This is a genomic window from Bacillus sp. FSL W7-1582 (genome assembly GCF_038593325.1).
Lineage (GTDB): Bacteria > Bacillota > Bacilli > Bacillales > Bacillaceae > Bacillus > Bacillus altitudinis.
On record NZ_CP151987.1, the window covers coordinates 704,625 to 762,295 of the forward strand.

General features: G+C 42.5%; 54 protein-coding genes (2 of these 54 cut by a window edge). 35 read left to right on the forward strand and 19 right to left on the reverse strand.

Going from position 1 to position 57,671, the window contains the following annotated elements; genetic code table 11:
* Positions 1-890 carry the 5' portion of a T7SS effector LXG polymorphic toxin gene (locus tag NSQ11_RS03525; RefSeq protein ID WP_342501266.1) on the reverse strand. 652 nt of this gene lie to the left of the window's left edge, so only the first 890 of its 1,542 coding nucleotides appear in the window; it begins with the start codon at positions 888-890; the stop codon falls past the left edge of the window.
* Positions 891-1,432: 542 nt separating this feature from the next.
* Between NSQ11_RS03525 and NSQ11_RS03530 the strand changes: the two genes are divergently transcribed.
* Positions 1,433-2,407 (forward strand): tRNA-dihydrouridine synthase, encoded by a 975-nt coding sequence (locus NSQ11_RS03530; RefSeq protein WP_035703581.1) that lies wholly within the window; start codon positions 1,433-1,435, stop codon positions 2,405-2,407.
* A 106-nt stretch (positions 2,408-2,513) separates the two neighbouring features.
* Positions 2,514-3,368: an SMI1/KNR4 family protein gene (locus NSQ11_RS03535; protein ID WP_241511790.1), complete on the forward strand. Its 855-nt coding sequence runs from the start codon at positions 2,514-2,516 to the stop codon at positions 3,366-3,368.
* A 53-nt stretch (positions 3,369-3,421) separates the two neighbouring features.
* On the opposite strand, the gene NSQ11_RS03540 is transcribed toward NSQ11_RS03535, so the two are convergent.
* Positions 3,422-3,793 carry a hypothetical protein gene (locus NSQ11_RS03540; RefSeq protein WP_007496834.1) on the reverse strand — a complete coding sequence of 124 codons (372 nt, stop codon included), beginning with the start codon at positions 3,791-3,793 and terminating at the stop codon, positions 3,422-3,424.
* A 181-nt stretch (positions 3,794-3,974) separates the two neighbouring features.
* Between NSQ11_RS03540 and NSQ11_RS03545 the strand changes: the two genes are divergently transcribed.
* Positions 3,975-4,412, forward strand: coding sequence for an Rrf2 family transcriptional regulator (locus tag NSQ11_RS03545; protein WP_035703585.1), 438 nt, complete (start codon positions 3,975-3,977; stop codon positions 4,410-4,412).
* 65 nt (positions 4,413-4,477) lie between these two features.
* Positions 4,478-5,413, forward strand: a complete 936-nt coding sequence (locus tag NSQ11_RS03550; RefSeq protein WP_335357834.1) for an NAD(P)/FAD-dependent oxidoreductase — start codon at positions 4,478-4,480, stop codon at positions 5,411-5,413.
* On the opposite strand, the gene NSQ11_RS03555 is transcribed toward NSQ11_RS03550, so the two are convergent.
* Positions 5,404-5,604, reverse strand: a complete 201-nt coding sequence (locus tag NSQ11_RS03555) for a hypothetical protein (protein WP_041093156.1) — start codon at positions 5,602-5,604, stop codon at positions 5,404-5,406. The genes NSQ11_RS03550 and NSQ11_RS03555 overlap by 10 nt on opposite strands.
* A 169-nt stretch (positions 5,605-5,773) precedes the next feature.
* Between NSQ11_RS03555 and NSQ11_RS03560 the strand changes: the two genes are divergently transcribed.
* Positions 5,774-5,917 carry a DUF3885 domain-containing protein gene (locus tag NSQ11_RS03560; protein WP_335357835.1) on the forward strand — a complete coding sequence of 48 codons (144 nt, stop codon included), beginning with the start codon at positions 5,774-5,776 and terminating at the stop codon, positions 5,915-5,917.
* 34 nt (positions 5,918-5,951) lie between these two features.
* Here NSQ11_RS03560 and NSQ11_RS03565 read toward each other — a convergent pair whose 3' ends face one another.
* Positions 5,952-7,280: a 6-phospho-beta-glucosidase gene (locus tag NSQ11_RS03565; RefSeq protein WP_017360431.1), complete on the reverse strand. Its 1,329-nt coding sequence runs from the start codon at positions 7,278-7,280 to the stop codon at positions 5,952-5,954.
* A gap of 204 nt (positions 7,281-7,484) precedes the next feature.
* On the opposite strand from NSQ11_RS03565, the gene NSQ11_RS03570 reads away from it, so the two are divergent.
* The gene (locus NSQ11_RS03570) at positions 7,485-8,216 is read left to right on the forward strand and encodes a MurR/RpiR family transcriptional regulator (RefSeq protein WP_342501267.1); all 732 of its coding nucleotides are present in this window, start codon (positions 7,485-7,487) and stop codon (positions 8,214-8,216) included.
* Between the two features lie 13 nt (positions 8,217-8,229).
* Here NSQ11_RS03570 and NSQ11_RS03575 read toward each other — a convergent pair whose 3' ends face one another.
* Positions 8,230-9,432: an MFS transporter gene (locus NSQ11_RS03575; protein WP_025206889.1), complete on the reverse strand. Its 1,203-nt coding sequence runs from the start codon at positions 9,430-9,432 to the stop codon at positions 8,230-8,232.
* A 146-nt stretch (positions 9,433-9,578) separates the two neighbouring features.
* Between NSQ11_RS03575 and NSQ11_RS03580 the strand changes: the two genes are divergently transcribed.
* Positions 9,579-10,058: a YbaK/EbsC family protein gene (locus tag NSQ11_RS03580; protein WP_025206890.1), complete on the forward strand. Its 480-nt coding sequence runs from the start codon at positions 9,579-9,581 to the stop codon at positions 10,056-10,058.
* A gap of 32 nt (positions 10,059-10,090) precedes the next feature.
* Here the strand turns inward: NSQ11_RS03580 and NSQ11_RS03585 are convergent, their stop codons facing one another.
* The gene (locus NSQ11_RS03585; protein ID WP_025206891.1) at positions 10,091-10,999 is read right to left on the reverse strand and encodes a LysR family transcriptional regulator; all 909 of its coding nucleotides are present in this window, start codon (positions 10,997-10,999) and stop codon (positions 10,091-10,093) included.
* Between the two features lie 103 nt (positions 11,000-11,102).
* Between NSQ11_RS03585 and NSQ11_RS03590 the strand changes: the two genes are divergently transcribed.
* Positions 11,103-12,302: an MFS transporter gene (locus NSQ11_RS03590; RefSeq protein ID WP_206116043.1), complete on the forward strand. Its 1,200-nt coding sequence runs from the start codon at positions 11,103-11,105 to the stop codon at positions 12,300-12,302.
* 63 nt (positions 12,303-12,365) lie between these two features.
* On the opposite strand, the gene NSQ11_RS03595 is transcribed toward NSQ11_RS03590, so the two are convergent.
* Positions 12,366-13,445, reverse strand: a complete 1,080-nt coding sequence (locus tag NSQ11_RS03595; protein WP_076822811.1) for a DUF3900 domain-containing protein — start codon at positions 13,443-13,445, stop codon at positions 12,366-12,368.
* Between the two features lie 200 nt (positions 13,446-13,645).
* Complete coding sequence (locus NSQ11_RS03600; protein ID WP_008344201.1) at positions 13,646-13,795, reverse strand: DUF1540 domain-containing protein; 150 nt, start codon at positions 13,793-13,795, stop codon at positions 13,646-13,648.
* Positions 13,796-14,149: 354 nt separating this feature from the next.
* Here NSQ11_RS03600 and rfbF point away from each other — a divergent pair, with 354 nt between their 5' ends.
* Genes rfbF through NSQ11_RS03625 form a run of 5 tightly spaced genes read left to right on the forward strand, consistent with a single transcriptional unit; the run spans position 14,150 to position 18,931 of the window.
* A complete protein-coding gene (gene rfbF, locus NSQ11_RS03605) occupies positions 14,150-14,914 on the forward strand; it encodes a glucose-1-phosphate cytidylyltransferase (RefSeq protein ID WP_017360424.1) in 765 nt (254 codons plus the stop codon).
* A 4-nt stretch (positions 14,915-14,918) separates the two neighbouring features.
* The gene (locus NSQ11_RS03610) at positions 14,919-15,890 is read left to right on the forward strand and encodes a GDP-mannose 4,6-dehydratase (RefSeq protein ID WP_025092661.1); all 972 of its coding nucleotides are present in this window, start codon (positions 14,919-14,921) and stop codon (positions 15,888-15,890) included.
* 12 nt (positions 15,891-15,902) lie between these two features.
* Positions 15,903-16,814: a putative nucleotide-diphospho-sugar transferase gene (locus tag NSQ11_RS03615; protein ID WP_076822813.1), complete on the forward strand. Its 912-nt coding sequence runs from the start codon at positions 15,903-15,905 to the stop codon at positions 16,812-16,814.
* Positions 16,811-18,001 (forward strand): glycosyltransferase family 2 protein, encoded by a 1,191-nt coding sequence (locus tag NSQ11_RS03620; RefSeq protein ID WP_236810277.1) that lies wholly within the window; start codon positions 16,811-16,813, stop codon positions 17,999-18,001. The genes NSQ11_RS03615 and NSQ11_RS03620 overlap by 4 nt, the downstream gene beginning before the upstream one ends.
* On the forward strand, positions 18,002-18,931 hold the full coding sequence (locus NSQ11_RS03625) for a putative nucleotide-diphospho-sugar transferase (RefSeq protein WP_019743932.1): 930 nt from the start codon (positions 18,002-18,004) through the stop codon (positions 18,929-18,931).
* A 35-nt stretch (positions 18,932-18,966) separates the two neighbouring features.
* Here the strand turns inward: NSQ11_RS03625 and NSQ11_RS03630 are convergent, their stop codons facing one another.
* Positions 18,967-20,205 carry an MFS transporter gene (locus tag NSQ11_RS03630; RefSeq protein WP_342501268.1) on the reverse strand — a complete coding sequence of 413 codons (1,239 nt, stop codon included), beginning with the start codon at positions 20,203-20,205 and terminating at the stop codon, positions 18,967-18,969.
* A 144-nt stretch (positions 20,206-20,349) separates the two neighbouring features.
* Positions 20,350-22,389, reverse strand: coding sequence for a penicillin-binding transpeptidase domain-containing protein (locus NSQ11_RS03635; RefSeq protein ID WP_206114245.1), 2,040 nt, complete (start codon positions 22,387-22,389; stop codon positions 20,350-20,352).
* Between the two features lie 229 nt (positions 22,390-22,618).
* Between NSQ11_RS03635 and NSQ11_RS03640 the strand changes: the two genes are divergently transcribed.
* Positions 22,619-24,049 carry a DASS family sodium-coupled anion symporter gene (locus NSQ11_RS03640; RefSeq protein WP_024718600.1) on the forward strand — a complete coding sequence of 477 codons (1,431 nt, stop codon included), beginning with the start codon at positions 22,619-22,621 and terminating at the stop codon, positions 24,047-24,049.
* On the opposite strand, the gene NSQ11_RS03645 is transcribed toward NSQ11_RS03640, so the two are convergent.
* The gene (locus NSQ11_RS03645; protein WP_025206899.1) at positions 23,981-24,385 is read right to left on the reverse strand and encodes a hypothetical protein; all 405 of its coding nucleotides are present in this window, start codon (positions 24,383-24,385) and stop codon (positions 23,981-23,983) included. The two genes, NSQ11_RS03640 and NSQ11_RS03645, sit on opposite strands and share 69 nt — an antisense overlap.
* 91 nt (positions 24,386-24,476) lie before the next feature.
* Between NSQ11_RS03645 and NSQ11_RS03650 the strand changes: the two genes are divergently transcribed.
* Positions 24,477-24,704: a hypothetical protein gene (locus NSQ11_RS03650; RefSeq protein WP_017360415.1), complete on the forward strand. Its 228-nt coding sequence runs from the start codon at positions 24,477-24,479 to the stop codon at positions 24,702-24,704.
* Here NSQ11_RS03650 and NSQ11_RS03655 read toward each other — a convergent pair.
* Positions 24,685-25,164, reverse strand: a complete 480-nt coding sequence (locus tag NSQ11_RS03655) for an Hsp20/alpha crystallin family protein (protein WP_081114577.1) — start codon at positions 25,162-25,164, stop codon at positions 24,685-24,687. The two genes, NSQ11_RS03650 and NSQ11_RS03655, sit on opposite strands and share 20 nt — an antisense overlap.
* Before the next feature lie 65 nt (positions 25,165-25,229).
* Here NSQ11_RS03655 and NSQ11_RS03660 point away from each other — a divergent pair, with 65 nt between their 5' ends.
* The gene (locus NSQ11_RS03660) at positions 25,230-25,487 is read left to right on the forward strand and encodes a hypothetical protein (protein WP_008344180.1); all 258 of its coding nucleotides are present in this window, start codon (positions 25,230-25,232) and stop codon (positions 25,485-25,487) included.
* 6 nt (positions 25,488-25,493) lie between these two features.
* Positions 25,494-25,727, forward strand: coding sequence for a hypothetical protein (locus NSQ11_RS03665; protein WP_008344178.1), 234 nt, complete (start codon positions 25,494-25,496; stop codon positions 25,725-25,727).
* 36 nt (positions 25,728-25,763) lie between these two features.
* Here the strand turns inward: NSQ11_RS03665 and NSQ11_RS03670 are convergent, their stop codons facing one another.
* Positions 25,764-27,155: an amino acid permease gene (locus NSQ11_RS03670; RefSeq protein WP_008344176.1), complete on the reverse strand. Its 1,392-nt coding sequence runs from the start codon at positions 27,153-27,155 to the stop codon at positions 25,764-25,766.
* Between the two features lie 178 nt (positions 27,156-27,333).
* Positions 27,334-28,407, reverse strand: coding sequence for a glycosyltransferase family 2 protein (locus NSQ11_RS03675; RefSeq protein WP_342501269.1), 1,074 nt, complete (start codon positions 28,405-28,407; stop codon positions 27,334-27,336).
* A gap of 133 nt (positions 28,408-28,540) precedes the next feature.
* Here NSQ11_RS03675 and NSQ11_RS03680 point away from each other — a divergent pair, with 133 nt between their 5' ends.
* On the forward strand, positions 28,541-30,433 hold the full coding sequence (locus NSQ11_RS03680) for an ABC-F family ATP-binding cassette domain-containing protein (protein ID WP_025206900.1): 1,893 nt from the start codon (positions 28,541-28,543) through the stop codon (positions 30,431-30,433).
* 28 nt (positions 30,434-30,461) lie between these two features.
* On the opposite strand, the gene folE2 is transcribed toward NSQ11_RS03680, so the two are convergent.
* A complete protein-coding gene (folE2, locus tag NSQ11_RS03685; RefSeq protein ID WP_057078344.1) occupies positions 30,462-31,358 on the reverse strand; it encodes a GTP cyclohydrolase FolE2 in 897 nt (298 codons plus the stop codon).
* A 143-nt stretch (positions 31,359-31,501) separates the two neighbouring features.
* Here folE2 and NSQ11_RS03690 point away from each other — a divergent pair, with 143 nt between their 5' ends.
* Together NSQ11_RS03690 and NSQ11_RS03695 are read left to right on the forward strand one after the other, a co-directional pair.
* On the forward strand, positions 31,502-31,927 hold the full coding sequence (locus tag NSQ11_RS03690) for a MerR family transcriptional regulator (RefSeq protein ID WP_017366797.1): 426 nt from the start codon (positions 31,502-31,504) through the stop codon (positions 31,925-31,927).
* Between the two features lie 259 nt (positions 31,928-32,186).
* Positions 32,187-33,377 (forward strand): MFS transporter, encoded by a 1,191-nt coding sequence (locus tag NSQ11_RS03695; RefSeq protein WP_057078343.1) that lies wholly within the window; start codon positions 32,187-32,189, stop codon positions 33,375-33,377.
* 46 nt (positions 33,378-33,423) lie between these two features.
* On the opposite strand, the gene NSQ11_RS03700 is transcribed toward NSQ11_RS03695, so the two are convergent.
* Complete coding sequence (locus NSQ11_RS03700) at positions 33,424-34,977, reverse strand: ABC-F family ATP-binding cassette domain-containing protein (RefSeq protein WP_008343192.1); 1,554 nt, start codon at positions 34,975-34,977, stop codon at positions 33,424-33,426.
* A gap of 152 nt (positions 34,978-35,129) precedes the next feature.
* On the opposite strand from NSQ11_RS03700, the gene NSQ11_RS03705 reads away from it, so the two are divergent.
* Complete coding sequence (locus NSQ11_RS03705; RefSeq protein ID WP_008343190.1) at positions 35,130-36,272, forward strand: DEAD/DEAH box helicase; 1,143 nt, start codon at positions 35,130-35,132, stop codon at positions 36,270-36,272.
* 37 nt (positions 36,273-36,309) lie between these two features.
* Here NSQ11_RS03705 and NSQ11_RS03710 read toward each other — a convergent pair whose 3' ends face one another.
* Positions 36,310-37,314: an NADP-dependent oxidoreductase gene (locus tag NSQ11_RS03710; RefSeq protein WP_008343189.1), complete on the reverse strand. Its 1,005-nt coding sequence runs from the start codon at positions 37,312-37,314 to the stop codon at positions 36,310-36,312.
* A gap of 121 nt (positions 37,315-37,435) precedes the next feature.
* Entirely contained in the window at positions 37,436-37,813 is a 378-nt protein-coding gene (locus tag NSQ11_RS03715) for a YfmB family protein (protein WP_017366799.1), read from the reverse strand.
* Positions 37,814-38,035: 222 nt separating this feature from the next.
* Here NSQ11_RS03715 and NSQ11_RS03720 point away from each other — a divergent pair, with 222 nt between their 5' ends.
* The 12 genes from NSQ11_RS03720 (at position 38,036) to NSQ11_RS03775 (ending at position 55,241) form a co-directional block, all read left to right on the forward strand.
* A complete protein-coding gene (locus NSQ11_RS03720) occupies positions 38,036-38,383 on the forward strand; it encodes a general stress protein (RefSeq protein ID WP_007496775.1) in 348 nt (115 codons plus the stop codon).
* Positions 38,384-39,523: 1,140 nt separating this feature from the next.
* Positions 39,524-40,180: a methyltransferase domain-containing protein gene (locus tag NSQ11_RS03725; RefSeq protein ID WP_019743853.1), complete on the forward strand. Its 657-nt coding sequence runs from the start codon at positions 39,524-39,526 to the stop codon at positions 40,178-40,180.
* Between the two features lie 517 nt (positions 40,181-40,697).
* Entirely contained in the window at positions 40,698-41,423 is a 726-nt protein-coding gene (locus tag NSQ11_RS03730; RefSeq protein WP_017360404.1) for a GTP cyclohydrolase II, read from the forward strand.
* A 32-nt stretch (positions 41,424-41,455) separates the two neighbouring features.
* Positions 41,456-42,259 carry an SUMF1/EgtB/PvdO family nonheme iron enzyme gene (locus NSQ11_RS03735; RefSeq protein WP_342501270.1) on the forward strand — a complete coding sequence of 268 codons (804 nt, stop codon included), beginning with the start codon at positions 41,456-41,458 and terminating at the stop codon, positions 42,257-42,259.
* A 4-nt stretch (positions 42,260-42,263) separates the two neighbouring features.
* Positions 42,264-44,021: a WD40 repeat domain-containing protein gene (locus NSQ11_RS03740; protein ID WP_046527041.1), complete on the forward strand. Its 1,758-nt coding sequence runs from the start codon at positions 42,264-42,266 to the stop codon at positions 44,019-44,021.
* Positions 44,022-44,302: 281 nt separating this feature from the next.
* The gene (gene ribD, locus NSQ11_RS03745; protein ID WP_076822827.1) at positions 44,303-45,385 is read left to right on the forward strand and encodes a bifunctional diaminohydroxyphosphoribosylaminopyrimidine deaminase/5-amino-6-(5-phosphoribosylamino)uracil reductase RibD; all 1,083 of its coding nucleotides are present in this window, start codon (positions 44,303-44,305) and stop codon (positions 45,383-45,385) included.
* Between the two features lie 116 nt (positions 45,386-45,501).
* Positions 45,502-48,510: an exosporium glycoprotein BclB-related protein gene (locus NSQ11_RS03750; RefSeq protein ID WP_342501271.1), complete on the forward strand. Its 3,009-nt coding sequence runs from the start codon at positions 45,502-45,504 to the stop codon at positions 48,508-48,510.
* A 141-nt stretch (positions 48,511-48,651) separates the two neighbouring features.
* Positions 48,652-50,247, forward strand: a complete 1,596-nt coding sequence (locus NSQ11_RS03755) for a sensor histidine kinase (RefSeq protein ID WP_008341782.1) — start codon at positions 48,652-48,654, stop codon at positions 50,245-50,247.
* 3 nt (positions 50,248-50,250) lie between these two features.
* Positions 50,251-50,949 carry a response regulator gene (locus NSQ11_RS03760; protein ID WP_025206910.1) on the forward strand — a complete coding sequence of 233 codons (699 nt, stop codon included), beginning with the start codon at positions 50,251-50,253 and terminating at the stop codon, positions 50,947-50,949.
* Positions 50,950-50,951: 2 nt separating this feature from the next.
* Positions 50,952-51,929, forward strand: coding sequence for a tripartite tricarboxylate transporter substrate-binding protein (locus tag NSQ11_RS03765; protein WP_046342937.1), 978 nt, complete (start codon positions 50,952-50,954; stop codon positions 51,927-51,929).
* Between the two features lie 191 nt (positions 51,930-52,120).
* Positions 52,121-53,419 (forward strand): citrate:proton symporter, encoded by a 1,299-nt coding sequence (locus NSQ11_RS03770; RefSeq protein ID WP_008341779.1) that lies wholly within the window; start codon positions 52,121-52,123, stop codon positions 53,417-53,419.
* A gap of 181 nt (positions 53,420-53,600) precedes the next feature.
* Positions 53,601-55,241: a M14 family metallocarboxypeptidase gene (locus tag NSQ11_RS03775; protein ID WP_342501272.1), complete on the forward strand. Its 1,641-nt coding sequence runs from the start codon at positions 53,601-53,603 to the stop codon at positions 55,239-55,241.
* Between the two features lie 63 nt (positions 55,242-55,304).
* Here the strand turns inward: NSQ11_RS03775 and NSQ11_RS03780 are convergent, their stop codons facing one another.
* Positions 55,305-55,790: a phenolic acid decarboxylase gene (locus NSQ11_RS03780; protein ID WP_025206914.1), complete on the reverse strand. Its 486-nt coding sequence runs from the start codon at positions 55,788-55,790 to the stop codon at positions 55,305-55,307.
* A 113-nt stretch (positions 55,791-55,903) separates the two neighbouring features.
* On the opposite strand from NSQ11_RS03780, the gene NSQ11_RS03785 reads away from it, so the two are divergent.
* Positions 55,904-56,461, forward strand: a complete 558-nt coding sequence (locus NSQ11_RS03785) for a PadR family transcriptional regulator (RefSeq protein WP_017358773.1) — start codon at positions 55,904-55,906, stop codon at positions 56,459-56,461.
* 104 nt (positions 56,462-56,565) lie between these two features.
* Positions 56,566-57,671: the 5' portion of a nitric oxide synthase oxygenase gene (locus NSQ11_RS03790; RefSeq protein WP_058214353.1), read on the forward strand. 1 nt of this gene lie beyond the right edge of the window; the window shows 1,106 of its 1,107 coding nt (coding positions 1-1,106); it begins with the start codon at positions 56,566-56,568; its stop codon straddles the right edge of the window (only 2 of its three bases are visible, at positions 57,670-57,671).

Genomic DNA, 57,671 nt, shown 5'->3' on the forward strand with positions numbered 1-57,671 from the left:
ATTCCATCTCGAATAACGTCAACTATTTTGGCATTTGCGAAGTCAATCTTTTCATCTGTATTATATACTTTTCCATTTACGAACACGGCGCCTTGATTAATTTTATTAGAGGGTTTCCTATTTACAACCGTATCCACATTCGATCGCTCTTTATCATTCAGCTTATTCAGCATGATCGCCATTGGATTTCCATCGGGATTGTCTATTTTTTTATTCAATTCGTTTAGGTTACTGCTGATCTTTTTGTCTTCCTTATCTTTGAGAATGGACCCTTTTTGATAGGTGGTGATCCCGATTTTTGCACCAGTGAACATTGTGCCTAGAGTGTCTATGTATTCTTTCATTGTTTGTATGGAGTTCTTGGTTTCATTCAAAGCACTGGCTTGTTCTCTGTCAAAGGCATGGAGCGTACCGATGGTTTTTGAGATGTTCATCCAGGCTTTTTGGTAACTGACTTGAAAAGCAGACTCGTCCACAATTGGTAAATGAATAATATGGCTGACTTTGCCGATGGCACTGCTCACATCTGACATGATATCAGATACAGCTGTTTCGGCATTTTTTAAACCTTGATCAAGCTCATGCTCGAGAAATGCTTGTGAGATAAAGCCATTTTCATTTGATTCAAATGCATGAAGTGCATTCTGTACCTTTTGGAGTACGGAGGTGTATTCTCCAATCGTGACTTGAAAGAATTGCAAGAAAGGGATATGGCACTCTGAGTAAAACGCTCGAATCGCTTCTCCAGCTTCCCCCTTTAGTGCGCCATCCAATGAAATGATTCGATTGATTTGGCTTTCAAGGGATTTGATATGTAGTGATTGTTGTTTTAACTGTGTCAGTGTTTGATCAATTGCATGGTGCAAAGTTTTAACATCTAACGTTTTCATGGTATTCTCCTTTAATGCTTGGTCGCAATCAATAGAGATTTTACCATTATACGGAGAATGATTGGGGAATAAATACTTAATTTCATGAAGTTGAACCGATTTGCTTAGGTGATAAAGACTAGTTGTTCAAATAACAAGTGGAACAGTTTGAAAAGGTGTACGTTCTCACAAGCTTGCCATGTGCTTTATTGACAGCACGTTGTATAACACGATTCCCGAAAGTTTCCTTTTTGAACAACGTTTACGCCTTCTGAAATTTTTGATATTTTATATAGTGCTGATCGTATTTTGTTAACGTTTGTTTTACGCTTCTTTTGCATTGTCGCTTATAAAAAAAACATAATATTACCCAAAAGAATACTTTTAACTGCAAAATGATTTGCAATTATTGGTCATAGTTGATTATGATCAAGGCCTGTTATAATAAGGTTTTTAACACCAAGAATGAACGTTTGCGTTGGCTTCTTACTAAAGTATATAATGATATTTTATAGAAGGACATGCCCTTTAGGTGCTATGTCATGAGAGGAATTGGATGAAAGATGAGTAAAAATTTCTGGCGTGATTTACCACGGCCATTCTTTATATTAGCACCAATGGAAGAAGTGACAGATGTTGTGTTTCGTCATGTTGTGAGTGAGGCGGCGAGACCGGATGTGTTTTTCACAGAGTTTACGAACAGTGAGAGCTACTGCCACCCTGATGGCATTCAAAGTGTGAAAGGCCGTTTAACATTTACAGAGGATGAGCAGCCGATTGTTGCTCATATTTGGGGAGATAAGCCTGAGAACTTCAGACAAATGAGTATTGGAATGGCGGAGTTAGGATTTCAGGGGCTTGATATTAATATGGGCTGTCCTGTCCCAAATGTCACGCAAAACGGGAAGGGTAGTGGATTAATTCTTCGCCCAGACGTTGCGGCAGAGCTGATTCAAGCGGCAAAAGCAGGGGGATTACCTGTTAGTGTGAAAACAAGACTAGGGTTTACAGAGGTCGATGAATGGCGTAGTTGGCTCAGACACATTTTGGAGCAAGACATTGTGAATTTATCGATTCATCTTCGTACAAGAAAGGAAATGAGCCAAGTAGATGCGCATTGGGAGCTCATTCCTGAAATTAAAAAACTACGTGATGAAATAGCACCTGATACGCTTTTGACGATCAATGGTGATATTCCTGATCGTCAAACGGGCTTAAAGCTCGCTGAGCAGTATGGAGTGGACGGAGTGATGATTGGACGTGGGATTTTTCATAACCCATTTGCTTTTGAAAAAGAGCCGAAGGAGCATACGAGTGATGAATTGCTTGGTCTTTTAAGATTGCATCTTGATCTTCATGATCAATATTCCTCATTAGGCTTGCGTCCATTTAAGGCGTTGCATCGTTTCTTTAAGATTTATGTGAAAGGGTTCAGAGGAGCGAGTTTCTTAAGAAATCAATTAATGAATACATCGTCAACAGATGAAGTGCGTGAGATGTTGGATGAATTTGAGGCGAGAAATCAGGAACAATCATAATCAAAAAGAGGAGGGGTAACCCTTCTCTTTTTTTATGAATAGGACTATTAAACTAGTTCTCTCGAATGGTAAAATGAGATAGAAATAACAATTGGAGGTATTTTATTTGAAACCATTTTGGGATACAGACAGAGAAAGTGAAGAGACATTTAAGAAAATCAATGAAAAAGGCATTGCAAAAGCAGAAAAGAAACTAGGCGTCATCTTGCCTGATACATATAAGAAGCTTATCCTCGAACAAAATGGCGGTTATACCTTGCATAATGCTTTTCCAACAGACCAGCCGAATGGATGGGCAGAGGATCATGTGTCATTTGATCATTTAAGAGGAATTGCCAAAGGCGAAGGTATTATGGATAGTGATTATTTAATAGAAGAATGGGAATTGCCTGAGGGGCTTGTGCTTATTTGTGGGGATGGTCATACGTGGATCGCTTTGGATTATAGAGAAACAAAGGAGCATCCGCCGATTCATTACTTTGATCTAGAATATGAGACGGATTTCAAATTAGCGGATTCGTTTGATGAACTGATTGCAGGGCATTATACCGCAGAAGATAGCGAAGAAGATGGGATGTCAGATGAAGAGTGGCAGGCTGAATATGAAAAGCAGAATCCGCCATTATCAAAAGAAGAAGTGAAAGACATATTCTTAACTAAAGACCCTGAACAGCTTTCAAAAATCGCGAATTTTCAAGTGGAACAAATAGATGATGTTAAGTGGATTTTTTCTGAAGTAGAAACATATATGGATACCCTTCAGGACGAAGAAATGTTAACGACTGTTGGCTGGGCAATCAATACGATCTTTATAATGAATGACGAAATGATTAAGCAGCATGCTGATGTTGTCGAGCATGCACGTCGTTTTGCGAAGCATTTGAGTCAATCAGAAATAGATGAAATGCCCCACATTGCCTTTAATATATCAATCGCATTGGAATTTGATTTAGAGGAATAAGTATCTATTATTTTTAAAATAGACCCCCTCACCAAAAGGGGGTCACCATGTCCTTACTCTGCACTCTCCTCAACATCACGGCTATCTTCTGTTTCACCAATATAAATAGGACCGTTTGCATGGTCGATTCGGATTGGCCATTCGTATGGGACTTGCAGGCGTCGTGCGATGGCTCTCCAAAACTTTGCAGAATCAAATTCTAGTTCTTGAAAGTCTTTAAGCAATTCTTTATAAGAAGATCCATCAAATTGAATGTACGAGTCTTGCAGACGCATAAAGGCGTAATGTCTCACTTCTAATGCTGCCGCAGCTTCCATTTCTTCTTCTGTTGCTTCGCCAATGATTGTTCCTGCGGGTGGAAGCATGTCGTATACGTTAAATTCCTCTTCTTCTTCGTGTGCTGCATTGTGCTGTTGATCTGACATTTTTTTCACTCCTTCTAGTCTTCATCAAGCTTTTATTCGTGCTTACTTCTATTATCGGAAGGAAATGCGAAATGTGGAATGAAAAAAGAAGCAGATCCACAATACTTGCTTTTTCTTCTCGAATCTTTTATGATCAATTACAGATATAAAAGGTCTACAATAGATAGAAAGGAATGTTTCTATGAAATATTCTAAAGCGACCAACTATGCGCTGCATACGATGGTATTTTTAACCCTTGCACCAAAGGGGAAAGCAATAGGCGTTGAGCCTCTCGCCAAGATGCAGGATCTTTCACCTACCTATTTATCCAAAATTTTAACAAAGCTTGTGAAGGCGGGATTGATTGAATCAACACCTGGCGCAAAAGGCGGTTACACCATTCTGAAAAAGAAAGAGGACATTTCGTTTTTAGACGTCATTCAGGCGGTAGAAGGACAAACCCATTTATTTCGTTGTTCCTTAGCACATGATTCTTTCATGCCTCACGATGGCTGTTTGATTGAACAAGTCATGCAGGATGTTGAAATGAAAATGCAGGAGACGTTAAGTCAAAAGCGGTTAGTTGATATTGCAAGCCAAATAGAGCAGACAGAAAAAAATCCATTTTTCAAGATGTGATTTTTTTTGAGTAAATTATAGATATTAAGAGTCTTTAAAGTCTTGGATAAAAAGGAGAGATTTATATGTTATTAGATTGTGCCATTATTGGAGGCGGGCCAGCCGGATTAAATGCAGCTCTTGTTGTGGGGCGGGGCAGAAAACAGGTCATGGTATTCGATGATGAGATGCCAAGAAATCGAGTGACTCAGGAATCACATGGATTTATTACAAACGATGGAATGACACCGTTTGAGATCAGACAAGCAGGAGAAGCGGATCTCCAAAACTACCCCAATATCCAAATCAAACGAAGCAGAATTGTGGAGATACAAAATCATGAGGACAACTTCGCGTTACTGACACAAGAAGGAGAAAGATTCGAAGCGAAAAAAATCATTTTGGCAACTGGACTTCAGGATATATTGCCAAAGATCAACGGGATTCATGATGTGTATGGAAAGACGTTGTTTAGCTGTCCTTTCTGCGATGGCTGGGAGCTGAAGGACAAGCCACTTGCCCTGATTGCAGAGAACCAGCGTGCTTTGCATATGGCGAAACTTCTTTCCAATTGGACAAAGGATTTGATTGTGTTTACAAATGGACAGCAAGTGTTAGCTGAAGAGGAGAAAGCACTGTTATCAGCACATTCTATTCAAGTTATTGATGTACCAATTGTAGCGATCCATCATGACAATGGTCAGTTACGCTCTCTTCAGCTTGCAAATGGAGAGATAGTGATAAGAGAAGGCGGATTTGTCGCAAGTGATTTCAAGCAGTCAACCCCTTTTGCTGAAAAACTAGGCTGTCAAATGACGAAAAATGGGGGCATTGAAACAGATATTCTTGGGCGTACAACCGTCAGCGGTATTTTTGCATGTGGTGATAATTTAGGCGGGCCTGCTCAGCTTGTTCTTGCAGCAGCAGCCGGAAGTCAGGCAGGAATGGGCGTGATTCATGAACTTGTGCAGGAAGAGTTTCAAACAAAAAACATCTCTGTAAAAAGAGATGTTCAGCGATGAGCGATTTTCCGTTTTGCTAAGACGTGAGCAGCCCATTCAAAAAGTGCGTAGATGACAAAGAAGATTAGGATCCAGCTGCTGACATCGACCCATACATTGGTGATATGAATGATGTTCGCCTGATCAAGTCCAGTCTGTATCCACATCGTGATCAATGCGGTGAGGAACACTTGTAAAAACCATTTTTTCAATTGGTCACATTTCCATCTCTTTCTATCATATGAGAAATGACAGTTTATTTCCAATTGAATTTCCATCAGTTTCAACGGTAAAATAAGAAATAAAACCAATGGAAGGACATGAGATGAGCGATCAAACCAATCGTTTTTTTAAAAGTCATTTTCCTGAACCTCAAAACAGATGATTTTCCACTTATATGATGATCGAGGCTGTGATCTTATTGCGGCAGATCCAGAACATCTGCGTCCAGTTTATGAAGGTTTACAGCACTGGCTATTAGACTATGACCGTGCTCAGATGGATCGGTTGTTTGCCGGGAAATAAGAAAAACCGCACTTTTCACAAGTGCGGCTTCTTTTTATGCTTCTACTTTATTGAAAAACTGTGGTAAGTAGTCTTTGTGTGCTTCTAGCATTTCATCTAGGATGCTTTTTGCAATGGCATCTGATGGGACGAGCGGATTGATGGTCATGGCGACAAGTGCTGTGTTGTAGTCGCCTGTCACGGCTGCTTCAGCGGCTACACGTTCAAAGGATTTAATTTGAGAAATAAGTCCTTTGACAGCAACCGGCATTTCACCAACAGCGATTGGTTTTGGGCCGTCTTTTGTGATGACACAGTTCAGTTCAACGGCAGAATCATTTGGAATGTCACTGATGGCGCCATTGTTGATTGTGTTTACAGGCTGAATGTCATGCTTGTCGTTATAAATGGATGCGATTAAGTTACATGCTGCATCACTGTAATAAGCACCGCCTCGTTTTTCAAGCTGTGGCGGCTTAATATCAAGATCAGGATCTTTGTAAAGCTCGAACAGGTCATTTTCTAGTGCACGAACGACTTCTGCACGAGTTCCTTCATTCTCTGCTGCTTTCTTTTCTTCAGCCAACATATCACTTGTTTTGTAGTAGTAGCGGTGGTACGGACAAGGAATCACACCAAGCCCTTTTAAGAAATCTGCATCCCACGGAATCGCTTGAATGTTGTTCATGGACATGGTGGAATTTGGATCTGCCATGTCTTCGATCACTTGATCCATGATGCTTTTGCCATCTAAGAACACGTTCAGTCCAAAGACCATATGGTTTAATCCAGCAAAGCTGACTTCGACTCTGCTTGCGTCGACATCAAGTCCTTTGGCGATGCCCATGCGAATGCCGATTGGTACGTTACATAAGCCAACGACTTTGCGATGGTTTGAATAGCGAAGTACGGCTTCTGTGACCATACCAGCTGGATTGGTGAAATTCACAAGCCAAGCATCTGGGCATAATTCTTCAATATCTTTCACAATCTCAAGAATGACAGGGATGGTACGCAGACCCTTGAATAGACCGCCTGGACCGTTTGTTTCTTGACCAATGACATCATATTTTAAAGGAATGCGTTCATCCTTCATACGTGCTTCCAGTAATCCGACGCGGAATTGTGTTGTGACGAAATCAGCGTCTACCAGTGCTTTCCGGCGATCTAAAGTTAAATGAACCTCGATTGGAAGTCCCGCTTTTTTCACCATGCGTTTTGCAAGATTTCCGACGATCTCAAGCTTTTCTTTACCTGCTTCGATATCGACGAGCCAAAGTTCGCTAATTGGAAATTCATCGTACCGTTTAATGAATCCTTCGACTAGCTCCGGTGTATAGCTTGATCCTCCGCCGATTGTGACAACCTTTAATCCTTTTGCCATGTTCTGCACCTCCGAATAATGTAACGCACAATGTTATAATAGAGTGAATCAATCTTTTATCATTTGTTTGTACATCTATAGCTTATCGTGAGAGTACCTTGTGCGTAAACGGTTTCAGCGTCTTTAGGCAAGGGTGCCCTATTTAGAGATTTGTTACATAAAAGAAACACATTGTGCCATGTTGTTGGAGAAAGGGGAAGTCAGATGTTTTCAAGTGAGGTCATTTCCAGCTTTAATGAACTAGAAAGCGCTTTATACCGATACATTATGGAAAACAGTGAAAAAGTCGTCTATATGAGAATTCGTGATTTGGCAGATGCGGCTCATATTTCCACCTCGTCTGTTCTTCGCTTTTGCCGTAAAGCGAATTGTGAAGGCTTTTCAGAGTTTAAAGTCAAGCTCAAAATGTATTTAGAATCAGAGCAAACACCTTCTTTGAAAAGCACGCAGCATTTTCTGTATGAATTTATTGAACGAACACTGAAAGGAGACTTTGATGAGAAAATTAAAGAGGCAGCAAGGCTGATTGCCGAGGCAAAAAATGTGCTGTTTATCGGAACTGGTAGTTCTGGCATTTTGGCGCAGTATGGGGCGAGGTACTTTTCAAGTCTTGAGAAATTTTCGTTTTACATCAACGATCCGTTTTTCCCGATGAATATGCAGTATTTAGACAATAGTGTCACCATTGTGCTGTCGGTATCAGGAGAGAACAGTATTACGATTGATCATATTTCGAAACTTAAAAGAGAAGGCAGCACGATCATTAGTATTACAAACAATCAGCACTGTACAATTTCTCGTATTTCTGACTTGAATATTGCTTATTACGTCACAGACGAACGAGTCCATAGAGCCAACATTACTACACAGACACCCGTTGTCTATATCCTAGAAGCAATGGCGCGTGACATGTTTGCGATGTTAAAAGAAAAGTAAAAGAGTCGCTGCCTTAAACAGCGGCTCTTTTTTTCTGCATCATGAAAGTGGTGATGGCAATGCTTGAGCAGATGAGTACAAACAGTCCGCCTAACAAATACACAAATCTCGCTCCGAATGTATCCGCAATTAATCCAACAAAGAAAATAGATAAACTGACAGACATAGAAGAGAGAACGTATTGAGCCGAATACACCTTTGATAACTCATGGACTGGCGTTTCCGTTTGGAGGATGGTTTGCTGCGAAACATCCCGAATTTGATAGGCAGGCCCCATTAAAATACAGAGCAGCAATGCAAGCCATGGCAGGCTGTTTAGCGAAAATAGGATCGTCAGCACTGCATAAATAAAAGAGCCCGCTGCCATAAAGAGGAGAAGTTGTTTTTGAATAAACTGACTTAGCCATGCGGCCATGAGTCCGCCTATAATGGCACCTATATAATATGCGGCATTGATATATCCCCACCATTCCGCACCTTCATTTAAAACAAGTGTGACAAAGGCAAGCGTAACCGGTCCGACCCACAAAGCACCTGCAATATTTTCACTAACATCCATGAAAGTCAGGATGCGAACCGTTTTGTTTGTCCAAATGATCTTCCAGCCATCCTTGAACCCGTTCATTTTATTTTCTTTTTGAACCGTGTCTTCTTGCTTGAGTAGAGGAAAAACAGGGATGATCAATAGATAGGACAACACAATCATGAAACAAGAGGCCCACATTAAATAAAATGGACCAATCAACAGGACGAGCATTCCAGTAAACGAATAGCCGGCGATTTGAACAGATTGATAAAAAACGGAGGCTGTACTGTTCGCTTTCACAAGCTGATTTGCTGATACAAGCATCGGCATGATGGCTTGCAATAAAGGACTAATGAACCCGCCTGTGATGGAAATCAAAACGAACGCACTAAACAGCCAGATCAGGTGCTGCTGAAAGAAATCAAATTGGGTCGTGAATACGACGAGCATTCCAATACGTAAAAGAGGGACCCATTTCAATAGACGCTTGGCTTGAAAGAGTTCTGTCAAAACAGGAGAGAGGAGCCCAGCCAATAGCTGACATAGTGTTCTTATGAGCGGAAATACAGCCGCATAGGCGACAGATTGTGTATCTTGATAAATAACCAATGTGACTGTCATCAAAAATAGAATATCACTTAGCATGAGAAGGCTTTTACTGCCTGTATAAAACCAAAACTTATTTCCCATATCCAACCGACTCCTTTTCAAAAACAAGTTCAGTATAGCATGTTGGCGAAGTGTGCAGAGGTTTTCCATTGAAAAATACATCTTAAGGATGAGAGGATTGTGATAAGCTAAATGAAAGAACATCGTAAGGAAAGGGGTTCAATCCATTGAAAAAATTACCAGCACATGACTTTTTGGACAAGTATGGCATCCCGTATGACATCAAAACATTTTCTGCCGACACAGAGAAGGGCGCAGCGAATGTAGCGGCTGCTCTTGGTTTTAGAGAAAGACAAATGATCAAGACATTGATCTTTGAAACAGGGGAAGGGGAGCAGCTGCTTGTAATGGTGGGTGCTGACCAGCACATCAAATCAGGGAAACTAAAGAAAGCCGCAGGCTCTCGCAATATCAAAATGGCTTCACCAGACACAGTGCTTGAAGTGACGGGCTATCGGATTGGCTCGATTCCGCCATTTTGTTGGCAGCCTGAAGGGTTCCGCACGATTATCGAAGCATCGCTATTAGAAGAAGAGATATTAGGCGTTGGAGCGGGAGAATGGGGAAATGAAATCCTCATCACACCAGAACAATTAGTGATAGCCTCAAAAGCGGTCCCATTTGATCTTGTTCAGCCATCCGAGTAGAAAAAGTGCCTGTTTTTGAAGCAGGCACTTTTTTAATTGGAGGCAGGTGCTATAAAGGGTCCGATGTCTTTCATTTGCAGAAAAGCATTCACCGTCCTATTTTCCTCAAGGTCATTCGCCCGTTTGCAGACCACAACAGGTCTGATAATGTCAATTCCTTCGATATACACGCGCCCAATCTCTCCACGTTCTAAGCTTCGCTGAACAGCGTCACGAGGAACAAGGGTGATGCCATAGCCAGCTTTGATCATTTGAATGGCTTCGTGGACACCACTGAATTGTAAATCAACGGTCGGTTTTTTAATTCCTTTAGCGGTAAAAAGGGAAAAAAGCTTGTCTCTCGTCGAACTGCCTTCTTCTCGCATTAAAAAGGGTTCGTGGCTTAGGCGTTCTAGGGGGACGGTTTGTCCATTTAACGGATGATCCACAGGCACGATAAAGTCATAACTTAAATCAGTTAAGTGAGAGGTGTGAAGATCTTCGTGGTGCAGATCCTCTATTACGGCGATCGCCACATCTGATTGATATTGAAGCAGGCTTTCGATCACTTGAGCGGAGTTTCCGCTTTTTAATTCAATATCTGTCTGTGGCGATGCTGTTTTAAAAGAGGCAAGCCAATCAGGCAGTAAAAAGTTAAGTGGTACGTAGGTAGAAGCAATTCTGAGTCTTCCTTTTTTTCCGTTTTGCAGAAGAGTAATCTGATATTCTACTTCTTTTTCCGCCTCGAATACTTGCCGGGCATATGGATACAGGATCTTCCCCATCTCCGTCAGGGTAATCCCCCGGCCGTTTCGTTTGAAAAGACGAAAGCCGATCTCTCGTTCAATGCTTCGTAATTGTGCTGTCACAGCCGGCTGCGTCAAAGACAGCACGTCTGCCGTTTGTGTGACACTTTTTGTTTCGGCTACCTTTGCAAAAATACGGAGGGCATGTAAATTCATCTTTGCACCGCCTATCAATTATTTTGATGATTCAATCAAAAACATTCATTAGATTTATTATAAGGTATCCCTTATCGTAAAGGTAGCGAAGGGGGAAGAAAAAATGGATCGTCGTCAAAAGCAAGTGGTGTCAATTGCACTCATCACAGCATTTGCCCTTATTGGGGATTCAATGCTCTATATTGTTCTCCCGGTCTATTGGAAAGAGATTGGTTTATCATCCATTTGGGAGGTGGGGTTACTGCTGTCTATCAACCGATTCATTCGTATCCCGCTAGCACCTGTCGTATGGTGGCTTTATCGATATATTCCAATGAAGACCGGTGTACTGATCGCAATATTGATCGCGTCAGTGACCACGATATTATATGGTATGAGTGGATTTTGGCTGCTATTGATTTGCCGCTGTGCATGGGGTCTCGCTTGGACGTTACTCCGTATGAGTGGGATGAGGGTCTTGGCTGAAATGGACGAAGGCTCACAAGGACATTTGACGGGTCTTTATAATGGGCTTTACCGGCTTGGCAGTTTATTTGGCATGTTATTTGGTGGAATCCTTGCCAGCTTGATCGGTTTTCAGTCCATGACGCTTGTCTTTGGCTTACTCACATTAATGGGCTGCATTTTTTATGTATCGTTGGATGAAATTGAAAAGAGAGAAGGCACGCAGGTGTATCATGGCATCAAACAGAAGTGGTTGACACGAGATGTGGTAAAAGTACTGATAACAGGCATGCTGATCGCACTGATCATCCAAGGTTTATTCGCATCCACCCTGAGTCATGTCATTGAAGCAAAGATTGACCAAGATGAATTGACTTTGTTTGGCTTTGTCATCGGAGCTTCGGCTTTAAGCGGTGTTATTCAAGCACTCAGGTGGGGATGGGAACCATTTCTCGCACCGAGAACGGGCAAATGGTTTGATCGTCTTGTGATGAAGGAACGAATGTTATGCTGGATGTTTCTTTCTTTTGGAGGGCTCAGTTTTCTTGGGATCATGCTGAAGGTAAGCGGCTGGTTCCTATTGATGCTGCTTTTGATTCAACTAATGGCAACAATAGTCACAACGTTCACCGATACACTTGCCTTTCAAAAAGCTTCTGCTCAAACAGATAAGAACCGCTTTCTCGCCAGCTATTCTTTTGTTCAAGATATGGGGGCTGCTTTAGGACCTTTGTGTGGGTATACGTTGATCCAGTTTTTCGGAACAAACAGCGTCTTTTGGCTGATGCTTATCATAAGCTTAATGCTCGTCAGCATGTGGATAAGAAGCGGGCAGCATGTTTCTTCTAGTGCAGTGTAAAAAATAAAGCGTTATATAAAAAACTGCCTCATGCAGCTGATCGCAGGAGGCAGTCATATTCTCTTATTCTAAGTCTGAATCATAGGCTTTTTGCGTGAGTTGGCTGACGACCTCTTTCAAGCCATTGGGTTTATGGAATTCAACGGGTGTGCTTCCTTTTTCAAATACAATTTGATCTGCTTCAACGAGCACGACATATCGATTGTTGACCTTTGCGATATGAATCGAGTGGCCGAAGTCGGCTAAAAGCCCTTTAATTTCTGTTTCGCCTAGACGCATCTTCATCGTGATATCAGGGGTTTGTTCCACAATATGTGAAGCCGCTAGTGTGACCTGTTCTGTATCGAGGCGCTCCCTAATCTCCCGCTTTTCACTTGCTTCCCATATTTCAAGGTCCTCTTCAAATTGTTTTAATTCTTCACTTTCATCCTGTAATGTTTCAAATACGTGTTCCTGAACCATATTCATGACCTGTGATTTCATGATTTCAGGCATTGATTCTCCGTATTCGACGAATTTCAGAAAGTCTTCAAAATAACGAGCGTGTGAGGATTGGTGAATTTTCACTTCGGCTTCCTCAGTCATGCCCTCTTCTGGCATAAACGGGTATTGAATCGATTTCATGTTTTTTGTTGTAATCGCCATTTCTACTTTTTTGATCAAGGTAGATGTATCAGCAATAGAAGCGACTTTCTGTTCAAAATCGCATTTCATGATAAAGACAAAAGAGTCATCGAAATACTTTTTAGGAACCGCAGATGCAACCAAAAACACGCCGCCTCTGACAGCACTTGTATCTAAATAGGTGCGAACAAACTGTTCACTGCATTCGTTAAATACTTCTTTTGTATCTGCAAATCTCGTCTGATGAAATAAATTGTAGTTTGGATTTGAATCGAGTTCATGGCCGGGTTCGACAATAAATCGGCCGATTTTAGTCGGTACTTGCTCAGACTTAGGGTGTCTGTCCACTTTTCGTTTGACGATTTTTTTAAGCTCACCGTCTAGAAAGTCTTTCAGCTCACTTTGTTCAAATTCCTCTTGGTCTAATGTTTGGTAATGTTTAAACCGTTTATTTGCTTGTTCCTCTTTGCCTTCTACTTCAACCACATAGAATGATAGGAAACGTATCGTAAAATCCACTGATTGGTCACCACTTTTTCTTCTTCGGATATGTTGAGTATAGAAAAAGGAGTGAAAATCGTCAACGAATGGAGAAATTTCGTGTCATTATTTCCCGAGAAATGTTTAGTGAAAAACGCTTGATAATAATTATCATTCTTGATAGAATGATAAAAGAAAAGAAGGAACCTGCCAGTTCCTTCATCTCAGAAAATCATGTATTATTTTGTTTCAAATGTTTCGCAATCCGTTTCAGCATTGCGAGTCACGTCAGTCATAGTGCTTTTACCAATTTTAATGGTAGAAGCTGTACAGCTGTTGTCAGCCCAAAAACGGCAAGAGTTCACTTCACAAAGTACATTTTGTGCCATGGGAATTCACCTCCGTGATTCATATTCAGAATGAAGCAAGCTGCCACTTGAGTTCATTCAATCTAGTAGTCTCTTTATCGAAAGAGGCTGTTTGTGCTGTATATGCACATGTTTATCATACCATCTACCCTGAAAATATACAATTTAAACTTTGAAAGAGCGAGAATGCAAATCTCGCTCTTTTTTGTTTGTAAAAATAGTTAAATGCTAGGTGGCACCCTCTCTTATTCCGACATATGAATAGAGTAGATTCAAAACCTGATGTCGGACAAAGTATAAGGGTACATGTACTGATTTTCCGCATGAAGATAGGGTTTTCAATCAAAAATTTTCATAGAGAGATGAGGGGAGAAGATGAAAGCAGTCATTCTCTGCGGAGGAAAGGGAACGAGAATGAGTGAGGTCACACAAGCGCTTCCTAAACCACTTGCTATGATCGGAGATCGGCCTATTCTATGGCATATTATGAAAATCTATCAGTATTACGGTGTAGACGAGTTTATCTTATTGCTTGGATATAAAGGAGAGAAAATCAAAGAGTATTTTCTCAACTACGACTGGCGGCATCACAGCATGCAGCTGGATATGTCGACAGGAGAAATGAAGCTTTTAGGGAATTCGGAGAATTGGAAAATCACCTTTTTAGATACGGGTGAGAATACGATGACAGGCGGGCGGTTAAAGCAGGTACAGGATTATATTGGTGATGAGACATTTATGATGACGTACGGTGACGGACTTGCCAATATCAATATGTTTCATTTGCTCAAGCGCCATCAAGAACTTGGAGCAGCTGCCACTGTCACAGGAATTGAAAAGACATCACAGTACGGCACGCTGAAGGTGTATAACGGGATGGCACAATCCTTCTCTGAGAAGACAGACAGTATCGGGATGATCAATGGAGGATTTTTTGTGTTGTCTCCAAAGGTTTTTGATTATTTAACAGATGATGATCAGTGCGTCTTTGAAGCAGAGCCTCTTCAGAACTTGGCGAATGATGGAGAGCTAGCAGTTTATGAGCACCACGGATTTTGGACAGCAATTGATACGTATAAAAACTTGAAAGAAATCAACGGCATGTGGACTGAAGGAAAACAACCATGGAAGGTTTGGTGACAGCATGAGCGGATTTTGGAATGGGAAAAACGTATTTGTGACTGGGTGTACGGGATTGTTAGGGAGTTACCTCGTCAAGGAATTGATAGATCAAGGAGCAAACGTAACAGGGCTTGTACGTGATCAGGTGCCAAGATCGAACTTATATCAAGGCAGTCAATTTGAAAAGATGAATGTCGTCCAAGGCGCACTTGAGGACATGCAAACGATAGAACGTGCGTTAGGAGAATATGAGATTGATACGGTCTTTCATTTGGCCGCCCAAGCGATTGTTGGGGTCGCAAATCGTCACCCGGTCTCTACATTTGAAGCCAATATTTTAGGAACATGGAATGTGCTGGAGGCATGCAGAAGGCAGCCGCTTATCAAACGAGTGATTGTGGCATCGAGTGATAAAGCATACGGGGATCAAGAGCAGCTTCCTTATGATGAAGACATGCCGCTTAACGGCAAGCATCCATATGATGTGTCAAAAAGCTGTGCAGATTTAATTTCTCACACGTACTACAACACATATGGTCTTCCGGTTTGTATTACGCGCTGCGGTAATTTATATGGAGGCGGGGATTTGAATTTTAACCGAATCATTCCGCAAACCATCCAGCTTGTGTTAGAGGGAAAGGCGCCAGAAATTAGAAGTGACGGAACCTTTATCCGTGATTATTTCTATATTGAAGATGCGGTCAAGGCTTATTTACTGCTAGCTGAAAAAATGGAGGAAAAAGGGCTTGCAGGAGAAGCATTTAACTTTAGTAATGAAATTCAGCTGACCGTGCTTGAGCTCGTTGATAAAATCTTAAAGGCGATGGGCAGTGAACTAAAACCTCGTATTTTGAATCAAGGAACGCATGAGATTAAGCATCAATATTTATCAGCAGAAAAGGCGAGAAAGCTGCTTGATTGGAAGCCTGATTACTCCATTGATGAAGGGTTAGAAAAGACAATTGAATGGTATCGCGAATTCTTTCAAAAATAGAGGTGTATACAGATGAACAGCATATATTGTACGGTTCTATCAAGTGGAAGACTTTATCAAGCCATTGCGTTTTTCTTATCGTTGAAGCAAGTAGAAGATGATGCTGTCATCAAGACGTTATGTATGGATGATGCTGCATTTGATTTGCTTCATCAAATGAATTTCCCACATGTCGATCTTGTTCATGTGCGTGAGCTTGAAACGCCTGAGCTTCTAGAGATCAAAAAGGAACGAAATGATTCGGAATATTGCTGGACATTAAAACCGATTTGGATTGAGTGGCTATTTAAGCAGGACCAGGCGGAGGAAGTGACGTATCTAGATGCGGATTTGTTCTTTTATGAGCGTCCACAAGTGATTTTTCAAAACCAGCCTGATGCCTCTGTGCTTCTATCAAGAGGGGATATTGTCATTCCAAGCTTTGATCCAGAGGAAGTGAAGATGCTTCAGAAACTTTTAGGGCGCTATAATTCAGGATTCCTGCATTTTAAAGGAGATGAAGCCGGCCGGAAGTGCCTGAGCTGGTGGAAAGAAGAATGTCTAAAAGAATGCAAAAATGCGCCTGGAGAAGGGAAATTTGGGGATCAAGGGTATTTGGATCATATGCCGGTGCTGTTTGAAAAAGTAGAAGATATTCAAACAAAGGGTGTGAATATTGGTCACTGGAATTATGGCCAGCATTCTTATCAGGAAGAGAATGGACGTATTTTGCTTGAGGATGGAAGCCCACTCATTTGCTATCATTTCAGTGGTTTTCGGATCTTAAGCAAAGATGACATGCAGCAAATCCATGAAAAAGGAAGAGATGATTTGCCATTTTTCCAAGAGGCCTATCGGGAAGTGCTGCGTCATGTGATTGAATCGGTAGAACAAGTCAATCCGATGTTTAACGGCTATGCCAAACTGGAGGAGGATGGCGCATGAATGAAAAGCCGAAGGTCAGCGTCATTATTCCGAGTTATAATGCGAAAGAGCGTTTAGAAGGGAGCCTCTTTTCCTTAACGCTTCAGGAAACCGATATTCCATTTGAGGTCATTGTTGCTGATAATGGGTCAACGGACGGCACGATGGAAATGCTCGAAAACATTGAGGTGAACTTTCCATTCAAAAAGGTGCGTATTCCTGTCAATCAAGGAATTGCCAAGGGGCGCAATCATGCCATTCGTGAGGCAGAGGGAGACCTCTTAATATTCCATGACAGCGATATGCTGGCAGAGCCCCAATTTATTCAAAAGCACGCAGAGGCACATGCTGATCATGAGGACCGTGTCATTTGCGGTGTATGCTGGAAGCGAATCTACCGTTATTTTTACACCGGTTTTGATAAAGATCATGTGAAACGATTAAAAAAACAAGGGCTGTATCAGCGGAAAATGAAAGACAAAACGTCTCTTGTGTCGATGGAGGAAATAAAAAACGGAGCATTTCTAGAGAGAAGCTTCGACTTGCAGTCCGAATTTATTGATATTCTGAAAGACATTTTAAACACGTACGACTATGATTTAAGTTCTTATCAATTGCCGTGGCGATTTTTTATCACAAATAACTCTTCCGTCAAGCGAAAGCATGTCATGGAACTAGGGATGTTTGATGAAAAAATCGTTCGATACGGGTTTGAGGATTATGATTTAGGCATTCGTCTGCATCAGCTTGGCCTCTCATTTGAGTTGCGTGAGGATATTTTAAGTGTGCATCAGGAACATCCAAGTAATTTAACGTCATTCGATGACATCAAATATAACATTTTGTATATGTGCGAGAAGTACAACAATATTGATTCGATTGATGTTCATCTGGCTTTCTCTGGACCATTTTCTCATACCGTGACAAATGATATCGTGAAAGACATTCGCCAGCTGCGTAAGAATGAAGCATATGATGATCTGCTCGCTTATTTTTTGGAGCTGCTTCATATGATCACAGAGCGGAATGTGGGCATTAAACGTGATCAAAAGGACGTGCTGACGGCAAAGCATTTCCCTTTGAAAAAGCTGTCAGAGGCGGTCCAACGTGCCAAGCAGGAACATGGATGCACGGTGCTGGCAGAAGCTATTCAAGGGCTCACAAAAGAGCTGCTGCATGTTGACTTGTTCCAAGTGGATGTGTTGTAGATGGCATCCTATCATTTCACAACCATTGTGTCCAATACCCATGTATTTAAGCTACTGGCGCTGATTCATTCACTTGAGCAGACGGCTCAATCATACAAACTTTCTGTCTTATGTGCTGATCCTTTGGCTTACAAGGTGTTAAGTCAGTTTCCTCATCCACATGTCCAATATGAACAGCTTGAAGATGTGGAAGATGATTCGCTGCGAAAAGCAAAGGCGGATCGTACGTTCCACGAGTATTGCTGGACGCTTAAGCCTGCGTTTCTACTCAAAATTCTTGAGTCCTCTGATGCAGATTATCTCGCTCATTTGGATACGGATTTGTATTTTTATCATGATCCAGAGGCGATATTTGCAGAAAATCCACTCGCTCATGTATTTTTGACAGATCATATGAATTCCAAGCGATTCTATCACTTTTATGAATTATCCGGACGTTTTAATACTGGCTTTGTAGGCTGTCGAAACACAGATGTGGCCAAACGGGCTGTGACGCAGTGGAAAGAGAACTGCATTGCGCACTGTACAGTAGAAATGGATACGGAAAAAAAGACATATGGTGATCAGCGGTATGTTGAAAGATGGGTCGATGATTTTGAGGGTGTCCATGTGGTGGCATCTAAAGGTGCCAATGCAGCGATTTGGAATATTGAAAACTATAAGCTCTCCGTTGTGAAAGGAGATATGTATCTCGACGAATGTCCACTGCTGTTCTATCATTTTTCTGCCTTTACGATCATTGATGAAAAGAACTTTAATCTGAATTGGTATTACTATATGACAGAACAAAAGCTGGTGAATCACTTGTATATTCCGTATGCGGATTTGGTTCACAAAAAAATCAAACAGGTGCAGGAAATCTTTCCTGATTTTCAGCAAGGATTTATTGCGAAGAAACATGTTCCCGACACACATTTTTATGAGATATGAAAAAAACCGCTCAGTAAATGAGCGGTTTTTACCTTTTATGATTCATTCCATTTCGCTATGGTCTGATCGCTTGGCAGTAAGAAGGCTAGGATACCTAATATCGGTAAAAAGGCGACACCGATCATGGTAGGCGTTAAACCGACTGCATCAATTAATGAGCCGAGGGCAACGGATCCGATCGCTCCCATACCAAACGCAAGCCCAACAGTTAAACCAGACATTGTGCCAATTTTCCCGGGAAATAGTTCTTGGGCATAGACCACGGTGACAGAGAAGCTTGAGGTCAGAATGATCCCAATGAGTCCAAGTAAAACATAAGCAAAAACTGGTCCGGCAAATGGGAGAAGCAGGGCAAGCGGAAAGGATGCTAATAAAGAAATTAAAATGACGGTTTTCTTGCCGAAGCGGTCTGCAAGCGGCCCGCCTAAAAATGTCCCAATCGCACCCAATATAAGAAATAAGAAAATATAGGTTTGTGATTCTTTAATCGTCAAACCATATTGTTCAATCGCATAAAACGCATAGAAATTCGAGATCGCATTTCCATACCAAGAACGCGCGAAAATAAGAAAGACGATAATGCCAAGTGCTGTGAGCGCTGATTTGCGGTGAAGTTCAGATCTTGCTGCTTTTGCAGGCGCTTTTTTCGCTTGTGCTCGAATGGTTTGAAGCTTTCTTGCGTACCATCTCGAAATATAGAGAAGGAAACCTACAGCCACCATTCCAACGATCGTAAACCAAGCGACTCCAGGCTGACCGAGCGGGACGAGCATGAATGCAGCGATTAGCGGAGCAAAGGCTTGACCTGTATTTCCACCGACTTGATAGATGGATTGAGCAAGACCCCGTCTAGGACCAGCTGCCATGTTGGCAACCCGTGAGCCCTCTGGATGGAAAATCGCAGAGCCGAGTCCAATAAAGACGACGCACAGTAGGATGGTCGCAAATGATGGCGCAAACGCAAGGCCGAGAATGCCGACAGCACTTGAAAATAATGCGATAGGCAGTGCATAGGGCATCGGCCGTTTATCTGTGTACCACCCGATCGCAGGCTGCATGACGGAGGAGACCATATTTAATGTAAAGGCGATTAGCCCTAATTGAGTAAAGGTCAGCCCCATTGAGCGTTCTAAAATAGGGAACATGGCAGGAATCACGGCTTGCAATGTGTCGTTGAGCATATGGCAAATACCAATAATCAATAAAATAGGATAAACCGTTGAACCGGTGACCGCTTTTTGAGGTTTATCCTTTGTTTGAGCAGCAATAGCCAATGAGACTTCCTCCTTTCATTCAACTTGTTTCTTTTTTCATTCTCCTCATTTTATTCATAAGGTGAACTATAAAACAATAGCAAATTGTCATGATTTAGAAAAAAAGAGACACATGCGCTTGATGGAGCGTGTGTCCCTTAAGGGTTATTTATAGAAAGAAGCGATGACAGGCTTCATTTTTTGAATGACAAGTCCACTGCCTCCACGGTTTTTCACACCTTCAATCATGCCGACGAGGACATAATCTTCTTTTTTAGGATTAAACGCAAGTAAAAATCCATTTTCAGTACCGTCTGTCGCACCTTGTTTGCTCTTTAGTTCCGCTGTTCCCGTTTTAGCGGCTATATCAGCCCCTTTTATTTGCAACGAGTGAGCGGTTCCGTTTGAATTGGTGACGACTTGAGTGAGTGCGTCCTTCACCGTATTTGCTGTATCTTCTTTGATGATCTGTTTTGGTGATGCTGTTTTTTCATCCTGAATGACTCGAGGGTACACAAGCTTTCCTCCTGTTGCAAATGGAGAATAGGCATGTACTTGTTCAATTGGTGACATGAGTAATTCTCCTTGGCCATATGCTGAGTCGGCAAGTAAGATGTCTGATTTGATTCCGTCGTTAGACACTTGTGCCGGTTTCATTGTAAACGGCATGTTTAAATCATCACCAAATCCAAATGTTTTCACTTTTTTCTCGTAAGTATCTTTGCCGATTTCAAGGGCTTCCTGTCCAAAATAAATATTATCTGAGTACACGAGGGCATCGACCATATTGACTTGTTCTTTGTCATGTACCCGTGTAATGCGATAATTTCCCCAAGATTGATCCTTTTGCCATTTCAGTCCATGAATGGTGCGTACTTTATTAGGCTTTGTGACACCTGTTTCCAGTCCAATCGCTGCTGTAATGGTTTTGAATGTAGATCCTGGTGCATATCTGCTCGCATATCGAGCTTGGAATGGGAGATCAGGATTTTCACTGTATGCTTGATATTGTTTAGGCGTGATCCCGTTGGTCATTAAATTGACATCGTAAGAAGGGGTGCTAACAAGCGCTAATAAATCACCTGATGATGGGTTCATAATGGTGACAGCCCCTTTTTCACCTTTCAGCTGTTGATAGGCTTTTTTCTGTAAAGATGCATCAATGGTCAGCTTGACTGTTTTTCCGTCTTTTCGGTCTGTTTTTTGTAATGTTTCTTCAATACCTGTTTCATCATGGATAATGAGGATGCTTCCGCCATCTTGTCCTCTTAAGTTCTTGTCAAATGTGAATTCAAGGCCGGTTTTGCCGATGATTTGATCCGCCTTTAAAGCTGGATTTCTTTTGATATCATCCGCATTTGCTTTTCCGACATAGCCTGTCAAATGAGCAGCGGCTTCGTTATATGGATAGTAGCGCATTTCCTTCGTTTGATAGGTGACGCCATTTATGTCCTTTGGAATTGGCGTTTGCTCTAACATAGACTTTAGCGGAACAAATGTGTCGTCTGTGACCCATGCTTGTTTCAGCTGATTTTGAATCAGCTCTTCATCTATATCAAAAGCGCTGCTGATTTTTTTGATGTTGCTTTCTTTTTCCGTACCTGTCCCGAGCTTTCCAGGGATGATGCCAAGTGCGTGTCCACCAGTTGTTTCGGCTAACGTGCGCCCTTTTCGATCTACAATATTTCCGCGTACCGCAGGATCCGTTGTCACTTTGATGGTGTCACCCGTTTCCATTTGCGGGAAGATGAGATTTGGTTTCCAGTCTACTTTCCACTCGTTATCCTCTTCGGAGAGAACGCCCTTGTAAGAGAGTTTGTTCAGTTTTCCAAGTGACGTTTTCATCGTGACTTCATAGGTGAATTGATACCCATTTCCTTTGTCCTGTTTTTCTACGTTGACGTTTGAGACGTTTAGATCACTTGCACCAATGCCGCTAAAGATCTTATTGTATTTTTCGGCAAGTTGTTTTTTAGAGTAGTCACTGGCTTTCAGAGAGCCACTTGTGACCTCATCTGCCAGTTTCGTGAATTCTTTTTTCTCCAGATATTTCGTAAAGGATTCAGCGGCTTTCAGCGCCTCTTTTTCTTTTGAGAAAAGCGAATCTTTTAAGAAAAAGAGAGCAGCAGCAATCACGATGATGCTAAGAAGGGGAATGATGACTTTTTTCTGTTTCCAAAATGATTTTCGTTGATCTGTATACAATGAAAACACCTCAATTTTTGATTAGATCCTCTATAGTTTACAGTTACTGTGTAGGATTTGTATAGTTTCTCCTATGAAAATAGACCAAGTCATGAAGTGGAAATATGAAGCAAGACACAGCTGCTGCTTAAGGATCTCTTCATTTTTTCTTATGATTTAAAGGATTTTTTATGTGATCATCGAATGTGAAAAATTAGAAAATTAAAAGCGTTTTCATGAAGGAGGAATTGTGATCGTTTATAAAAAAGTGAATCTGACTGGACTTGTTCTTGGACCGATCTTCTTTTTGCTTATTTTTTTGCTCATTCCAGAAAGTGAATTGACCTATGCACCAAGAGTGGTACTGGGCGTTACTGCTTGGACTGCGACATGGTGGGTCACAGAAGCTTTGCCTATACCGGCTACCTCTTTATTGCCCATCATCCTTTTGCCAACACTTGGTGGGCTATCGATGGAGCAAACATCAAGAGCTTATGGAGACCCGATTGTTTTTATGTACATGGGCGGATTTATGATTGCCATTGCTATTGAAAAATGGAATTTACATAGAAGAATGGCCTTACATATTTTAAACATCATTGGCACAAGAAGTGACCGCATTGTATTAGGGGTTATGATGGCAACGGCCTTTTTATCTATGTGGATTTCAAATGCAGCCACAGCACTGATGATGCTGCCTGTGGCACTGGCTGTGATTAAAGAGGTGAAGGCGAACGATATTTTGTCTGGTGCATCTCTTGACCGATTCAGTAAAAGCATCCTATTATCAGTCGCTTATTCAGCCTCTATTGGCGGACTGGCGACACTCGTTGGGTCTGTGCCAAATGCTGTTTTTGCAGCGATGTCAAAAAAGTTGTTAGATCGAGAAATTATGTTTTTTGAATGGTTTTTGTTTGGTTTTCCGGTGGCGGCTGTTCTGCTTATTCTCTTATTTCTGTATTTGACCAAGATACAGTTCAAGGTAGAGCACACAGGTGAAATGGGAGCGGCGTTTATACGGAAGGGTTTAGAGGATTTAGGCAAAATGAAACAAGAAGAAAAATGGGTTTTTGCTATTTTTCTTATGACGGCTTTTTTATGGATCTTTAAAATCTTTTTGTTTGGCGGGCTTCCTGTCTCGGATACGTCGATTGCAATTTTTGGGGCGATGCTGTTATTTCTCATTCCAGCGACAAATGGAGAGAGAATACTAGAATGGCAGGATATGAAACAGCTGCCATGGGGGCTTTTGCTTTTGTTTGGAGGCGGGCTTTCGCTCGCTACAGGATTTGCGGAAACGAATCTAACAGGATGGATCGGGGAAAATTTACAGCATTTAAATGGGCTGTCTTACCTCATGCTGCTAATTATTTTAACGGCTTCAATTTTATTTATGACCGAAATTATGTCTAATACAGCAGTTGCGAACATGATCATTCCAATTACAGTCGGGCTTGGACTTGCAATTGGCATGGAGCCGTACGGGTTAATGGCTGCGGCTGCGTTAGCTTCCTCATGTGCGTTTATGCTGCCAATCTCCACACCGCCAAATGCGGCTGTCTTTAGTGCAGATGTGCTGAAAATATCTGATATGGTCAAGGCTGGCTTTTGGCTAAATGTGATCAGTATTGTAGCGATTGTGCTTGCGGTTTATTTCTGGCTTCCGGTCGTGCTGAGGTGAAGACTTTGATCGAATGGAGACTTTTGGTGTTTTTGTTTCTTTTGGCTTCGGTACTGAAGCTGCCTTTTTGAGGTGCGGGTCCTTTGGCGTGTAATAGGTGGCTCCAATGTTGAGTCTGCCTTGAAGCTGGTCAATGGAAAGCTCACCAAACTCTAAATGGTAGTCAATTTTGTCCACATGCAGTGATTCAATGTGAATGTGCGTATCCTCCGAGACAGGCGGAGCAGGTGCAGACATTTTCTGCTCAAGAGCGGTGAGTCTTTTTTCCAGCTCGACGACAGATGGGGATGGACTTGCTTCGGTTTTTTTAAAGAGTGAGTGAATGAAATGTTTCAAGTGGACCACAACCTTTTCTTTCGCCTTGCTCTAGTCTATGGAAAAGCTACCAAGTATATACTTATAGAGATACATGAAAGGGGAGAAGTGCATGCTGCCTACACGCATTCAGATTACCCATATGAAGACGAATACGATTGGTACAGGGTCCTCGATGACATTCGGTTCGACGATCGTACGAAATCACTGCTCGACGATCAAAAGAAACAATGGTTTTGGTGAACAAAATGCCGATGGCGTGATCACGATCTTGCCGATTGAAACGATTGATGATCGTGATCTAATAGACGCAGTCAGTATCAATATTCGTCATCTATGATTATCGCAGTTGCTTTTCCTTCATCCTTTTGCAAGCGAATGTATAGCACGCCGTCTTTAAAGGCCGCATTCATTTGACCAAGAATCATATCTGGGAGCCGAATTTTTCTTTCAAACGGACCATACTTTCCTTGTTTTTGGCGAAAATCCTGTTCGTTAAAAAAGGAAAAACGCTGTCCTTTTACAACTAAATATTCACCATATGACAGCACCTGAACATCTTCCTTCCGGTAGCCAGGCAGATAAATTAAGTACTGAAATTCAGTAGGGGTTTCCACAATGTCGACTGGTGGAAACGATGCATCTGTTCCTCGCTGATCTTGCTGCGAGAATTTAAAGGGAGACGGACCATTTGCCATAAAGGGAGATCTTTGCTCATCATCAAATATCATTTTCCAAAAATCATCTCCATGCATTTGCTGGGCAATGTCCATCCACTGCTTCATTTTTTCGAAGTCCATGTGAAGACCTCCTGTTAACATACTTGATGGGTGCTCGCATATACCTATAAAAAGGAGGTTTATCTGTGGTTCAACCAACTCCGTATATCAATATTAATATTTTCATGTTAAAAATTAATTCCTTTGAAAATGCGTCGGCGGTGAATGTCGGACAAAATTTGTTAGCAGAGTGGCAAAACTCAGATAAAAAAAATCAGGGGTACGGACAGAATTTTGGAGATGCCAGCGGTTTTGTCGGAACAAAGAGCCATGTAGATGATCGAGATCAAGTGGACTCACCTGCCTCTTTTTCGCCAGCAGCTAAACCTATTCCAAGGAAGTGATGTGTGATGTTATTCTCACCCTCAGTCGTCAATGTCGGTGCTTTTAAAATCAATGCAATGGATCGGGGGGCATCACTGACGCTAGGACCTTATCAGCAGATCGATTATTTTCTCTCGATGAAATTGAACCAAGGTTTTGGTGAGGACAATGGAGATTGTTCACCGCTTGTCATTCCGATTTCAAGCGTACTCGATCCAGATATGGTGGACTCGAATTCAGTGAAAAACAGTGTGATTTAAACAAAAAAAGAGACCGGGATTCCCCGTGTCTCTTTTCTATTGTGTTTGATTCAGATGGCTTTTGCGTCTTGCGTAGGTAAAATACACAACGACACCAATGGCTACCCAGATGAGGAAGGCTCGCCATGTCTCCCATTTCAGTGTGGCAGCCAAGATCATACAAATGACCGCACTAATGATGGGAAGAACAGGAACAAAGGGTACTTTAAACGCTGTTTTCATATTCGGATGTTTTTTCCGGAGTATGATCACAGCGATCGAGATCACCGTAAAGGCCGCAAGTGTACCGATGCTGACTAAATTAGCAAGTGTTGATAAGTTGACGAAACCAACGATACATGCCGCAACAGCGCCTGTCAGCCAAGTGTTGGCAACCGGTGTCTTCGATTTTGGATGAACGTTTGAAAAGATTTTTGGCATGAGTCCATCTCGGCTCATGGCAAAGGTTAAACGAACCTGAGCGTAGACAAGTGCAATTAACACGGTCGTAATCCCAATAATAGCACCTGCCGATATAATACCAGCGACACTATTCAGTCCAACCACTTGTAAAGCAAAAGCGACAGGGTCACTGACATTCAGTTTCGTATAGTGAACCATGCCGGTTAAGACAAAGGATACCCCGATGTATAAAATTGTACAAACACCGAGCGCGCCAATAATTCCGATTGGCATCGCTTTTTGCGGGTTTTTGACTTCTTCTGATGCATTAGCGATTGCATCAAATCCAAGGTAAGCAAAAAAGACAGTTGCCGCTCCTGCAATCACGCCATGGAAGCCCATTGGCATAAAAGGTGTCCAATTTTCAGGTTTAACGTAAGCAAAGCCTGAAATGATAAAGAGGAGGACAATGGCAATTTTGATGAGCACAATGATGTTATTCAGCTTCGTGCTCTCTTTTACGCCTCTTGAGACAATAAAGGTAATGAGTAAAATAATGAGTGCGCCTGGCAGGTTAAAGATGGCCCCATCAGCGGCTCCGGGTGCAGCCGATAAAGCCTTCGGTATGTGCAGACCAAATCCACTGAGCAGTGATTGAAAATAGGATGACCATCCGCTTGCCACAGCAGAGAGCGCAACAACATATTCAAGCATTAAATCCCAGCCCATTAAAAAGGCGAGGAATTCTCCAAGTGTTGCGTAAGAATACGTATAGACACTTCCTGACACTGGAATGGACGAGGAAAATTCAGCGTAGCAAAAAGCAGCAAGGGCGCATGCGATCGCAGCCAAAATAAAAGATATAATAATCGCAGGTCCCGCATCTTTCGCAGCCGCAACCCCCGTTATCACAAAAATTCCAGTCCCGACCACACAGCCAATGCCAAGCAAGATTAAATCAAATGTATTCAAAGAACGGCTCAGCCGCTTCGTTTGACTTTCAAGCATGAGCTGATCGAGAGATTTTTTTCTAAATAAAGAACTCATGTTGACCTCCTAATGGATAAATCTTTTCGTAAGACGAATGTTAGTATATGCGTAAATGACAATTTAGTCAATTGGTTGAAAAACGCTTTAAATCACTAAAGTGTTAAATGTCACAATAGTCTAATGTGTATCAAAAGACATCCGCCGTCATTGACAGGCGGATGTGATAACAGGAGATTTACGTTTCTTCAGCAAATATTTTTTCATTGTACAGCACACTAGGATGGGTTGGGTAATGGGCTGAGGATGCAAGATGATGGGTTTTGGCTTGAGCCAAATCACCGAGCTGATAATAACAATAGCAAAGCTGAAGGTGAGGATACCATGTTTTATATTGTGTCAGTGTAAAGGCTGTTTCGATTTCAGGTGCCTTCAGTGCCTGCTCATACCAATAGATCGCTGCTTTGTGTTTATTTTGTGCTTTGAAATGATCCCCAATCCGGCAGCAGAATTCTGGACGGGGCTGATCATATAAGAAGGATCGCAGTAAGGAGGATAAGGCGGCTTCCTCAAAACCGACTGCATAATAGCAGTCAGCTAAATTTTGGCATGTGCGAATTTCATCCTCAATCCAGCATTGTTTTGTGGCTAAAAATTTGTGATAAAAGCGAATCGCCTTCACATGCTGCTTGTTATCTCGTAATTCATTGGCGAAGTAAAAGAGATCACGAGGTGTCATCTCTTCGCCTTTTGCAAGCATGTTTTCATAAATGCGCAGATTGCGTCCAGGCTCTCCGGCGGTTGTTTTTTTACGCTTTTGATGGGTGACGGCGATATCAGCGGGAAAAGTGTTGCCATACACTTGAAGGAATTCATGAACGGCCCCATACCACTGAAAGTTCAAGGCACGCTTGACGAGCCGATTTCTTCTATATTTAAAATTCACCTGACCGTCCTCGCTAAATCCAACGTGGTAAAACATCGAGACGGCATCTACTGCGGGATCAAGCGTCTGTTTGAGCTGAAGCAGTTTTTGCTGGTCCTCTTCAAGTAGGACATCGTCGGCATCCAGCCATAAGATATACTCTTTTGTCGCATGGGAAAAAGCGAAATTGCGTGCTTTTGCAAAATGCTGGACCCATTCAAAGTCGAGTACCTTTGCTGAAAAGGAGTGAGCAATGTCCTTTGTTTGATCCGTTGATCCTGTATCAACAATGATCATCTCATCTACAATGTCTTGAACAGAAGATAGGCAGTCAGCCAAAACCTCCTCTTCATTTTTCACAATCATACATAAACTAATGGTTATCATCTTTAGATCACCTCTTCATAGTGTATCGAGCATCAAAAGGAAACATTCTTTTCAGCAGCGGGTTTTTTTAAAACTAGTTTTCTGCTACTGGCTGATTTAAAATAAAGGAAGAATCTATGTAAGGGCTGATAAAATGAGTTTATTGAATGTAGAAGGATTATATAAAACCTATGGCGAAAAAACGCTGTTTGATCATATCTCTTTTCATATAGAACCAAAGGAACGCATCGGGTTAATTGGACCGAATGGAACAGGGAAGTCAACGCTTTTAAAAGTCATTGCAGGACTTGAATCATTTGAGGAAGGCGACATCACAAAGGCAGGGACACTTGATATCGAATTTCTTGAGCAAGATCCTGAAATGAGCGGAGATGAAACGATTCTCGACTATATTTTTTCAGGAACAGCACCAATGATTCAAACGATGAAAGCCTATGAACAGGCGCTGGCTGATTTAGAGCATGATCCACAAAACGAGGCAAAACAAGAAGCGCTTATGCGTATGCAAAATAAAATGGATCAGGACGACGCATGGGATGCGAACCTTTCGGCGAAAACGATTTTGACAAAGCTTGGCGTCAAAGATGTGAGCCGATCTGTTCATGCGTTATCAGGCGGACAGAAAAAGCGTGTGGCGATCGCCAAAAACTTAATCCAGCCTGCGGGTTTGCTGATTTTAGATGAGCCGACAAACCATCTAGACAACGCAACCATTGAATGGCTTGAGGGATATTTGAGTCAATACAGCGGGGCTGTCATTCTTGTAACCCATGATCGTTATTTCTTAAACCGTGTCGCCAATCGGATTTATGAATTAAATCAGGGGCAGCTTTACACATATAAAGGAAATTATGAAGTCTTTTTAGAAAAAAGAGCGGAACGAGAAGCAGAAGCTCAAGTAAAAGAAACGAAACGTCAAAATTTGCTTAGACGTGAGCTTGCATGGCTGAGAAGAGGGGCAAAGGCTCGAACAACAAAGCAAAAAGCACGTATCGGCAGAGTGGAAGAGCTGAAGGATCAAAAGGGACCTGATGCAAAGGGAGAGCTTGATTTTGCGATCGGTTCTCACCGGCTTGGAAAACAAGTGATTGAGGCAGAAGAGATCAGCATCACATTTGCTGGTCAAACCCTTGTGGACCAGTTCAGCGATTTAGTCGTGCCAGGGGATCGTATCGGATTTATCGGACCGAATGGAGTGGGCAAAACGACTTTACTCAATTGCCTGGCGGGTAAAATAGAACCGACGAATGGACAATTGACCATTGGACAAACAGTTCGCATTGGCTATTACACGCAGGACCATAACGAAATGAATGAAGAGCTGAATATCATTGATTACATTAAAGAAACAGCTGAAATTGTCAAAACGGCAGATGGCGTCATTGTGACAGCAGAGCAGATGTTGGAGCGATTTTTATTCCCTAGATCCATGCAGCGCACGTTTATCCGCAAGCTGTCAGGGGGAGAGCGCCGCAGATTGTATTTATTGAAGGTTTTGATGGAAGAGCCGAATGTTCTCTTTTTAGATGAGCCGACGAACGACTTGGATACAGAGACACTGAGCATTTTAGAGGATTATTTGGAGCAGTTCCCAGGCGTAGTCATCACCGTGTCGCATGATCGTTATTTCTTAGACCGAGTCGTCCATCGTCTGCTTGTGTTTGAAGGAAATGGACGTATTTCACACTTCCAAGGTGCTTACAGCGATTACATGGAGCAAGAAAAAGAACAGAAGCGGACAGAGACAAAACCAGCTGAAAAACAAGTAGAAGCTGCACCGAAAAAGAGGAAAAAACTATCCTATAAGGACCAGCTTGAATGGGATGGGATTGAAGATCGGATACAAGCACTAGAGGACAAACACCAGCAGCTCGAAGCCAGCATTGCAGAGGCTGGCAGTGATTTTGGGAAAATTCAAGAGCTGATGGACAAGCAAAAAGCCGTCGCTGAAGAATTAGAACAAGCGATGGATCGCTGGACAGAACTGTCGATGATGATTGAAGAATTAGAAAGTAATGAAAAATAAAGGTTGGCAAAAAAACTGTAGAGACATTCTACAGTTTTTTTTGATAAGAACATTTGGCATAAGCATCGTGCTGATGAATGGATTCTTCATTTCGACACTCAATTTGAAAGCCTTTGATCCAGTTTTGTTCATATAGCTCTGCTGCAATTAATCTCGCAACATCCTCTACAAAACGTGGATTTTCATAGGCCTCTTCTGTCACTTGTTTTTCATCTGGTCTTTTGAGTACAGGGTAAAGAGGCGCACTCGCATTAGACTCGATGATCTGCAGTAGATCTGCTTTCATGTCATCAGGGAGTTGACCTTGTTCAAACAGCTCTACCTGAATCGATACAGTGCCGCGCTGATTATGTGCGCCGTATTCACTGATTTCTTTTGAACAAGGACATAACGTTGTCACCTGAGCAGTGCAGCCAATATGACAAATCCATCCGTTTTCTTCATGAAAGTGGATGTCGTATTGCACGTCTGCATGCATCAAACCGGACTTTCCGCTGATGGGACTCTTTTTTTCCATGTACCACGGAAAGGAAACTTGAATCGAGGCAGATGGCTGATTCATATGCTTGGCAAGCTGTGCTGTCAATTCTTTTAAGGAATCCACATCAACCGGCTTTCCGCTCTCATAAAATGAGTGAAGCTGCTCGGTGAGACGGCTCATATGAATGCCTTTTTGATGAGCTGGCAAATATGTACTCAGCGTAAAATCAGCGGAAGCGGTTTGGTGCTGTGGAGCCGTTTTAGACAAAATATGTACAGGGTACGACACACGGCAAATTCCGACCTGTTCCAGATCAAAATAAAAGTCCTGTTCGGTTTGTTGGATGTCTATCATGTCCTCTTTTTGACAAGGTTTTGTTCTAGCGCTTGGCGGGACAGAACCGAATTGTGCGTGTCGTTCTTTTTTGGATGGAAATGAACACATAGGGTACCTCCTTTAAAACGTAATGATTCCTATTTATTCTGCATCAAACCACAATAGAAATCAAGTGATCAAACATTAACGTTTACGTTAAGGTCACAAAGGTGTATAATAAAACATGAATTGATGAGCAGGAGGCACTGGTGATGGAATGGATGAAAATTGATCAAGTGGCGAAAAGAAGCGGTCTGACGAAACGGACCATTCGTTTCTATGAAGAGATTGGTTTATTATCAGCACCAAAGCGGACAGAGGGCGGAGTCAGACTTTACTCAGAGGATGACATGGAAGAACTGGAGAAAGTGATGCAGGCCAAAGAAGTACTTGGCTTTTCTTTACAAGAGCTTCAGTCGTTTATGGAAATAGGAAAACAGCTTGAGCTGAATAAAGAAGGCTACCTGTTATCTCTTGACCCGAAGGAACGATTAGAGAAGCTGTTAGATATTGATGCGCAGCTGACTGTGCAGCATCAATTGATTACAAAAAAGCTAGAAACGATTCAATCCTTTAAAAAGGATCTTGAAATGATGAAAGAAAGAGCGGCTCATGCCATTGAGCAATTACAAAAATAAACACCTCAGCGTGTTTATTTCAGCGTGTAGACAAACCCTCGCATTCTTTGTCAGTCCTGCGTGCTGGTGCTCACGAATGTCAAATTCGCTCCGCTCCAGTACTCGTCCTTCCTAGACTGCAAAGGTTTTCTATCACGCTGAAAAAGAAGACAAAGAGCTAAAATAAAGTTCATTTTAGCTCTTTGTCAACAAAATAAAATAAACACCTCAGCGTGTTTATTTTATTTTGTTAAACAACTGTAGGAAAGGTTCTGATGGAATGAAGGAAGAAGAAGTTTTGAAACAGCGTACGAGTCTGCTTAGACAGCCGAAGGCCGTCTGGGCGGTGGCCTTTGCTTGTGTGATTTCATTTATGGGAATAGGGCTTGTAGACCCGATTTTGCCAGCCATTGCATCGCAATTACATGCATCTCCAAGTCAGGTGTCTCTTTTATTTACGAGCTATTTGCTTGTCACCGGCTTTGTGATGTTTTTTACCGGTTTTATTTCTAGTCGTATTGGTGCCAAATGGACGTTATTATTAGGACTCATCTTTATTATTGTCTTTTCTGCTTTAGGCGGTACTTCTTCAACCATTAATGAATTAATTGGTTTTAGAGGCGGATGGGGCATTGGGAATGCCTTATTTATTTCAACGGCATTATCAGTGATTGTCGGTGTGTCTGTTGGAGGAAGTGCGAAAGCCATCATTTTATATGAGGCGGCACTAGGTCTTGGGATTTCTGTTGGGCCGCTCCTTGGCGGTGAGCTTGGAACGATCTCTTGGCGCGGGCCATTCTTTGGTGTGGCAGTGTTAATGCTCGTTGCTCTTTTAGCCATTACCTTTATGCTTCCACCTATACAAAAGCCGCAGAAAAAGGTGAAGTTATTTGAAGCTGTTGGAGCCTTGAAATACAAAGGGCTTTTAACGATGGCATCTGCTGCTTTCTTATATAATTTTGGATTCTTTGTTCTTCTAGCTTATTCGCCATTTGTGCTCCATCTTGATGAGCATGGTCTTGGCTATGTCTTTTTTGGATGGGGATTATTTTTGGCTGTGACATCTGTCTTCTCAGCGCCGGTCATTCATCGCAAATTGGGTACATTAACAGCTCTTGTTGTTCTCTTTGCTTCGTTTGCTGTGATTTTATTCGGCATTGGAATATGGACATCACATGTGGTCGTGGTCATTTGCGGTATTGTCATTGCTGGGGGAATCCTCGGCATGATCAATACGGTGCTGACGACGGCTGTGATGGGATCAGCTCCTGTTGAGCGTTCAATTGCATCATCTTCATACAGTGCTGTACGATTTATTGGTGGTGCGATTGCGCCTTGGATTGCGGGAGTTCTCGCTGAAACTTACACAGCAAGTACCCCTTATTATGTAGGGGCGGCTGTTGTTCTCTTAGGAATGGTCATCCTGCTTCTTGGCCGTAAGCATTTGGTGAATATCCAGGCAGGTCATTAATAGAAAAAAGCCTTATATCTGCAAACGATATAAGGCTTTTTTGTCGTTATAATACTTTGGTTGTCCAGGATTCGCAATTCCAAGTTTCAGTAGCCACATCTTGATAAAATTCAGGTTCGTGGGAAATCAATAGGACGCTGCCTTTATATTCTTTTAACGCGCGCTTTAATTCTTCTTTTGCATCGACATCCAAGTGGTTTGTCGGCTCATCGAGAACAAGCAAATTGGTTTCTTCGTTAATGAGCTTGCAAAGGCGGACCTTCGCTTTTTCACCACCACTTAAAACAGACACACGGCTTTCAATATGTTTTGTCGTTAAACCGCATTTGGCAAGGGCAGCTCTGACTTCATATTGTGTGTACGATGGGAAGGTGCTCCACACCTCTTCGATACAAGTGTTGCTGTTTTGCTCTTTTACTTCTTGTTCAAAGTAGCCAATATGCAGGAATTCTCCGCGTTCCACCTCACCAGAAATGGGGGAAATTTCTCCAAGCAGGCTTCGGAGCAGTGTCGTTTTTCCGATACCGTTGGCACCGTATAACGCAATTTTCTGTCCGCGTTCCATTTTTAAATTCAATGGACGAGAGAGCGGTTCGTCATACCCAATGACTAAATCCTTCGTTTCAAAAATCAATTTCCCTGATGTACGTGCAGGTTTAAAGTGGAATTCTGGTTTTGGTTTTTCTGCCGCTAATTCAATCATGTCCATCTTATCGAGTTTCTTTTGACGAGACATCGCCATATTTCGAGTGCTGACACGTGCTTTATTTCTCGCGACAAAATCCTTTAATTCAGCCACTTCTTGCTGCTGCCTTTTATACGCTGCCTCTAGTTGCTGCTTTTTCACTTCGTACACTTGTTTAAATTGATCATAATCACCAACGTATCGTGTGAGTTCTTGATTTTCGACATGATAAATCAAGTTAATGACACTGTTTAGGAACGGAATATCATGTGAAATGAGGATAAACGCATTTTCATATTCCTGCAAATAGCGCTTCAGCCACTCAATATGCTGTTCATCTAAATAGTTGGTCGGCTCGTCAAGAAGAAGAATTTCAGGCTTCTCTAACAGCAATTTCGCAAGCAGTACTTTTGTACGCTGTCCGCCGCTCAGCTCTGTCACATCACGATCGAGCCCGAGATCTGTTAACCCAAGACCTCTTGCAATTTCCTCTACCTTGGAATCAATGATATAAAAATCATTGTTCGTCAGGGCATCCTGAATGACGCCTACTTCTTCTAAAAGCTTTTCTAGCTCATCAGGATCTGCTTCACCCATTTTTTCGTAAATGTCATTCATTGCGGCTTCCATTGAGAATAAATAATGGAATGCATCTTGAAGGACTTCACGAATGGTTCTTCCTTTTTCAAGCACGGTATGCTGATCGAGGTAGCCGACACGGACATTTTTTGCCCATTCGACTTTTCCTGCATCTGGCTCAAGCTTGCCAGTAATAATATTCATAAACGTTGACTTTCCTTCACCGTTGGCGCCGATCAAGCCGACATGCTCGCCTTTTAATAACCGGAAGGAGACTTCGTGGAAAATGGCTCTGTCGCCAAAGCCATGACTTAAATCTTTAACAGATAATATCATTTTTTACACCTCAAATAGATTCAAAACGGCTAGTGCCTCTCATGATTATATCGAACTGTCCGGCTCGATAAAAGCATCAAAAGAAAAATTGCGTTTCAAAGCTGATTTTGAGATACTTAAGGATAGATTGAATGAGGATAAAGGAGATCAACATGACGGAAAATTGGGCATTTTTTAAAGAAGCAAAGCCATTTATTCAAAAGAACTTTGAAGCGGCTGGCTTTGAGAAGCCAACAGCGATACAAGAACAAACAGCAGAGTGGATTACGGAAAAACGCGATGTGATCGCAGAATCACCGACTGGAACAGGGAAGACACTTGCGTATGTTCTGCCGCTTTTAAATAAAATTGATGTGACTATCAAACACCCGCAAGTCTTAATCTTGGCACCTTCAAGAGAGCTTGTGATGCAAATTTTTGATGTCGTGCAAGAGTTCAAACAAGGTTCAGACATCAAAGCTATTTCCTTAATAGGCGGGGCAAATATCAAGAAGCAGCAGGAAAAGCTAAAAAAACACCCGAATATCGTGGTGGCGACACCGGGTCGCGTACAAGAGTTAATCAAAATCAAGAAACTGAAAATGCACGAAGTCAAAACGATTGTATTAGACGAAGCAGATCAACTTCTTGTCCCAGAGCATATGAAAACGATCCAAGCGATCATTAAATCCACATTAAAAGAAAGACAAATCCTTTGTTTTTCTGCAACATTGAAAGAAGAAACCGTTCAGCTGATCAAAGACATTGCATCTGAACCAGAGGTATTGAGAATTAGCAGAAGCCAAGAAGAAGCGCAGAAGGTAGGGCATTATTACCTGTTATGTGATCAGCGCGACAAGGTGAAATTACTGCAAAAGCTATCACGGCTTGAGGACATGCAGGCACTTGTCTTTGTGCGAGATATTACGAATTTGAGCATTTATGCAGAAAAATTAGCGTATCACCATGTCGACCTTGGTGTGCTTCACAGTGAAGCGAAAAAAGCAGAGCGTGCTGTCATCTTAAAGGCATTTGAACAGCGTGAATTCCCGCTCCTCCTTGCAACAGATATTGCAGCAAGAGGAATCGATATTGATGATCTGCCATATGTGATTCATGCAGATATGCCAAATGAAGAGGGTTACATCCACCGTTCAGGTAGAACCGGACGCGCAGGAAAAGAAGGCGCAGTCATCAGTCTTGTCACACCTCAAGAGCAATCAATGCTGAAAAAAATGGCGAAAAAGCTGAATCTTTCGCTTGAAGAAATTGTGTATAAGCAAGGCCAGCTGCACCTTGCGCCCAAGCAGGCATAAGAAAAGGACCCTCCATAATTGGCGGGTCCTTTTTGTGTTATGAAATTTTGACAAGTTGTTTTCCGACATTTTCCCCTTTGAATAGTCCAAGGAATGCATCTGGAATATGGTCAAAACCTTCGATAATGGTTTCTTTGTAAGTCAGTTTGTCTTCTTTTACCCATTGTGCGAGATCTTTTGCCGCCTCTTCAAAACGATCAGAGTAGTTGGCAACAATGAAGCCCTGCATTAATGCACTTGTTTTAATGAGTTTTGTTTGCACACGAGGGCCAATGTCTTCGCTTGCACTAATGTTATAAGAAGAAATGGCGCCGCAGACTGGAATACGTGCAAAACGGTTCAAATGATTCATCACAGCATCAGAGATGTCGCCGCCCACATTGTCAAAATACACATCGACACCGTTTGGACAGGCTTTTGCAATGGCGTCATCTAAATCATTTGTTGTTTTATAATTAATGGTTTCATCAAAGCCCAGTTCTTTTAAATAAGCCAGCTTATCATCAGATCCGGCAATTCCAACGACGTGGGCACCTTTGATTTTAGCAATCTGTCCGACAACAGAACCAACGGCACCTGCGGCTCCAGAAATGACAACCGTTTCGCCTTCTTTTGGCTGACCAATCGCAAGAAGTCCAAAATAGGCGGTTTGTCCTGGCATGCCCAAAATCCCTAAGTAATAAGATAACGGCGCAATGGATGGATCAATTTTTGTCAGAGACTCTGCTTTGGCAGTAGAATATTCCTGCCAGCCAAGGAATCCAAGTACAAAATCACCTTTCTCAAATTGAGGAGATTTGGACTCGACGACTTCTCCGACCACACCACCCTGGATCACTTCATTGAGTTTAAACGGAGGTGTATAGGATTTTGTATCTTGCATTCGTCCTCTCATGTAAGGATCTACAGACACATATTTTGTTTGAATCAAGACTTCGCCATCTTGCGGCGTTGGTATATCAACTGTTTCAAAATGAAAAACATCTTTAGTAGGTAACCCTTTTGGACGTTTTGCTAATTGAATTTGTTTTTGTTGACTCATGTCAAATCCTCCCTTTCACTTGCAACCTAGATTTACATTAACATGATGCTTCTTTTCGTTCAAAACATACGGTCTTTTCCAAGCACATACAAAAAAGCAGCCACCATCTAAAAGAAGGGGACTACTTTTTTTGAAGAGAGACAGAAAGGAGCGGCGGGAGACAACCAAACAGTTGATACTCATCCGCATCACGTTCTTTTAACAAATATTCATTTGCATTTTGCATGGAGGCTTTCATCATATCGTGCGTCACAAAAGGAAAAAGGATATTTAAATATGAGGACAACAGGTCTTGTGGATCTTGTTCGATTGACTCGATATCTCCAATGTTAATAATAATAGAAAAGAGATAATCGATGCAGATGTGAAAGTGCTGTTCAGCAAACAAAGTAAGCGGCTTTGCTTTTGATTCTTCAGGATTCCATTTTTGAAAAAGCTGTTTCACCAAATCACTGACAACCCATGCATTAAACTGCTGCTCAGCTGAAAAATAATACATCAGCTCCACCCCATTTCTAGCCTCCAGTATAAGAATTGTACAACAAATGACAAGGAAAGCATACATTTTTTCAGAAAATTTAGTCATTTTTACAGTCTTTTTGTCAAAAATAAGTCCATAGACGCATTAAGTTCACAGAGTAAAAATGGATGTGCTGGAGGAAGGTTTAATGACAAAAGTGACGGGTAAAAGATTCGTAAGACGTTAAAGGAGGAATAATAAATGAAACCTGTTGTAAGAGAGTATTCAAATGATGAAACACTTCAAAGAGATGTGGAGCAATTAAAACAACTCGGTGTTGCAAGAGAGGACATTTATGTTCTGTCCCATGACGATGATCGAACTGAGCGTATTGCAAGCAATGCAGATGCCAATACGATAGGTCCAAAAGAAGTTGGACTCAAGCATGCGGTTGGAAACATCTTTAGCAAAAAGGGAGATGAACTCCGCAATAAGATTCACGAAATTGGTTTCTCAAAAGAAGAAGCTGAGACATTTGAAGAACATTTAGACGAAGGAAAAGTTCTTCTCTTTGTGACTGACCATGAAAAAGTGAAAAATTGGGCATAAACGCCATCGTAAAAAGCCTCTTACTTTTGTAAGAGGCTTTTTTCAGATTTTTGACAAAGGGCTAAAATGAACTTGATTTTAGTCCTTTGTCTTCTTTTCAGCGTGATAGAAAACCTTTGCAGTCTAGGAAGGACAGCTACTTGCGTGGAGCGAATTTGACATTCGTGAGCACCAGCACGCAGGACTGACAAAGAATGCGAGGGTTTGTCTACACGCTGAAAGCCTCTTACTTTTGTAAGGGGCTTTTTTTCATGCAGCGATAATTAAAATCTACCATATGTCTTTTTCACTATATTAAGGAAGGTTAAAAAATTAGGATAAACAGTAAAATGTCTAATTGAAAATATAGAAATATCAAAGGATACCATCAAAAAAATGAAAAAAGTAGTGAAAATATCACAAAAAACCATTCGGGAAATAATTATGATATCTTTATTTTTATCTCAAAATGAAATAAAAATCTTGTGTAATTTAGTAGATAAATTTCTTAGTTCTATTGGTTTAAGTTATATTTTTGTGTAGAAATAAGTGTTTTAAGGTCAAAAAACCACGAAATATACCTGTATTTTCAATTAGAAAATCATTCTAATGTTTAGGAAATAATTTGTTGACAAAATAATCTAAAAACAATATATTTGGCTTAATCAAGTCATTATGGAAGTAGTTGTTAAATTTTTGATAGGTGGATTTCAGGATCTATTCTGTAAATGATGATGCATTAAGACCTAAGGGAGAGCGCTTCTGAGGCAGAGCGATACTGAAGAAATATCTATTAGACAAAAAGAAATGGATGATAGATAGCTTAGAATGGTAGATTCGTTTTTCTACTATGCCTATTTCTCAATGATATGATTCAGTGTATTCAGAGGATCATCATAAAGAAAACGCTTTCTAAACGCTGTTAAGGAGGTGAACCCATATGAAGAAAATGTATAACAAACTAAGGCGCTGTAACAGTTGAATGGCTGGGGTTGTATGTGAAGATGAGTGCTGAAAAAGAAGAGTGACATGTGGGATGCTTCTCTCCTTTTTCAGAAAACAGATTTCCTAAAAAATCCATCTTTCATTTTATCATAAGGCTTTTTGCTTGAAAACCACCTTTGTTAGGAAAGGTGATTGTGAATTGAAGGAGGTCACGTGATGAAAAAGGCTTTGTATCATGAAGACAGCGGGTTGTATTTAGAGAAAATGCGCATGGCTTTTCAAGAACACTATGAGCAAAGAACAGATATGTGGTCCACTGATCCATCATTAACAGACGCTGCTGTGATGTCTCTCAAGGCATGGCGTTCCAGGGAAAAGGATGCACTTGCTTCTGTGCTGGATATCGGCTGCGGGAATGGACGGGCTCTTGAACATTTACAAGGACTGTCGGCATATACCGGCATTGACCTTTATGAGCATGAGGAATGGCAAGGATTAAAGAAGAGAAAAGAGGTTCCTGTCCATTTTTATCATCAAGATTTTATGTCCTGGTCAATTGATCAAGGGCGCGAGCTGACGTTTGATTTGATTTTAGATCATGGCTGCTTTCACCATCAGCACCCTGATGACCATGAACGATACTTAAAGCAGATTTCCTCGCTGCTTCATGAAGGTGGTGTCTTTTCCCTTGTTGTATGGGGAGAAGAGTGGAAAACAGGCTTAATCGGAGAAGATGGACGCTTCCATTTTTCATTCTCAGATACTCAGCTTGGAGAAAAGATTTGTACATCAGGACTTGAGCTCGTTTCGATTACACCATTACAAGCGAAGGCTGGGATCAGCCAGCATCATGTCATTGCTGTCAAAATCTAGTGCAAAGGAGGATAAACGCGATGTTTGATGTGATGGTTCTTGGTGCATACCTAGGCGGGTGTCATGCTTCAATCAATGTAGCTGAATTGAAGTACGGACTATTCATCCAATCAAAGGGCACTACCGGATGACGTGCATTTGAAGGACCAGAGCTTCTAGTAAAGGAGAAAGCAGCTCGAAGCTAGCAGAGATATTCTCTTAGAGAAAGAGCATGTCAGTTTCCATTCAAGAATCATCAAATGGTGTTGCTCTCTTACAGAGAATACAGCGTATGAAGCTCGATTTCTGCTCCTTTGTACTGGACAAGTGACAGTCTAAAAGAGTCTTTTATAAAAGGTACTGATGGATGATTGGCATCGCACATCTATTCAGCCAGTATGACAGGAAATTTCTCCTGAGCCATGATTCTAGCTGGAACCGGTGCTCAGGAAGCAAAGGGAGTGCATACACATATTCATCACGCCATCACTGCGCTGAGAGAGTTCAATGGGGTGCAGTGATGAATAGGGGGAGACAAATGAACAAGTTTGTAGCTGAACTACAATCAATGATTCATCATTTTACATTTCAAGAAAAACACTATTTGCTCGTGGGGCCAGTGAACCTGCCGATCTCTATTGAACATGAAGAAGTGCAGTTTACATGGTATGCCTTTGCGTCTGTAGAAGCTGATACAACGCCAACGGTTGAGTCTATTGTACAAATGAGTACCGAGCAGCAAACATTTTCCTCTTGTCTCCTTTTTGGCGACTTTGAAAATGAAGTGCCGCCGCTTGTGCGAATTCATAGTGTCTGCCAAACAGGGGATGTGTTTGGGTCACTGAAATGTGATTGCGGTCCACAGCTTGCATCATCGCTAAAAAAAATCACCGATTACGGAAAAGGCATGCTTGTGTATATGGCCAATCAAGAAGGGCGCTCTATTGGGCTGATGGCCAAAGCCTTCACGTATAAATTACAGGAAATGAAACTGGATACATTTGAGGCGAACAGGTTGATCGGCTGCGGAGATGATGATCGGCATTACGAGGAAGCAGCGGCTGTTTTGCACTATTTAAACAAAGGGAAACCATTGCATCTCTTAACCAATAATCCAGATAAAGTCGATTCCATTGCTGCTTACGGTCTTCCGGTTTTACGGTTTGATCATACGGTAGAAGCCTCTCTCTATAATGAAGCATATTTAAAGGCAAAAGCAGCATCAGGGCATATGGTCGATGAGAAGAAATTAATTAATCAGTAGATGAGTTTATTTAAAGAAGGCGGGAGAAAAGCGTGAAACCTGATATCAATTGGATTCAAATCCCAAGTGGCTATGCGACGATTGGAAGTAATGAAGAAGATATGAAAAAGGCATCAGAATTTTGGAAGGACAAACTTCTGAATCCAGCCTATGGCCGTGAGAAAAAATTTCAAAAATGGCTGTACAAAGAATTTCCATCTTATCAGCCGTATATGAGTGAATTTTTCATCTCAGATACGATCGTCACCAATGAATGGTATCAAAGCTATTGCGACGAGACAGGAAAGCCTTATCCAGAGAGCTTGACGAACCTAGAACTTGGCGGGGGAAAAGACCATCCAGCTTGGGGCATGGACATCGAGGAAGCTTTCTCATTTTGTCAGTGGCTGAGCGGGAAGCTTGGATATGAGGTATCGATCCCTACTGAGGAAGAATGGGAATATGCTGCCCGGGGCAATACGAGACATCAATATCCTTGGGGAGATGAGTTTGACCCCTCTTATTGTAATACGCACGAATCAAATATTGAAAAAACGACACCTGTCCGTCATTACGAAAAAGGAAGATCTCTATTTGGACTATATGATATGGGTGGCAATGTCGAAGAATGGGTCAACACCAAGTATCACATATATGAAGGTGGAATTGAGGTTGTAGATGATTTAACCGAGACACTAGGCAGTAATTACTACATTTTAAAAGGCGGCTCCTTCGCAAGAGGCGGAGATTTATGCAGAGTCGCAAGAAGACACGGGAAACACCCAGACCCTGTTTTTCGATTTACTGGTTTTCGTGTAGTTACTCGTCAAAAACAACATATAAAGGTGGGAGTGTAAAACCATGCATAGAGGACCGATTACATCCGTTTTATCAACTCAGCATGACCAAATTGTCTACACAGGTGGCTATGATCGCTGTATTTATAAATGGGACCGTGCCACGGGAGAAGGAACATTCATTGGCAGTCACGAGCATATCATCAACTCTTTATCCCTTTCGGAAAATGGAACGTATTTAGCGAGTGCATCGTCAGACTATACCATTCAATTATATGATACTGGCACACATACAAGAATTCGTACGCTATATGGTCATGCGGATGACGTGGAAGCTGTCGCATTTGCAAAGCAGGATACGCTTCTTGTATCGGTGTCCAGAGACAGAAGATGCTTAGTTTGGGATATTGAAACGGGAGCCATTTTAAGAGAATTTCATGGACATAGCAAGGATGTATTAGCTGTATGGATTCATGAGGATAAAGCTTATACAACTGGTGACGATGGCTATGTCCTAGTATGGCTCTATGAAACAGGAGAAATTGTAGGTGAAATTGGCCCGTTTGATTATGAGCTGGATACCATCAGCGGCAGCAATCAAAAAGAAGTATTCGCCCTTGGCAGAGATGATGGCACAGTTATCATTTATGATGCCGCTACATTACAGGAGAAAAAAATCATTAAAGCTCATTTACAAGGTGTGAAGCGTGTGAATTTTTCGCCGAGCGGTAACTACTTGCTTACAGCGGGTTATGACCATTTAATTAAGCTGTGGAATTATGAAACCGGTGAATTAATTGATACGTTGCTGCCTCATAAATATCAATGGGAGCGCTCGCTTGTTTGGACAGAAGACGAGCAAGCCATTTTAGGAGCCAGCTTTGGGAAAACGTATTGTGAATGGTCAATTCAAGAAGGAAAAGTGATCTCTGATGAGCAGGAATTGGCGACACCTTCTATTAATGATATTGCGTTGACTGAAGCGGGTGATATTATCACTGCATCAGATGACGGAAAATTCAGAAAGAATGGAATCGAAATCGCAAAGTCAACAGGTGTTCTCACAAATGGAGTGGCTGTTGCACGGGATGGAAGCTATTATGCATGGGGCGATCATGCGAGTCAGGTGCATATTGTACACGAGTCATTGCAGCAAATGGTCTCTTTTGATCTCAACACAGGTCCTGTCAATAGTGTGTATTTCCATGAGGAGGATCGTCAATTTTATATCGGCACTTATGGCGGTTATGTGCATGTCATTTCGACAGAACACTTAAAGGAAATCGGCCGTTCTAAAGCACATGATTGCGCGGTCAAAGCATTAAAGGTAGAAGGAGATCATATCATCACAGCGGCAGTTGAAGGAACCATCTGTCTTCTCGATAAAAAGAGTTTGTCCTTAACAGCAGAATATATCGGGGCGACAGAGCTGTTAAATGATGTATTTATTGATAGCAAAAGAGATCGTATTGCCATTGTCAGCCGTGATAAAAACGTCCGATTGTTTGATTTGCATACAGGCAGAATTTTAAATCAGCACAACGAGCATCAATATTCCATTAAATCCATCACTGTGACAGACTCTGGCTATATTGTGAGCGGAGACTATTGGGGATATATTGTGGTATGGAATCCAGAGCTAGATGTCAATACAGGTCCGATTCGAATTGCTAAGAATGGTATTAGTGCCATTAGACAACTAGGAAATGATGTGTATGCAAGCTCATATGACGGTGGTATTTATCATATTCGAGAAGATGGCACACATACGGAAGTACTGCGCTTATTTGAACAATTTCCGAAAGAAGTAATCTCTCATTAAGAAAAAGAATGTAAGCGGGGGATTCTCATGATAAGTGTTTGCAAGGAACATATGAAAAAAGGTCTGACTGTACTCAATTGTCCGCATGTGCTCCTCATTAATAAATATGAATGTCGCAAATGCTGTTTTTGTAAACAACGAGCATCATATAAACTGTTTTATTCCTTGCCTTACTATGATCGATCTGAAAAGAAACGGCTTGAGAAAGTATAGCACATGAGAATAGAACTCCTTCATTTTCTGAAGGAGTTCTTTCCCTTGAGAGAAGAAAGGAGCCCGAGATGAAAGACGATGTTTTTTATATGAAGCTGGCGATTGCCAACGCGAAGGCGATGAAAGGACAAACCTCACCCAATCCGCTTGTTGGTGCAGTGATTGTTCAGAGCGGTGAGATTGTTGGGATTGGTGCGCACATGAAGGCGGGCGAGCCTCATGCTGAAATTCATGCGCTGCAAATGGCAGGAGAAAAGGCGAAGGGAGCTGACATGTATGTGACACTCGAACCTTGTACACATCACGGAAAAACAGGCCCTTGCACCGAAGCGATCATCAAAAGTGGTGTGAAGAAAGTGTTGATTGCCACCCAAGATCCGAATCCGGTTGTTGCAGGTAAAGGAATTGCCTTTTTGAAAAAGGCTGGAATTGAAGTGGAGCAAGGTATATGTAAACACGAAGCAGATCGTTTAAATGCTCCTTTTTTTCATTTGATGCAAACAAACCTTCCTTATGTCATCTTAAAATCAGCTATTTCGATAGATGGGAAAATTGCCACGGCTGATCAAGAAAGCAAATGGATCACTGGAATAGAAGCGAGAACAGAAGTGCAGCGCTTACGTCAAGAAGTAGATGCGGTGCTGACAGGAGTGGAAACGATTATTCAAGATGATGCCGGCTTAATTGTAAAGGATTCATTCAACCATCAGCCCATTCGTGTCATTTTAGATTCAACATTAAGGATACCGCTTCATGCCAAATGCTTAACAGATCATAGGGCAGAAACCATAATTTGTACATCACAAGATTATGATCATCAAAAGTATCAACAGTTGATACAAAAAGGTCATCAAGTATTTGTCACAAGCGGAGAACACCGGACAGATCTTCAGGATGTGTTACACCTGTTGAAGAAGCGCTCTGTGATGTCAGTGCTTGTAGAGGCAGGGGGCAGTGTGAGTGCGTCATTTTTAAAAGCATCACTTGTGAACGAAGCTGTTATCTATATGGCACCTTTATTAATCGGAGGGAAAGATGCACCTACTTTTTTTGAAGGAGAAGGTGTGAAAAAACTAAAAAAGGCGATCCGTCCAGCGGATATTGAATATAGTATGGTAGGAAAAGATTTAAAAATGACGATGACATTTTAACGATGGAGAGAGGTCCTTGCACGCAGAGTGCAAGACCTTTCAAATTTTTTGATAAAAATAAAATTGTACATACACCTTTATCGATCATGATGAATACGATGGATGGGGGTGATTCTATGAGAAAATGTAGACAATGCGGAAAGATATACCCAACTCATTCGACAGACCACTACCAAAAAGGAAGCTGGTATGATGCGTATAAGGATGATGGCTGGGAATGTGATAGTTGTAAGAAAGGTAAATCAGACAAACCAAGGAAACCAGTAAAAAATCCATGCTGTGGAAAAGATCCTTGTGTGTGTGTCATTCAAGGACCGCCAGGGGGAAGAGGAAGGAGAGGCCCAGCAGGTCCGGCGGGTCCAGTGGGTCCAGTAGGCCCAGCGGGTCCAGCCGGCCCGGCAGGTCCACAAGGCCCAACAGGCGTTGGGTTAACAGGGATTGTAGCATTTGATCCAGCGGTAGCCCCGGCGTATCCAGTAGGTCAAGTGGTGACATATGATGGCAGTACGTATGTGGTAAATTCAGCACCACCAACAGGTACGCCTGATACATCGCCGGATTATACGCTTTTAGCAGCTGCGGGCGCAACAGGTACAGGACCAACAGGTGTCACCGGAGATCCAGGTCCGACGGGTGCAACAGGAGCCACTGGTGTAGGTCTAACTGGAGTCGTTCCTTTTGATGCGGCAGCGGCACCAGGATATCCATTGGGTCAAGTAGTGACATATGAAGGTGGAACGTATCTTGCAAACACAGCATCACCAACGGGTACACCGGATACATCACCAGATTATACGCTTCTAGCCGCTGCGGGTGCGACAGGAGATACGGGTGCAACCGGAGCAACAGGAACAGGAGCAACAGGAGATACAGGCGCAACAGGAGCGACCGGAGCCACAGGAGATACGGGTGCCACAGGAGCAACAGGAACAGGAGCGACTGGCGCTACTGGAGATACAGGCGCAACCGGAGCGACCGGAGCCACAGGAGATACGGGTGCCACAGGGGCAACAGGAACAGGAGCGACCGGCGCTACTGGAGATACAGGTGCTACTGGAGCGACCGGAGCCACAGGAGATACGGGTGCCACGGGAGCAACAGGAACAGGAGCGACCGGTGCTACTGGAGATACAGGCGCAACCGGAGCGACCGGAGCCACAGGAGATACGGGTGCCACAGGGGCAACAGGAACAGGAGCGACCGGCGCTACTGGAGATACAGGTGCTACTGGAGCGACCGGAGCCACAGGAGATACGGGTGCCACAGGGGCAACAGGAACAGGAGCCACGGGTGCAACGGGAGATACAGGAGCGACAGGAGCAATCGGAGCGACCGGTGCAACGGGAGATACGGGAGCGACCGGAGTAACCGGAGCCACAGGAGTAACGGGAGATACGGGAGCGACTGGAGTAACCGGAGCCACAGGTGTAACGGGAGATACGGGAGCGACTGGAGTAACCGGAGCCACGGGCGCTACGGGAGATACAGGAGCGACCGGAGTAACCGGAGCAACGGGAGATACCGGGGCAACCGGAGTAGGGTTAGCTGGTATTTTGGCATTTGACCCAGCAACAGCTCCAACCTATCCAGTAGGTCAAGTGGTGACATATGAAGGTGGAACTTATATCGTAAATACAGCGCCACCAACTGGCACACCAGATACGTCTCCAGATTATACGTTATTGGCAGCCGCAGGTGTGACAGGCGCCACGGGAGATACAGGAGCGACCGGAGTAACTGGAGCAACGGGTGCAACGGGAGATACGGGAGCGACTGGAGTAACCGGAGCCACAGGTGTAACGGGAGATACGGGAGCGACTGGAGTAACCGGAGCCACAGGTGTAACGGGAGATACGGGAGCGACTGGAGTAACCGGAGCGACAGGTGTAACGGGAGATACGGGAGCGACTGGAGTAACCGGAGCGACAGGTGTAACGGGAGATACGGGAGCGACTGGAGTAACCGGAGCGACAGGTGTAACGGGAGATACGGGAGCGACTGGAGTAACCGGAGCGACAGGTGTAACGGGAGATACGGGAGCGACTGGAGTAACCGGAGCGACAGGTGTAACGGGAGATACGGGAGCGACCGGAGTAACTGGAGCTACAGGTGCAACAGGAGATACGGGAGCGACCGGAGTAACTGGAGCGACAGGTGTAACGGGAGATACGGGAGCGACCGGAGTAACCGGAGTAGGGTTAGCTGGTATTTTGGCATTTGACCCAGCAACAGCTCCAACCTATCCAGTAGGTCAAGTGGTGACATATGAAGGTGGAACTTATATCGTAAATACAGCGCCACCAACTGGCACACCAGATACGTCTCCAGATTATACGTTATTGGCAGCCGCAGGTGTGACAGGCGCCACGGGAGATACAGGAGCGACCGGAGTAACCGGAGCTACAGGTGCAACAGGAGATACGGGAGCGACCGGAGTAACCGGAGCCACGGGAGCAACCGGAGTAACCGGAGCAACTGGCGCTACCGGAGCCACGGGAGCGACCGGAGTAACCGGAGCCACAGGTGTAACAGGAGATACGGGTGCAACAGGGGCTACAGGAACAGGCGCCACGGGAGCAACCGGTGCAACAGGCGCCACAGGTGCGACAGGATCAAGTGCGATTATTCCATTTGCATCTGGTACGCCAGCTGTTTTAACCACAATCGCAGGCGGTCTAGTTGGAACATCTAGCTTGGTCGGATTCGGTAACTCAGCCACTGGTGTCAGTATTGTAGGAGGAATCATTGATTTAACCGGAGCAGCAGGAACATTGTTAAACATGGCATTCTCCGTTCCAAGAGCTGGAACCATTACGTCATTTGCTGGCTATTTTAGCACGACTGCAGCCCTTTCTTTAGTTGGCACGAGTATTACTGTAACTGCTAGTCTGTTTGCTTCACCAACACCAGATAACAGCTTCACTCAAGTAGCGAGCGTTACATTGGCTCCAGCGTTAACCGGTGTTTTAACGATAGGGGCTATTACAAACGGTATCGCTACTGGTTTAAATGTACCAGTCACACCGCAAACAAGATTGCTTGTTGTATTCTCGGCAACAGCTACTGGTCTTTCCTTAGTGAATACTGTAGCAGGCTATGCAAGTGCTGGTTTATCCATCACGTAATAGGCACACAGGGATGACTCAATACTGAGTCATCCTTTTTTGTCTGTGTGAATTTTCTCTTAACTTCATGAGAAAAAATGATATGATTTTCTTAGAGTCTATTCGGGTGAATCTACTGAATTAGGGGTTGTGGCGGTGAGGATGGGCAAAAGGAAAGTCACTTTACAAACAAAAATTTTGGGGTTAATTATTGGTCTTTTGCTTGTTGTTATTGCCTTATTAACCATTTGTTTTGGTTTTTTGCAGACATCAGAAAGGCAGAACCAAGCTGAACAGCTGGCGGTGCAAACTGCTAGAACGATATCTTATATGCCGCCCATTAAAACATCGGTGGCCACGGGAGATTCGCAAAATGAAGAACAGGCTGTGCTTGAGCAAATGAAAGAGCAAGTAAGAGCGCATGCCATTTTTATCACCAATCAAAAAGGAAAGGTTCTTTTTCATACGAATCATGAGGATGTAGGGAAAACCATCAGTGTGTCGGAAGGAAGAAGTACACTGCTATTTGGAGGAACTTCCATATCAACGGGTGATTCTGATGGTGAAACCGTTGTCAGAGGAAGTGCTCCGATCATGAAAGAAACTGGCAGTTATGAAGAGATTATTGGGACAGTCAGTGTCGAATTTTTAAAAAGAGATATCGACCAAGCGACAGCTCATCAACTATTCAAATTAAGTTATATTGCCCTTCTTGTGCTCTTGCCTGGGGTTTTTGGAGCGATTTTTTTAACAAGGAGTATTCGAAAAGATATATTAGGGCTTGAACCGCATGAAATTGCTTCATTATATCGAGAAAGAGAAGCGATGCTGCATGCGATTAAAGAGGGAATCATTGCATTTGACCGTAAAGGTGCCATTACGATGATGAATACGTCAGCTGAACAGATGCTGCGCGTCTCTTCAACGCTGCCTCTTCATATTGATCAAGTGTTGCCAAATGCCAATCTTCTTTCCTATCTAAAGGTAGAGACGATTGAACCTAACATAGAATCAGTCGTCAATGATAAAACCTTCGTGCTAAATGTCAAAAAAGTGGTGCAGGACAATCGGGTATTTGGAGGAATTGTGAGCTTCAGGGAGAAAACCGAGCTGACAAAGCTGCTGGATACATTGACAGAGGTCAGTCAATATTCAGAAGACCTTAGAGCACAAACACACGAATTTTCGAATAAGCTGTACGCTATTTTAGGCTTGCTTGAGTTGAAACAAGTGGATGAAGCCATTGAGTTAATTAAAGAAGAGTATACACTTCAAAATCGCCAGCATGATTTACTCATGAAGCAAATTCGCTCTCCGAAGATACAAGCCATTTTACTTGGGAAGTTAGGAAAGGCATCTGAGAAAAAGGTTCATTTTCACATTGATGAAAATAGTTCATTGGAGCCGCTCCCAGCCCATTTAAGTTTATCTCACTTTATTACCATCATTGGCAATCTCGTAGACAATGCGTTTGAGGCTGTATTGAATAAGGAGAAAAGAGAAGTCAGCTTGTTCATCACAGATATTGGATTTGATATTATCATAGAGGTATCTGATTCAGGGGATGGTGTAGATGAAGGAGCCATTTCACAACTTTTCACAAGAGGACATTCATCAAAGGGAGAAGGGCGAGGTTATGGACTTGCCAATGTCAAAGAAGTGCTAGATGAACTTGGGGGCTGGATTGAAGTTGCGAACCAAAAAGAAGGCGGTGCCATCTTCACTGTTTACATACCGAAAGGCACAAAGGGGGAATAGGTTGTGATAAAGGTACTCATTGCGGAAGATGATTTTCGAATCGCTGCGATTCATGAATCTTATATACAAAAGGTACAAGGCTTTCAAGTGGCCGGCAAGGCAAAGAGTGCAAAGGATCTGTGGGAGGCACTTCAAAAAGAACAAGTGGATCTCATTTTGCTTGATGTCTACATGCCTGATGAGCTCGGCACGAACCTTTTGCCGCTGTTAAGAGAGCGCCATCCTGAAGTGGATGTGATCATTATCACGGCTGCAACGGAAACGATGCTGTTAAGAGACGCACTGCATTATGGAGTCGTTCATTATTTAATCAAACCAGTGACCGCACAAAAATTCACGCAGGTTTTAACCGAATATAAAGAGAAGAGAGAGTTAATCAATTCAAAAGAGGAAGTCAATCAAACGATGATTGATCTGTTTTTTGGTCAAATACAGGAAGAATCGCAGCAAAAGGATGAACGAGACTTGCCAACAGGCATTAATTCATTAACTTTGGACAAAGTGAAAACATTCATGGCAGCAGAGATGAACGGAATTACAGCGGAAGAACTCGGAGAAAAAATGGGCGCATCACGCACAACAGCAAGACGATACGTAGAGTATCTTGTGACAACGGGAGAATGCCGGGCAGAGCTGGCATATGGAATCATTGGTAGACCAGAACGAAAATATTATCCCGCCAAAAAACAAACGGAGTCATAAAAATGAAAAAAGGAATACTCTTACTCATTTTGGTCTGTCTTTGTACAACGCTCACCTTTAATGAAAAAACAGCAAAAGATTCTTTCCTGGAGCACAGCCCATTATATATTGTGGTATCAGGTGTACCTGATGGCGGATTTGACCAAACGGCTCAAGTGATGAAAACCGTACTAGAACAAGAAAAGCTAGTGGAAGAGCCTGTGCATATTCTTTATCAAAGAGGCGGAACGGTTGATAAAGGCTGGACCTATATGATGGAGCGAGATGCCAATTATATCAGTTTAAATTCAAGCTTATTATTAAGCCGTAATTTGCTGGGCAGCAGTAACGTGACCATGAATGATGTTACCCCGCTCGCTATTCTTGCGGAAGAGTGGCAGGTAGTCGCAGTGCCAGTTGATTCTCCTTTCTCAAATGGAAAAGAGCTATTACACGCACTAAAAAAGAAACCGGATTCCTTAAAAATTGGGTTTGCCCCGGACTTTGGAAATGATGATCAAATCTCATTCGCACGGGCTGCCGAAATGGCAGGGATAGATCCGTACCGCATTCAGTTTTTAAAATTTGACAGTGCAGATGATTTATTTCAAGCACTCATTGACCATGAGGTAGATGCGGCGACTACAACCATTACAGAAGTTCGCCATGATTATGAAAAGAAAAGGTTGAAGCTCGTTGCAACCACAACGAATCAGCGTTTAGAAGGATTCAAAGACGTGCCCACTTGGAAAGAACAAGGGATTCCGCTCATCTTCTCTCATTGGCGTGGTGTGATGGGACCAAAGCAAATGAATCAGCACGACATTCGAGCATGGGATCAGCTTCTTCAAAAAATGACGCAAACGAAGTCATGGAAAAAGCAGTTAAAACAAAAAGGCTGGACAGGCCGTTATATGAATAGTAAAGAAGCAAAGGTCTATATGGAAGATCAATTAAGGCGTTATGAGCAATTTATACAAGGAGAAAAAGCGGTCAAATGAGACCGCTTTTTTTCATGGAACCAACAAACAACAACAATTGCACAAAATGAACAAAAAGCATTTATCGACCAAAAAAGAATTAAAATTCATAATATTTACTTCAATTAAGGCGTCAGATATCATGACAGAAAGGGTTGGAAATGGGATACCAACATTTAATGAAAGCGTATACAACATAAGGGGTGAACGAAATGTTAGCGATCTTAGGATTTCTTATGATGATTGTATTTATGGTTTTAATTATGACGAAACGTATGTCTGTTTTAACGGCATTGGTATTAACACCGATTGCATTTGCTCTTATTGCAGGTTTTCATTTTACAGAAATTTCAGACATGATTGTCAAAGGTGTACAGCAAGTTGCACCAACGGCGGTCATGATCATGTTTGCCATTTTGTACTTCGGGATTATGATTGATGCAGGTTTATTCGATCCAATGGTGGCGAAAATTTTAAAGATCGTCAAAGGCGATCCATTAAAAATTGTTGTCGGAACAGCCGTCCTGACGATGCTTGTCGCACTTGACGGTGATGGAACCACAACGTACATGATTACAACAACAGCCATGCTTCCGTTATTTACACTGCTTGGCATTCGTCCGATTATTTTAGCGGGTATCGCTGGAGTCGGCATGGGGATTATGAATACGATTCCATGGGGAGGGGCAACACCTAGAGCGGCAAGTGCACTTGGCGTTGATCCATCACTTTTATTTGGCCCGATGATTCCAGTCATTGGTGCAGGGGTTTTGAGCATGATTGTGGTGGCATACTTTCTTGGGAAGTCTGAAAGAAAACGTCTTGGTGTTATTGAGCTCGAACAGCCGATTCATGCAAATGAAATGGCAGCGGCACTGCAAGATGATATTAAGCGACCGAAACTTTGGTGGTTTAACCTAACGCTTACGTTGTTATTGGTGCTCCTTCTTGTCTCAGGAAAAGTCAGCTTAACGGTTCTATTTGTTCTGGCTTTCTGTGTGGCAATTATCGTGAACTATCCGAATTTAGAGCAGCAGCGTGAGCGGATTGCGGCTCATTCAACAAATGTTTTGGCGATTGCTTCGATGATTTTTGCGGCAGGTGTTTTTACAGGCATCTTAACTGGGACGAAAATGGTTGATGAAATGGCGATTTCGATTGTTTCGGCTATTCCAGAGCAGCTTGGCGGGTTTATTCCAGTCATTGTCGCGCTAACAAGCGGGATCTTCACTTTCTTTATGCCGAATGATGCATACTTTTATGGGGTACTGCCGATCCTATCAGAAACAGCGGCAGCATACGGTGTCGATAAAATTGAGATTGCGAGAGCATCTATCATTGGTCAGCCGATTCATATGTTAAGCCCACTTGTTCCATCAACTCATTTACTTGTTGGACTCGTTGGGGTATCACTAGATCAGCATCAGAAATTTGGCATGAAATGGGCGGTTCTTGCAGTCGTCGCCATGACAGTGATGGCGGTTCTCATTGGGGCCATTTCGATCTGGTAATGAGAAGAGTGTCTGCTGCTCATGCAGGCACTCTTTTTTAGGTCCTATTGCAGGGCAACATCCATTCATTTGCCCTATATAAAGACATGCATGATTCCTCCAAAAGATATATTTTTGAAAAATGCTGACACTTTTGCTGTTTTTTTCTTTATAATGCAAATCAACGAAGGGAGAGGATAGCATGTCCAAACAGAAAAGTACCATTCTTTTTGCTGCTGTATGCCTCATGGCAGGAAGTTTGTCGATGGTGACACCAGCTTCAGCGAATGCAGAGACCCCTTATTATGGAAAAAGCTATGAGCAGCCAGCCTCGGTTCAAAAACTGTATCCTGAGCCTGACGAAACGTTTGATACCCCTGCCTTTCAGAAAAAAGGAGAAGCATTTACCACACAAGAAGAGCTTCAAGATTTTTTACGTGACATTGTCAGTAAAAGTCCTTACGCCACGCAGAAACAGATTGGAACATCCATTGAAGGAAGGTCCATTCCAGCCCTCTATTTTACAAAGGATCGTCACATCTCTCCACTGTCAAAAAAGCCAACGATCTGGCTTCAAGCACAAATACACGGAAATGAACCAGCCTCCGGTGAATCTGCCCTTGTCATCGCCAAACGACTAGCAGGTGATGAAGGAGAGCGTATACTGAGCCATGTCAACGTCATCATTGTTCCAAGAATCAATCCAGATGGTTCTTATGCATTTGACCGCAGGCTTGCAAACGGAATGGATGGCAACCGTGACCACATGACACTAGAATCTCCAGAGCTGACAGCCCTTCATCAAGAATTTAATCGCTTTGCGCCCGAGGTCGTCATCGATGCCCATGAATATGATGTCGGTCAAAAGCAGTTTGAAGACATCGGTGCATCAGGTGCTCTCAAGTATCACGATTTGCTGATATTATCCGGTAAGAATTTGAACATTCCTGAAAGCATTCGTTTCACGTCAAATGAATTGTACGTCAACGGAGTGCGTGAAGCATTGACGAATAAAGGATTTTCCAACGATTTATATTATACAAACACAAGAGGGAAGGACGGAAAAATCGATCTTTATGAAGGCGGAACTGATGCACGAATTGGCCGAAATGCCCTAGCGCTTTCACCAGCTTTATCCTTTCTCGTAGAAAGCAGAGGGATTGGAATTGGCAGAGAGGACTTTACCCGGCGCGTGGCAGCACAAGTCACCACTCATGAAAAAATCATTGAGACAACAGTGAAGCATGCTAAGCAGGTGAAGCAGCAAATGGTGACGGAGCGGCTGAAACTTGTGAAAAAAGGTCTTCAACCAAACGATGATGATCAAGTAGTCATTCAAGATGCTTTCAAGGCGCCTGTGAACGATTCACTTGAAATGGTGGATATTGAGAAAGGACAAACCACCAATGTCCCAGTGCGTTTTCATAGTGCAAGTGATGCGGTTCCTGTATTGACAAGAGAACGGCCGACAGCTTATCTCATTCTCCCAGGACATGAAGGAGTAGATAGAAAGCTCAGAACTTTAGGATTAAAAAGTGTGACACTGCCTGTTGGCATGAAAGTGCCAGTACAAGCCTATGAGGTGACAAAACGAGTGGAAACAAGCAAAACAGATATTCAGCTTGAAACGAGACTCGTTGAAAAGAAACGTCAGCTGCCAAAAGGAACCAAGGTATATGTGACGGCACAGCCAGAGACCAATTTGTTGTCACTTGCCCTTGAACCAGAATCAAAAGACAGTTATATGTCATCGGGTTTTATTGCATCAAAAGTAGGCGATGAACTACCAGTTTACCGATTCTTGTTATCTCAAAAGACGTTAGGTATAAATAAAAAGGACTAAAATCAAGTTCATTTTAGCCCTTTGTCAACCACCCTAGAAGCGGCACAGTGCGTGCCGCTTTTTCTATTTTCGTCCAGCTCTGATCTCATCTGTCAAACCTTCATACGGTGCTTCTGCGATAATCGTTTCATCGTTTACCCCAGCATGGTGGATGTACGTAATGTCTGCGAATTCTGGTACGACATACTTCGGATAGGTTTCATATTTTTCACGGGATTCTTTCATGAGGTCGATATAGTCATTTTGATAGCAAACGGTGATATCTGGACGTTCATGCACCCATTTTGGGAAGAAAATGACGCCATGCATGCGTTTTTCCTCAGGCATAAAGTTTAAAGACACGTCTGTCCCAGTCGGTTCCGTCCAGGAAACTTTGTATACCCCTTTTGTCAGTTTCACAATATTCACTTCTTGATCACGAACCCAGCGGCCTCCAACCATTCCGCTATGAATGCGGTAATCAATGGTGTGATCATTTTTAATGTAAATCTCATATTCCCAGCCATTTTCATACGTATAAATCATATGAAGTCCAACGAATTGATCCATGTTTATTCCTTCTTTCAATTAAAATGATGTTGCTTCAAACATGTCATGATTTACATGTTTATTTTAGGGTGTATGGTATACTATTGTCAAAGAATATGCGTTGGAGGCATGTCATGAGAGTACTGAAATATGCCATTCTTGGCTTACTAGATCAGCGTGAGCTGACGGGATACGATATGAAGAAACACTTTGAAGATTCCCTTGGACAGTTTTGGAGTGCGAAGCATAGTCAAATATACCCTGAATTAAAGCGGCTAACAGAAGAGGGTTTTATTGAATTTGATATTCACATACAAGGAAAAAAGCTAGAGAAGAAGGTTTATCAAATCACTGATGCAGGAAAAAGAGAACTGCATGAATGGTTAAGGGAAAAAGGCCCGATTCCAGACACAACAAAAGATGAATTTATGTTAAAAACGTTCTTTATCTCATCTATGGATCAAAAAGAAGCGGCCGGTCTGTTCGCACATCAGCTGCTGGAGCGAACAAAGAAAGTAGAGATGCTTAAACAGAAACTGAACATTTTAACAGAAGAAGATCCATCTGCCCAATCACTGCATTCAACACAATTCGGGCATTATTTAGTGCTGACAAGAGCAATTGAAAGGGAAAAAGGATATGTTCGCTGGCTCCAAAAGACCCTTGAAGTCATTGATTCATCCATTGTCTAAGGACAATCGTCGCACGATATGATAAAAAATGGTTTGAAACAAGTGAATTTATCAATAGAAACCGCTACAATGGATATATTCGTATTAAAGTGAGGCGAGTATGTTTGAGTAACCAAGAAGCGTTGTGGAATGAAGCAGAAGCTTTTATTTCTGTATGCTATGAAGAATTAGGCAAATCAAATGAAGAAAAAGCAGCACGTCTGCATGAAATAAAAAAAGAAATTGAGTCTGATGGCATGTATACTCATACGCAGGAAGAATTAGCTCACGGGGCAAAAATGGCATGGCGCAACAGCAACCGGTGCATTGGGCGCTTGTTTTGGTCAACACTGCATGTGCATGACTGCCGGCACGTGACAACAGAAGATGAGGTGAAAGAGGCACTCTTTCATCATATTGAGTATGCGACAAATGGGGGTAAAATCAAACCGTCCATTACCATCTTCCCACCAGAGAATAAGGGACGGAAGGAAGTCGTTATTTATAATCATCAGCTCGTTCGTTATGCGGGATATGAGTCGGAATATGGCATCATTGGAGACGAGGCATCACTTGAATTAACCAAGTTGTGTGAAGCGCATGGCTGGAAAGGCGAAGGCACGCATTTTGACCTTCTGCCACTGATGTTTCAGCTAAAAGATCAGCCGCCGGTTCTGTATGATCTTCCGAAAGAGATCGTTCAAGAGGTAGAGATCACTCATCCTGAATATGATGGGTTCGGTGATTTAGGACTGAAATGGTATGCTGTTCCGATTATTGCTGATATGAAATTAGAAATTGGTGGCATTCATTACAATGCGGCACCGTTTAATGGATGGTATATGGGAACAGAAATTGGCGCACGAAATCTAGCTGACGAAAACCGCTACAATATGCTGAAAAAAGTTGCTTCTATTTTAGGGCTCGATACAACAAAAAATTCGTCACTTTGGAAGGACAAAGCCATTGTCGAGTTGAATGTGGCGGTTCTTCATTCTTACCGGGAAGCAGGGGTGACCATTGTGGATCATCATACAGCTGCCCATCAGTTCAAACAATTTGAAAAACAGGAAGAAAAGGCTGACCGCAAGCTGACTGGCGACTGGACATGGCTGATTCCGCCAGTATCACCGGCTGCTACGCATATCTTCCATCGTCACTATGACAATACGATCGTGAAACCGAATTATTTTTATCAGGAAAAACCCTACCACGGGACGGAAAGAGCCTA

What these genes read in the sequence shown, in the direction of transcription:
- NSQ11_RS03575 (WP_025206889.1), bottom strand. Translation starts at nt 9,432, where the DNA reads ATGGGAAATAAGTTTTGGTTTTATACAGGCAGTAAAAGCCTTCTCATG.
- NSQ11_RS03785 (WP_017358773.1), top strand. Translation starts at nt 55,904, where the DNA reads ATGAGAGTACTGAAATATGCCATTCTTGGCTTACTAGATCAGCGTGAG.
- NSQ11_RS03675 (WP_342501269.1), bottom strand. Translation starts at nt 28,407, where the DNA reads ATGATAACCATTAGTTTATGTATGATTGTGAAAAATGAAGAGGAGGTT.
- NSQ11_RS03560 (WP_335357835.1), top strand. Translation starts at nt 5,774, where the DNA reads ATGATTTTCCACTTATATGATGATCGAGGCTGTGATCTTATTGCGGCA.
- NSQ11_RS03650 (WP_017360415.1), top strand. Translation starts at nt 24,477, where the DNA reads ATGCTGCCTACACGCATTCAGATTACCCATATGAAGACGAATACGATT.
- NSQ11_RS03590 (WP_206116043.1), top strand. Translation starts at nt 11,103, where the DNA reads ATGGATCGTCGTCAAAAGCAAGTGGTGTCAATTGCACTCATCACAGCA.
- NSQ11_RS03690 (WP_017366797.1), top strand. Translation starts at nt 31,502, where the DNA reads ATGGAATGGATGAAAATTGATCAAGTGGCGAAAAGAAGCGGTCTGACG.
- NSQ11_RS03615 (WP_076822813.1), top strand. Translation starts at nt 15,903, where the DNA reads ATGAACAGCATATATTGTACGGTTCTATCAAGTGGAAGACTTTATCAA.
- NSQ11_RS03620 (WP_236810277.1), top strand. Translation starts at nt 16,811, where the DNA reads ATGAATGAAAAGCCGAAGGTCAGCGTCATTATTCCGAGTTATAATGCG.
- NSQ11_RS03775 (WP_342501272.1), top strand. Translation starts at nt 53,601, where the DNA reads ATGTCCAAACAGAAAAGTACCATTCTTTTTGCTGCTGTATGCCTCATG.
- NSQ11_RS03740 (WP_046527041.1), top strand. Translation starts at nt 42,264, where the DNA reads ATGCATAGAGGACCGATTACATCCGTTTTATCAACTCAGCATGACCAA.
- NSQ11_RS03545 (WP_035703585.1), top strand. Translation starts at nt 3,975, where the DNA reads ATGAAATATTCTAAAGCGACCAACTATGCGCTGCATACGATGGTATTT.
- NSQ11_RS03695 (WP_057078343.1), top strand. Translation starts at nt 32,187, where the DNA reads ATGAAGGAAGAAGAAGTTTTGAAACAGCGTACGAGTCTGCTTAGACAG.
- NSQ11_RS03705 (WP_008343190.1), top strand. Translation starts at nt 35,130, where the DNA reads ATGACGGAAAATTGGGCATTTTTTAAAGAAGCAAAGCCATTTATTCAA.
- NSQ11_RS03540 (WP_007496834.1), bottom strand. Translation starts at nt 3,793, where the DNA reads ATGTCAGATCAACAGCACAATGCAGCACACGAAGAAGAAGAGGAATTT.
- NSQ11_RS03670 (WP_008344176.1), bottom strand. Translation starts at nt 27,155, where the DNA reads ATGAGTTCTTTATTTAGAAAAAAATCTCTCGATCAGCTCATGCTTGAA.
- NSQ11_RS03600 (WP_008344201.1), bottom strand. Translation starts at nt 13,795, where the DNA reads ATGGCACAAAATGTACTTTGTGAAGTGAACTCTTGCCGTTTTTGGGCT.
- ribD (WP_076822827.1), top strand. Translation starts at nt 44,303, where the DNA reads ATGAAAGACGATGTTTTTTATATGAAGCTGGCGATTGCCAACGCGAAG.
- NSQ11_RS03530 (WP_035703581.1), top strand. Translation starts at nt 1,433, where the DNA reads ATGAGTAAAAATTTCTGGCGTGATTTACCACGGCCATTCTTTATATTA.
- NSQ11_RS03715 (WP_017366799.1), bottom strand. Translation starts at nt 37,813, where the DNA reads ATGTATTATTTTTCAGCTGAGCAGCAGTTTAATGCATGGGTTGTCAGT.
- NSQ11_RS03730 (WP_017360404.1), top strand. Translation starts at nt 40,698, where the DNA reads ATGAACAAGTTTGTAGCTGAACTACAATCAATGATTCATCATTTTACA.
- NSQ11_RS03680 (WP_025206900.1), top strand. Translation starts at nt 28,541, where the DNA reads ATGAGTTTATTGAATGTAGAAGGATTATATAAAACCTATGGCGAAAAA.
- NSQ11_RS03750 (WP_342501271.1), top strand. Translation starts at nt 45,502, where the DNA reads ATGAGAAAATGTAGACAATGCGGAAAGATATACCCAACTCATTCGACA.
- NSQ11_RS03585 (WP_025206891.1), bottom strand. Translation starts at nt 10,999, where the DNA reads ATGAATTTACATGCCCTCCGTATTTTTGCAAAGGTAGCCGAAACAAAA.
- NSQ11_RS03655 (WP_081114577.1), bottom strand. Translation starts at nt 25,164, where the DNA reads ATGGACTTCGAAAAAATGAAGCAGTGGATGGACATTGCCCAGCAAATG.
- NSQ11_RS03570 (WP_342501267.1), top strand. Translation starts at nt 7,485, where the DNA reads ATGTTTTCAAGTGAGGTCATTTCCAGCTTTAATGAACTAGAAAGCGCT.
- rfbF (WP_017360424.1), top strand. Translation starts at nt 14,150, where the DNA reads ATGAAAGCAGTCATTCTCTGCGGAGGAAAGGGAACGAGAATGAGTGAG.
- NSQ11_RS03710 (WP_008343189.1), bottom strand. Translation starts at nt 37,314, where the DNA reads ATGAGTCAACAAAAACAAATTCAATTAGCAAAACGTCCAAAAGGGTTA.
- NSQ11_RS03725 (WP_019743853.1), top strand. Translation starts at nt 39,524, where the DNA reads ATGAAAAAGGCTTTGTATCATGAAGACAGCGGGTTGTATTTAGAGAAA.
- NSQ11_RS03550 (WP_335357834.1), top strand. Translation starts at nt 4,478, where the DNA reads ATGTTATTAGATTGTGCCATTATTGGAGGCGGGCCAGCCGGATTAAAT.
- NSQ11_RS03665 (WP_008344178.1), top strand. Translation starts at nt 25,494, where the DNA reads ATGTTATTCTCACCCTCAGTCGTCAATGTCGGTGCTTTTAAAATCAAT.
- NSQ11_RS03565 (WP_017360431.1), bottom strand. Translation starts at nt 7,280, where the DNA reads ATGGCAAAAGGATTAAAGGTTGTCACAATCGGCGGAGGATCAAGCTAT.
- NSQ11_RS03625 (WP_019743932.1), top strand. Translation starts at nt 18,002, where the DNA reads ATGGCATCCTATCATTTCACAACCATTGTGTCCAATACCCATGTATTT.
- NSQ11_RS03720 (WP_007496775.1), top strand. Translation starts at nt 38,036, where the DNA reads ATGAAACCTGTTGTAAGAGAGTATTCAAATGATGAAACACTTCAAAGA.
- folE2 (WP_057078344.1), bottom strand. Translation starts at nt 31,358, where the DNA reads ATGTGTTCATTTCCATCCAAAAAAGAACGACACGCACAATTCGGTTCT.
- NSQ11_RS03780 (WP_025206914.1), bottom strand. Translation starts at nt 55,790, where the DNA reads ATGGATCAATTCGTTGGACTTCATATGATTTATACGTATGAAAATGGC.
- NSQ11_RS03700 (WP_008343192.1), bottom strand. Translation starts at nt 34,977, where the DNA reads ATGATATTATCTGTTAAAGATTTAAGTCATGGCTTTGGCGACAGAGCC.
- NSQ11_RS03610 (WP_025092661.1), top strand. Translation starts at nt 14,919, where the DNA reads ATGAGCGGATTTTGGAATGGGAAAAACGTATTTGTGACTGGGTGTACG.
- NSQ11_RS03770 (WP_008341779.1), top strand. Translation starts at nt 52,121, where the DNA reads ATGTTAGCGATCTTAGGATTTCTTATGATGATTGTATTTATGGTTTTA.
- NSQ11_RS03765 (WP_046342937.1), top strand. Translation starts at nt 50,952, where the DNA reads ATGAAAAAAGGAATACTCTTACTCATTTTGGTCTGTCTTTGTACAACG.
- NSQ11_RS03755 (WP_008341782.1), top strand. Translation starts at nt 48,652, where the DNA reads ATGGGCAAAAGGAAAGTCACTTTACAAACAAAAATTTTGGGGTTAATT.